General features: G+C 58.1%; 50 protein-coding genes and 5 pseudogenes. 26 read left to right on the top strand and 29 right to left on the bottom strand.

Going from position 1 to position 44,190, the window contains the following annotated elements:
* The coding region (locus AC3WP4_RS25920) for a hypothetical protein (RefSeq protein ID WP_256581209.1) at window positions 1-125 on the bottom strand (125 nt) is incomplete at its 3' end.
* 502 nt (window positions 126-627) lie between these two features.
* Between AC3WP4_RS25920 and AC3WP4_RS25915 the strand changes: the two genes are divergently transcribed.
* The 3 genes from AC3WP4_RS25915 (at window position 628) to AC3WP4_RS25905 (ending at window position 3,162) form a co-directional block, all read left to right on the top strand.
* Window positions 628-891: a DUF2790 domain-containing protein gene (locus tag AC3WP4_RS25915; protein WP_059404905.1), complete on the top strand. Its 264-nt coding sequence runs from the start codon at window positions 628-630 to the stop codon at window positions 889-891.
* 188 nt (window positions 892-1,079) lie between these two features.
* Window positions 1,080-1,394, top strand: a complete 315-nt coding sequence (locus AC3WP4_RS25910; protein WP_102616376.1) for a hypothetical protein — start codon at window positions 1,080-1,082, stop codon at window positions 1,392-1,394.
* Between the two features lie 517 nt (window positions 1,395-1,911).
* On the top strand, window positions 1,912-3,162 hold the full coding sequence (locus AC3WP4_RS25905) for a ribonucleotide-diphosphate reductase subunit beta (RefSeq protein WP_008034875.1): 1,251 nt from the start codon (window positions 1,912-1,914) through the stop codon (window positions 3,160-3,162).
* A 72-nt stretch (window positions 3,163-3,234) separates the two neighbouring features.
* On the opposite strand, the gene AC3WP4_RS25900 is transcribed toward AC3WP4_RS25905, so the two are convergent.
* The gene (locus tag AC3WP4_RS25900; protein ID WP_074879239.1) at window positions 3,235-3,474 is read right to left on the bottom strand and encodes a hypothetical protein; all 240 of its coding nucleotides are present in this window, start codon (window positions 3,472-3,474) and stop codon (window positions 3,235-3,237) included.
* 8 nt (window positions 3,475-3,482) lie between these two features.
* Window positions 3,483-3,971 (bottom strand): hypothetical protein, encoded by a 489-nt coding sequence (locus AC3WP4_RS25895; RefSeq protein WP_102616377.1) that lies wholly within the window; start codon window positions 3,969-3,971, stop codon window positions 3,483-3,485.
* 279 nt (window positions 3,972-4,250) lie between these two features.
* On the opposite strand from AC3WP4_RS25895, the gene AC3WP4_RS25890 reads away from it, so the two are divergent.
* A complete protein-coding gene (locus AC3WP4_RS25890; RefSeq protein WP_102616378.1) occupies window positions 4,251-4,964 on the top strand; it encodes an HNH endonuclease in 714 nt (237 codons plus the stop codon).
* Window positions 4,965-5,095: 131 nt separating this feature from the next.
* On the opposite strand, the gene AC3WP4_RS25885 is transcribed toward AC3WP4_RS25890, so the two are convergent.
* The 3 genes from AC3WP4_RS25885 to AC3WP4_RS25875 form a co-directional block, all read right to left on the bottom strand.
* On the bottom strand, window positions 5,096-5,554 hold the full coding sequence (locus AC3WP4_RS25885; RefSeq protein ID WP_207250542.1) for an aspartate carbamoyltransferase: 459 nt from the start codon (window positions 5,552-5,554) through the stop codon (window positions 5,096-5,098).
* Between the two features lie 110 nt (window positions 5,555-5,664).
* On the bottom strand, window positions 5,665-6,744 hold the full coding sequence (locus AC3WP4_RS25880) for an ArsA-related P-loop ATPase (protein WP_269333950.1): 1,080 nt from the start codon (window positions 6,742-6,744) through the stop codon (window positions 5,665-5,667).
* Complete coding sequence (locus AC3WP4_RS25875; RefSeq protein ID WP_269333951.1) at window positions 6,720-7,394, bottom strand: TRC40/GET3/ArsA family transport-energizing ATPase; 675 nt, start codon at window positions 7,392-7,394, stop codon at window positions 6,720-6,722. Before AC3WP4_RS25875 ends, AC3WP4_RS25880 begins: the two co-directional genes overlap by 25 nt.
* A 148-nt stretch (window positions 7,395-7,542) precedes the next feature.
* Between AC3WP4_RS25875 and AC3WP4_RS25870 the strand changes: the two genes are divergently transcribed.
* Window positions 7,543-8,523: a hypothetical protein gene (locus AC3WP4_RS25870; protein ID WP_102616380.1), complete on the top strand. Its 981-nt coding sequence runs from the start codon at window positions 7,543-7,545 to the stop codon at window positions 8,521-8,523.
* 30 nt (window positions 8,524-8,553) lie between these two features.
* Here the strand turns inward: AC3WP4_RS25870 and AC3WP4_RS25865 are convergent, their stop codons facing one another.
* The 3 genes from AC3WP4_RS25865 to AC3WP4_RS25855 are packed head-to-tail and all read right to left on the bottom strand — an operon-like array spanning window position 8,554 to window position 10,305.
* On the bottom strand, window positions 8,554-9,249 hold the full coding sequence (locus AC3WP4_RS25865) for a DUF6933 domain-containing protein (RefSeq protein ID WP_074879251.1): 696 nt from the start codon (window positions 9,247-9,249) through the stop codon (window positions 8,554-8,556).
* A gap of 44 nt (window positions 9,250-9,293) precedes the next feature.
* On the bottom strand, window positions 9,294-9,434 hold the full coding sequence (locus AC3WP4_RS25860) for a hypothetical protein (RefSeq protein ID WP_256581789.1): 141 nt from the start codon (window positions 9,432-9,434) through the stop codon (window positions 9,294-9,296).
* 55 nt (window positions 9,435-9,489) lie between these two features.
* Window positions 9,490-10,305, bottom strand: a complete 816-nt coding sequence (locus AC3WP4_RS25855) for a sulfite exporter TauE/SafE family protein (RefSeq protein ID WP_102616381.1) — start codon at window positions 10,303-10,305, stop codon at window positions 9,490-9,492.
* A gap of 110 nt (window positions 10,306-10,415) precedes the next feature.
* Here AC3WP4_RS25855 and AC3WP4_RS25850 point away from each other — a divergent pair, with 110 nt between their 5' ends.
* The 4 genes from AC3WP4_RS25850 to AC3WP4_RS25835 all read left to right on the top strand — a co-directional run bounded on the left by AC3WP4_RS25850 (window position 10,416) and on the right by AC3WP4_RS25835 (window position 12,314).
* On the top strand, window positions 10,416-11,183 hold the full coding sequence (locus AC3WP4_RS25850; protein WP_102616398.1) for an AraC family transcriptional regulator: 768 nt from the start codon (window positions 10,416-10,418) through the stop codon (window positions 11,181-11,183).
* Between the two features lie 93 nt (window positions 11,184-11,276).
* Window positions 11,277-11,594 carry a helix-turn-helix domain-containing protein gene (locus AC3WP4_RS25845; RefSeq protein ID WP_074879254.1) on the top strand — a complete coding sequence of 106 codons (318 nt, stop codon included), beginning with the start codon at window positions 11,277-11,279 and terminating at the stop codon, window positions 11,592-11,594.
* Between the two features lie 44 nt (window positions 11,595-11,638).
* Window positions 11,639-12,001 carry a type II toxin-antitoxin system RelE/ParE family toxin gene (locus AC3WP4_RS25840; RefSeq protein ID WP_074879256.1) on the top strand — a complete coding sequence of 121 codons (363 nt, stop codon included), beginning with the start codon at window positions 11,639-11,641 and terminating at the stop codon, window positions 11,999-12,001.
* On the top strand, window positions 11,994-12,314 hold the full coding sequence (locus AC3WP4_RS25835) for a helix-turn-helix domain-containing protein (RefSeq protein ID WP_074879258.1): 321 nt from the start codon (window positions 11,994-11,996) through the stop codon (window positions 12,312-12,314). The genes AC3WP4_RS25840 and AC3WP4_RS25835 overlap by 8 nt, the downstream gene beginning before the upstream one ends.
* A gap of 23 nt (window positions 12,315-12,337) precedes the next feature.
* Here AC3WP4_RS25835 and AC3WP4_RS25830 read toward each other — a convergent pair whose 3' ends face one another.
* Window positions 12,338-13,396 (bottom strand): MBL fold metallo-hydrolase, encoded by a 1,059-nt coding sequence (locus AC3WP4_RS25830; protein WP_102616382.1) that lies wholly within the window; start codon window positions 13,394-13,396, stop codon window positions 12,338-12,340.
* 214 nt (window positions 13,397-13,610) lie between these two features.
* Here AC3WP4_RS25830 and AC3WP4_RS25825 point away from each other — a divergent pair, with 214 nt between their 5' ends.
* The gene (locus AC3WP4_RS25825; protein ID WP_074879263.1) at window positions 13,611-14,219 is read left to right on the top strand and encodes a TetR/AcrR family transcriptional regulator; all 609 of its coding nucleotides are present in this window, start codon (window positions 13,611-13,613) and stop codon (window positions 14,217-14,219) included.
* 139 nt (window positions 14,220-14,358) lie between these two features.
* Entirely contained in the window at window positions 14,359-14,901 is a 543-nt protein-coding gene (locus AC3WP4_RS25820; RefSeq protein ID WP_074879264.1) for a DUF1003 domain-containing protein, read from the top strand.
* 7 nt (window positions 14,902-14,908) lie between these two features.
* Here the strand turns inward: AC3WP4_RS25820 and AC3WP4_RS25815 are convergent, their stop codons facing one another.
* A complete protein-coding gene (locus tag AC3WP4_RS25815; protein WP_102616383.1) occupies window positions 14,909-15,850 on the bottom strand; it encodes a LysR family transcriptional regulator in 942 nt (313 codons plus the stop codon).
* A 15-nt stretch (window positions 15,851-15,865) separates the two neighbouring features.
* Here AC3WP4_RS25815 and AC3WP4_RS25810 point away from each other — a divergent pair, with 15 nt between their 5' ends.
* Both AC3WP4_RS25810 and AC3WP4_RS25805 read left to right on the top strand, forming a co-directional pair.
* Entirely contained in the window at window positions 15,866-16,573 is a 708-nt protein-coding gene (locus tag AC3WP4_RS25810; RefSeq protein ID WP_074879267.1) for a CTP synthase C-terminal region-related (seleno)protein, read from the top strand.
* Window positions 16,570-16,647, top strand: a pseudogene (locus AC3WP4_RS25805) (antibiotic biosynthesis monooxygenase); the annotation flags it as partial. The gene AC3WP4_RS25810 and the pseudogene AC3WP4_RS25805, both read left to right, overlap by 4 nt.
* Before the next feature lie 120 nt (window positions 16,648-16,767).
* Here the strand turns inward: AC3WP4_RS25805 and AC3WP4_RS25800 are convergent.
* Window positions 16,768-17,124, bottom strand: coding sequence for a DUF2025 family protein (locus AC3WP4_RS25800; RefSeq protein ID WP_102616384.1), 357 nt, complete (start codon window positions 17,122-17,124; stop codon window positions 16,768-16,770).
* 234 nt (window positions 17,125-17,358) lie between these two features.
* Between AC3WP4_RS25800 and AC3WP4_RS25795 the strand changes: the two genes are divergently transcribed.
* From AC3WP4_RS25795 to AC3WP4_RS25785, 3 genes are all read left to right on the top strand, one after another.
* Window positions 17,359-18,486 (top strand): glycerophosphodiester phosphodiesterase, encoded by a 1,128-nt coding sequence (locus AC3WP4_RS25795; RefSeq protein ID WP_074879273.1) that lies wholly within the window; start codon window positions 17,359-17,361, stop codon window positions 18,484-18,486.
* Between the two features lie 109 nt (window positions 18,487-18,595).
* A complete protein-coding gene (locus AC3WP4_RS25790) occupies window positions 18,596-18,901 on the top strand; it encodes a PepSY domain-containing protein (RefSeq protein ID WP_074879276.1) in 306 nt (101 codons plus the stop codon).
* 135 nt (window positions 18,902-19,036) lie between these two features.
* Entirely contained in the window at window positions 19,037-20,209 is a 1,173-nt protein-coding gene (locus AC3WP4_RS25785) for a GAF domain-containing sensor histidine kinase (protein WP_102616385.1), read from the top strand.
* An 18-nt stretch (window positions 20,210-20,227) separates the two neighbouring features.
* On the opposite strand, the gene AC3WP4_RS25780 is transcribed toward AC3WP4_RS25785, so the two are convergent.
* Window positions 20,228-21,853, bottom strand: a complete 1,626-nt coding sequence (locus AC3WP4_RS25780) for a methyl-accepting chemotaxis protein (protein ID WP_102616386.1) — start codon at window positions 21,851-21,853, stop codon at window positions 20,228-20,230.
* 275 nt (window positions 21,854-22,128) lie between these two features.
* Between AC3WP4_RS25780 and AC3WP4_RS25775 the strand changes: the two genes are divergently transcribed.
* Both AC3WP4_RS25775 and AC3WP4_RS25770 read left to right on the top strand, forming a co-directional pair.
* Window positions 22,129-23,151 (top strand): transporter, encoded by a 1,023-nt coding sequence (locus tag AC3WP4_RS25775; RefSeq protein ID WP_074879282.1) that lies wholly within the window; start codon window positions 22,129-22,131, stop codon window positions 23,149-23,151.
* A 277-nt stretch (window positions 23,152-23,428) separates the two neighbouring features.
* Complete coding sequence (locus AC3WP4_RS25770) at window positions 23,429-25,042, top strand: inorganic phosphate transporter (RefSeq protein WP_102616387.1); 1,614 nt, start codon at window positions 23,429-23,431, stop codon at window positions 25,040-25,042.
* 108 nt (window positions 25,043-25,150) lie between these two features.
* Here the strand turns inward: AC3WP4_RS25770 and AC3WP4_RS25765 are convergent, their stop codons facing one another.
* Complete coding sequence (locus AC3WP4_RS25765) at window positions 25,151-25,594, bottom strand: multidrug/biocide efflux PACE transporter (protein ID WP_102616388.1); 444 nt, start codon at window positions 25,592-25,594, stop codon at window positions 25,151-25,153.
* 90 nt (window positions 25,595-25,684) lie between these two features.
* Between AC3WP4_RS25765 and AC3WP4_RS25760 the strand changes: the two genes are divergently transcribed.
* Window positions 25,685-26,539, top strand: coding sequence for a LysR family transcriptional regulator (locus AC3WP4_RS25760; protein WP_102616389.1), 855 nt, complete (start codon window positions 25,685-25,687; stop codon window positions 26,537-26,539).
* A gap of 31 nt (window positions 26,540-26,570) precedes the next feature.
* Here the strand turns inward: AC3WP4_RS25760 and AC3WP4_RS25755 are convergent, their stop codons facing one another.
* The 3 genes from AC3WP4_RS25755 to AC3WP4_RS25745 all read right to left on the bottom strand — a co-directional run bounded on the left by AC3WP4_RS25755 (window position 26,571) and on the right by AC3WP4_RS25745 (window position 28,662).
* Window positions 26,571-27,806, bottom strand: coding sequence for an RNA polymerase sigma factor (locus AC3WP4_RS25755; RefSeq protein WP_102616390.1), 1,236 nt, complete (start codon window positions 27,804-27,806; stop codon window positions 26,571-26,573).
* Window positions 27,806-28,156 (bottom strand): YciI family protein, encoded by a 351-nt coding sequence (locus AC3WP4_RS25750; RefSeq protein ID WP_008151161.1) that lies wholly within the window; start codon window positions 28,154-28,156, stop codon window positions 27,806-27,808. Before AC3WP4_RS25750 ends, AC3WP4_RS25755 begins: the two co-directional genes overlap by 1 nt.
* Before the next feature lie 80 nt (window positions 28,157-28,236).
* Window positions 28,237-28,662 (bottom strand): YybH family protein, encoded by a 426-nt coding sequence (locus AC3WP4_RS25745; protein ID WP_074879292.1) that lies wholly within the window; start codon window positions 28,660-28,662, stop codon window positions 28,237-28,239.
* Between the two features lie 140 nt (window positions 28,663-28,802).
* Here AC3WP4_RS25745 and AC3WP4_RS25740 point away from each other — a divergent pair, with 140 nt between their 5' ends.
* Window positions 28,803-29,288 carry a GNAT family N-acetyltransferase gene (locus AC3WP4_RS25740; RefSeq protein WP_076028348.1) on the top strand — a complete coding sequence of 162 codons (486 nt, stop codon included), beginning with the start codon at window positions 28,803-28,805 and terminating at the stop codon, window positions 29,286-29,288.
* Between the two features lie 7 nt (window positions 29,289-29,295).
* Window positions 29,296-29,901 carry a pyridoxamine 5'-phosphate oxidase family protein gene (locus tag AC3WP4_RS25735; protein ID WP_074879296.1) on the top strand — a complete coding sequence of 202 codons (606 nt, stop codon included), beginning with the start codon at window positions 29,296-29,298 and terminating at the stop codon, window positions 29,899-29,901.
* Window positions 29,902-30,024: 123 nt separating this feature from the next.
* Here the strand turns inward: AC3WP4_RS25735 and AC3WP4_RS25730 are convergent, their stop codons facing one another.
* The 3 genes from AC3WP4_RS25730 to AC3WP4_RS25720 all read right to left on the bottom strand — a co-directional run bounded on the left by AC3WP4_RS25730 (window position 30,025) and on the right by AC3WP4_RS25720 (window position 32,043).
* The gene (locus tag AC3WP4_RS25730; RefSeq protein ID WP_102616391.1) at window positions 30,025-30,513 is read right to left on the bottom strand and encodes a GNAT family N-acetyltransferase; all 489 of its coding nucleotides are present in this window, start codon (window positions 30,511-30,513) and stop codon (window positions 30,025-30,027) included.
* Window positions 30,514-30,827: 314 nt separating this feature from the next.
* Window positions 30,828-31,313: a GyrI-like domain-containing protein gene (locus AC3WP4_RS25725; protein WP_076028351.1), complete on the bottom strand. Its 486-nt coding sequence runs from the start codon at window positions 31,311-31,313 to the stop codon at window positions 30,828-30,830.
* 67 nt (window positions 31,314-31,380) lie between these two features.
* Entirely contained in the window at window positions 31,381-32,043 is a 663-nt protein-coding gene (locus AC3WP4_RS25720) for a LysE family translocator (protein WP_102616392.1), read from the bottom strand.
* Between the two features lie 139 nt (window positions 32,044-32,182).
* Between AC3WP4_RS25720 and alaC the strand changes: the two genes are divergently transcribed.
* Window positions 32,183-33,400, top strand: a complete 1,218-nt coding sequence (alaC, locus tag AC3WP4_RS25715; protein WP_074879318.1) for an alanine transaminase — start codon at window positions 32,183-32,185, stop codon at window positions 33,398-33,400.
* Window positions 33,401-33,566: 166 nt separating this feature from the next.
* Here alaC and AC3WP4_RS25710 read toward each other — a convergent pair whose 3' ends face one another.
* Complete coding sequence (locus AC3WP4_RS25710) at window positions 33,567-34,919, bottom strand: GntP family permease (protein ID WP_074879321.1); 1,353 nt, start codon at window positions 34,917-34,919, stop codon at window positions 33,567-33,569.
* Between the two features lie 82 nt (window positions 34,920-35,001).
* The gene (locus AC3WP4_RS25705) at window positions 35,002-35,535 is read right to left on the bottom strand and encodes a gluconokinase (RefSeq protein ID WP_102616393.1); all 534 of its coding nucleotides are present in this window, start codon (window positions 35,533-35,535) and stop codon (window positions 35,002-35,004) included.
* Window positions 35,536-35,748: 213 nt separating this feature from the next.
* Here AC3WP4_RS25705 and gntR point away from each other — a divergent pair, with 213 nt between their 5' ends.
* The 3 genes from gntR to AC3WP4_RS25690 all read left to right on the top strand — a co-directional run bounded on the left by gntR (window position 35,749) and on the right by AC3WP4_RS25690 (window position 38,188).
* Window positions 35,749-36,780, top strand: a complete 1,032-nt coding sequence (gntR, locus tag AC3WP4_RS25700; RefSeq protein WP_074879324.1) for an HTH-type transcriptional regulator GntR — start codon at window positions 35,749-35,751, stop codon at window positions 36,778-36,780.
* Between the two features lie 174 nt (window positions 36,781-36,954).
* Entirely contained in the window at window positions 36,955-37,587 is a 633-nt protein-coding gene (locus AC3WP4_RS25695) for a glutathione S-transferase family protein (protein ID WP_102616394.1), read from the top strand.
* A 184-nt stretch (window positions 37,588-37,771) separates the two neighbouring features.
* Window positions 37,772-38,188 carry a hypothetical protein gene (locus AC3WP4_RS25690; protein WP_074879328.1) on the top strand — a complete coding sequence of 139 codons (417 nt, stop codon included), beginning with the start codon at window positions 37,772-37,774 and terminating at the stop codon, window positions 38,186-38,188.
* Window positions 38,189-38,275: 87 nt separating this feature from the next.
* On the opposite strand, the pseudogene AC3WP4_RS25685 reads toward AC3WP4_RS25690, so the two are convergent.
* From AC3WP4_RS25685 to AC3WP4_RS25675, 3 pseudogenes are all read right to left on the bottom strand, one after another.
* Window positions 38,276-38,704 (bottom strand): annotated as a pseudogene (locus AC3WP4_RS25685) (methyl-accepting chemotaxis protein); the annotation flags it as partial.
* A 114-nt stretch (window positions 38,705-38,818) separates the two neighbouring features.
* Window positions 38,819-39,490, bottom strand: a pseudogene (locus AC3WP4_RS25680) (PAS domain-containing protein); the annotation flags it as partial.
* 521 nt (window positions 39,491-40,011) lie between these two features.
* A pseudogene (locus AC3WP4_RS25675) lies at window positions 40,012-40,272 on the bottom strand (LysR substrate-binding domain-containing protein); the annotation flags it as partial.
* A gap of 1 nt (window position 40,273) precedes the next feature.
* On the opposite strand from AC3WP4_RS25675, the pseudogene AC3WP4_RS25670 reads away from it, so the two are divergent.
* Window positions 40,274-40,360: pseudogene (locus tag AC3WP4_RS25670) on the top strand (glutathione transferase GstA); the annotation flags it as partial.
* A gap of 115 nt (window positions 40,361-40,475) precedes the next feature.
* On the opposite strand, the gene AC3WP4_RS25665 reads toward AC3WP4_RS25670, so the two are convergent.
* From AC3WP4_RS25665 to AC3WP4_RS25650, 4 genes are all read right to left on the bottom strand, one after another.
* Window positions 40,476-41,489: an ABC transporter substrate-binding protein gene (locus AC3WP4_RS25665; RefSeq protein ID WP_074879332.1), complete on the bottom strand. Its 1,014-nt coding sequence runs from the start codon at window positions 41,487-41,489 to the stop codon at window positions 40,476-40,478.
* Entirely contained in the window at window positions 41,486-42,028 is a 543-nt protein-coding gene (locus tag AC3WP4_RS25660) for a sigma-70 family RNA polymerase sigma factor (protein ID WP_074879334.1), read from the bottom strand. The genes AC3WP4_RS25665 and AC3WP4_RS25660 overlap by 4 nt, the downstream gene beginning before the upstream one ends.
* A gap of 131 nt (window positions 42,029-42,159) precedes the next feature.
* A complete protein-coding gene (locus tag AC3WP4_RS25655; protein ID WP_102616396.1) occupies window positions 42,160-42,951 on the bottom strand; it encodes a phosphate/phosphite/phosphonate ABC transporter substrate-binding protein in 792 nt (263 codons plus the stop codon).
* 138 nt (window positions 42,952-43,089) lie between these two features.
* Window positions 43,090-44,031: a fatty acid desaturase gene (locus AC3WP4_RS25650; RefSeq protein WP_102616397.1), complete on the bottom strand. Its 942-nt coding sequence runs from the start codon at window positions 44,029-44,031 to the stop codon at window positions 43,090-43,092.
* Window positions 44,032-44,190: the final 159 nt, after the last annotated feature.

The following is a 44,190-nucleotide window of genomic DNA, read 5'->3' as shown; positions in this document are numbered from 1 at the left end:
TGCTCGCGCCAGAAGCCGTCCGGGTTAACGACGGACTGCTGGTACATGGCCTTGTAGGTCGCCTCGTCAGTCAGCGTGTTGGCCAGAACCTCGGGACGAACGGGATACAGAGAAGCCGCACTCATCTTTGTTACCTCGGTGGAATAGTTGTTTTTGTATGACCCCAGTTGTAGCCGGGCCGGGCCTATAGAACCATTCGACGATGGTAGTAACAAGCCCCTACAAAATGTGGCTATACCTCGCCAACCCGCTCAAAAGCATTGATTTCAGGGACTTGATCGTTCCCACGCTCTGCGTGGGAATGCAGCCCGTGACGCTCCGCGTCACTGGACGCGGAGCGTCCCTTGAGGCATTCCCACGCTGGAGCATGGGAACGATCATTGGCTTCATCAGCCAACCAAAGGTCGCTTTTCAAGGATTGTTACAGGATCCGCCAATAGTGTTTATCAAAAGCACGCCTATATGAATGTAAACCCCACGCCTAAAATCAGCCTCGCCAACCAGGCAACGTGATTAACCAAGTTGCAGCCCCCACGAAGGCAGTTAATCCAAAACCAGTACTTAAGTTCTACACGCAACCCCAAAAAGGTTGCGTGACCCATTCGACCTCTAAAAGGTAAATCTGAAATGAAAGCTTTATTAGTTCTGGCCCTCAGCAGCCTGTGCGCAACCGCCATGGCAGACGAGGCCCCGACTGATGTCGCACAGCAGCAACCCGCCGTTGAGGAATACACTTACTCCACTCACCTGGACATCGCCAAAGTTATCTCCATGAGCGAAATCCCGAACGTCTGCGAAGTTGTTCCGGCGAAAATGGAATACGACGACTCCAAAGGCCAACGCCACATTCTTCGCTACAGCGTCATGGGTAACGGCTGCTCCAACGGCTAATCACCCGCTCTCACCGTCCCAAGGTTCGACCCACCCGCCCGCTATTAAGGCAGATGAAGCGCCGAACCTTATATATCGACTTATACGATTGTTTTAAGCGTTTATTTGCGCTTTTTAATCAAATTAGCTGGCGTAGTATGAATTCCACACCCAAGGCACAAAACGCCAACGAACCTGGAGCCACTACCATGAAAACCAAATTGATCCTCGCCCTGACCCTCTCTGTCCTGGCCGCTAACACCTTCGCCGCTGACGGCTACGACCGTACCGGCTCGGCATCTTTCACTACCGAAGCGGCTGTCGCTTCTGATGGTTACGACCATACCGGCTCGGCGACTTTCGCTGCCGATGGTGCCGATCACGTCGGTGCAGGCAAACTCGCTTCTGACGGTTTTGATCACACTGGCGCCGCCAAAGTCGCTGCTGACGGCTTCGACCACACCGGTGCAGCCAAGGTCGCAGCGGATGGTTCCGACCACGTGGGTGCTGCCCGCCTCAGCTGACCCTGAATGCGAACTCACAGCCCGGCTTCGGTCGGGCTTAGTTGTGTCTGGGAGCATCGAAAATTGACTCAAAACACAACATGTAGTGAAAAACGCAGTTTTCTGGCTGTTTTTTGAACAAAAAAATAGTTGGCCAAAATTTATGAAAAAAAATCTTCACGCTCGACATCCAGCCAAAGCCCTATAAACCCTCGCTCCGACCGAAAAACCCGCCTTCTCGACCGCTGCATGCGCGGATTCGCCCCACCACGACCGCAAAAATTTCCCTATAATGCCGCCTTAAACGGGCCTGCAATATTCCCTTACAGGGATAACAGCCAGTCTGAAGCCCACGCCGAAGTCTTCACCGATTTCTGCGCCCGTCAGAGGCTCTCGGAACCCCGTACAAATTTATGTTTATTTGCCTGCGTGTACCGCTGCAAAAAACGCTATCCAACGCGGCCAGTAAGGCCGTGTGAAAAACCAACCAATCAGTTTTCACACGGGCAACTGGCCCTCACGCAGGAGACGACACGTCATGCTGAGCTGGGACGAATTCGACAAAGAAGACAGCGGCGAAACCGTTGTAAAAGGCGCCAACGCTGGCCACGCAACTGAAGCCAACATGGACCGCCTCGACACCGCCGGTGGCGTCGCGGCTCAAGAAGCCCGCGCTGTAACCGCGTCCGACTCCGCCGCAATCGCCCGTGCAAAAGCTGCCCTGGACAACCTCGACATCGCCGAAGGCCTCGCCGAACTCGAAGGCGCCTCCGCCCGTGTAGCCGTCGACGAAAAGCGCATGATCAACTGCCGCGCCGACCTCAACCAACTCGTACCGTTCAAGTACGACTGGGCCTGGCAGAAGTACCTGGACGGTTGCGCAAACCACTGGATGCCGCAAGAAGTCAACATGACCGCCGACATCGCCCTCTGGAAAGACCCGGAAGGCCTGACCGACGACGAGCGCCGCATCGTCATGCGCAACCTCGGCTTCTTCTCCACCGCCGACTCCCTGGTTGCCAACAACCTGGTCCTGGCCGTGTACCGCCTGATCACCAACCCGGAATGCCGCCAGTACATCCTGCGCCAGGCGTTCGAAGAGGCGATCCACACCCACGCCTACCAGTACTGCATCGAATCGTTGGCCATGGATGAAGGCGAGATCTTCAACATGTACCACGAGATCCCATCGGTCGCGAAAAAAGCCACCTGGGGCCTCAAATACACCCGTTCGATCTCCGATCCGAAGTTCGAAACCGGCACCGTCGAAACCGACAAAGAGTTGCTGCGCAACCTGATCGCCTACTACTGCGTTCTGGAAGGCATCTTCTTCTACTGCGGCTTCACCCAGATCCTCTCCATGGGCCGCCGCAACAAAATGACCGGCGTCGCCGAGCAGTTCCAATACATCCTGCGCGACGAATCCATGCACCTGAACTTCGGCATCGACGTGATCAACCAGATCAAAATCGAAAACCCACACTTGTGGGACGCTGAAATGAAGGAAGAAGCTTCGCAGATGATTCTGCAGGGTACTCAGCTGGAGATTGAATACGCACGGGATACCATGCCTCGTGGCGTGTTGGGCATGAATGCGGCGATGATGGAGGATTACCTGAAGTTCATCGCTAACCGTCGTCTGTCGCAGATTGGGTTGAAGGAAGAGTATCCAGGGACGACTAACCCGTTCCCTTGGATGAGCGAGATTATGGACTTGAAGAAAGAGAAGAACTTCTTTGAGACGAGAGTTATTGAGTATCAGACTGGTGGGGCGTTGAGCTGGGATTGATTCCGGCTGAACCGAGCACTCGTGAAAAGACCGCCGAAAGGCGGTCTTTTTTTATCCATTAGAAATGCAGTTCTAATCATCATTACTGTATCGATGCCTATCAAAAAAAAGACCTGCACCGAAAGAAAGAAGCATGATCGGCAAAGCGTCAAGATCAAACCCATCGATCTTTGGCACCACTATAAAAGCAGCCACCCCACCCAAGACAAATGCGCTGATACCCAACCATTTCCTGTACCGGTACGGTCTAACGAAAAACCCCAGAATGAGAGCAATACCCAACAATAGCCCGTAGCCCAAATATTCACTCATCGCTTGCCTCAACCTTTTGCCTTGATAATCATCGATGAAGTCGAATGCTGGGGGCCTATGCCGCCATGGGCTCTTGCATCGACACTGACAATCACATCACCCGCGTGATAAGTCGGCAACCGCTCAAGCGCAAACATATGACCTGCTTTACCTAACACAGGACCAGAAATAAAACCGTAAGGCAGAACTCGAGCCACAGCAGCACCGAAGACACCAGCGGTCATATTGGCAATGCTCATCCGCTGTTCATTGAGCGTATCCGCGTGTGCCCGAGTCAACGGGCTGGATATCCCGACCATCATGGCGCAAAGCCGGTCCTTTGCGAGCATTCGTTCGTAGAGGTCGACTACTAAATTATTAACTTCAAAATGTGCAGTTTTCGTCTCGTATAGATAAAGCTCTCTAAGTCGGCCTCGATCACTCGGCTCAACCGTAAAGTGCACGATAACGAAAGAAATTCCATGACGACCAAAATACTGACTTCGTTCCAGTTTCATGAAAAAGTCCTTTATTTGAGTAATGGCATGGATAGTCCTTTATTTCGTGCTGTTGTAGGTCCTGCCACAGGAAAAGCAAAAAAGGCTTACGGAGTTTTCGGATACGTCCTACATACTGCTTATGTGCTTGATTTTCAGTCTTCGAAGCATTCGGTAGTTAGTGGCGGCGTCTTTGTAGGATCAATTGAGCGATTCGTCGGTCTTTTACGTAGGAATTTTCGTAGACAGTCGTAATGGCCACTCAGTATCGTCCGAGGGTTTTCAGCCCTCGGCGATTTTATGCACACGGAAAAGAGCAACAGCGATTGGACTGACATTGAGATTCAGGCTGCGGTAGACGCCTATCTCAGCATGTTGTCCCGAGAGCAGAGTGGTCAGAAAGTCGTTAAGACTGAGGAGAACAGCATCCTGCGGGAGGGAGCCTTAGCCGGTCGGACCAAAGGGTCGGTTGAGTTTCGGATGCAGAACATCTCTACCGTGCTGGAGGAGTTGGGTCGAGCTCGCATTGCGGGCTACAAACCCGCCAAGAATGTCGGCGCGAACGTTGCGCGAAGCATTCGAGAAGCGCTCAACGCTCCAAGTACTTTGACACCTGAGGATTTTGCCCCGACGGCGGACGAGGCAACGCTGGAAAGGCGATCTGCCAAACTTGAAAAACAACCGATTAAAGACGTGCCGAAAGGGATTGAGAGACCAGAACAGACTCAGTCCAGCGGAAAATCTTATGTTCGCGATCCTGAGGTAAGAGCTTGGGTTCGCCAACAGGCTAACGGTAGATGCGAAGGCTGTGGCGAGCCTGCTCCGTTTGAAAAGGATGGCAGGCCGTTTCTTGAGGTCCATCACGTTAAGCATTTGGCACAGGACGGTTCGGATCGGCCAAGCAATGCCGTGGCGCTGTGTCCGAACTGTCATCGACGTTGTCACCATTCCGGTGACCGGGATGAGTTCACTGCCTCACTGTTTCAGAAGGTGGAACGGTTGAAGTTTGAGTGATTGGGCCTGTAGAACTTCATCGGCACATGCGCACGAAGACGGCGAGCGATTTTTGTTCTGGTTCTGACTGTCAAACCTGCTCTACAACGTTTTTACCCAGCCTAAGCCGATCGCCGCCCATGGCCCCTCGTTCACTTGTTCATCATCTCGCTATGATGTGCGTCTCCTTCCATCGCGTCCTTGCCATGGTCGGAAAGCTGGGCATCAAACCACTGGTGAAGCGCCGCTATCAAGGCTGGATCCGAGGTCTTGAAGGCCAATTCGGCGCCATCTTCGATGTCTTTGTAGGTGATCGCCATTTGCCCAGGCTTGGCGGCTTTCAGGTCTGCCAGGCCAGGCATGTCTTGGCCATGGATGTGCGCCGGGCCTGAGAAGTCGCCCTTGAGAAACCGCTCGCGGATGTCTTGAAGGTGCTGGCGAACCCACTGCACTTGGGCAGCATCCGCAGGCTTTTTGACGACCACTTGCTGAATGCCGCCTTCAGCGGTCTTGGTGAAGACATGGGTCGTCGCTGCGAGGCTGAACGGCATGACATCCTTGCCGCGACCTGCAACCTCGGCTTGCCGTTGCGCGTCGTTCGAATGATCCATGGTCTGAGCGTGAAGGTTTGCAGCAAGCGCCGAGAGAATGATTGAGGCGATGGCGGTTTTTAGCACGGTCTTTCTCCGATGTTGGAAGGGTGTGAGCCGACGCTGGCGCGTCAATCCAACAGGCGCTTCAGTGCTGCGACCCCAACAGGTGGCTCCGCCGTCCAGGGCACCACGATGACATCGTGGCGGGTTTGGTCTGCAACCCGCGCCATCTGCTTGCGCTCACTGTCCAGGCGCGCTCGCAGCAGCGGGTCATCGGTGTCTGTGGCCAATAGAGACTTATTGACCACCCAGGCAAACGGTTCGATTTTGGCCCTGCGCAAGTCATCCTGCAGTGCTGCCGCCTGAGACACCGGTGTGGCTTCGGGCAGCGTCACCAGGATGATTTTGGTGTAGTGCGCATCTTGCAGGCGCATCAAAGGCGTGACGATGTGGTCCGAGTCGCCTTTGAATTCCCGAACCATCTGGCGGTGATAGGCGCCTGTGGCATCCATCAGTAGCAGTGAATGACCCGTGGGGGCGGTATCGAGCACCACGAACGACGTTCTGGCTTGAGCAACCACGCGGGAGAACGCGTGGAAGACCGCTACCTCTTCGGTGCAGGGGGATCGTAGATCCTCGATGAGCAAGGCGATTTCATCTTCCGTCAGGGTCGGCGCGCGGGAGGCCACGATCTTGTCCACGTATTTTTGGGTCTCGACCTTGGGGTCGATGCGGCCAACGTCGAGCCCTTGCACATCGGCGTTGAGGGTCACCGCCAGATGCGCCGCAGGGTCCGTGGTGCTCAGGTGCACGGACTTGCCGTGCTGTACCAGGCCCAGGGCGATGGCGGCGGCAATGGTGGTTTTGCCTACTCCCCCTTTGCCCATGACCATGATCAACCCGCGCTCGTCATTTGCAAGCTCGGCAACCAGTTCCGAGAGGGTGTGATGTTCCAGGGGTGAGCGCGCTTGTGTTGCAGCCGTTGTTGGCCTGGCAAGTTCCGGGGAAAGCAGACTGCGGAGCGCGGGCAAGCCAACGGAATCTACAGCCTTGAGCGAAATGTAGTCGGCTGAAAGCTGGCGCAACGACGTGGGCATCTCGTCGAGCGCCTGCTGGCCGATCGCTTCGATGGCGGCTGCGATCGGATCATTCAAGTCGCTGCGTTTGAACACAGCGTTCACCACTAAACGCTGGTTTTCCAGACCCAACTCACGGAGCTCGTCGGAGGAACGCGCAGCCTCGCCCAGTGCGCCTTTGTCAGGGCTGGATTGTTCAGCGCCGCCAACGCCTGATTGAAAAGCTGCTCCTGCATTTTCAACCCCGAGTGCGGCCCCAGGCATGACGCACCACGATCATTGCCTTCCAAAAATCCGCTCCACGCTTTGGGCAGGCTCAACAGCCTGAGCGTGTGCCCCGTGGGCGCGGTATCGAACACGACATGATCATAGGCCGCGCCGCCCTGTGACAGGAGGTGGGAGAACTCATCGAACGTTGCGATTTCGGTCGTGCATGCTCCCGAGAGTTGCTCTCGCACCAGAGCAATATCTTGATCGCTGGTCTGGGCGCCCATTTGCTCGACCACCCGGGCCCGGTAGTCGATGGCAGCGGTCCCGGGGTCGATGTTGAGCACGAACATTCCAGGCACGTTCGGCACCGCTACAGGCTGATTGCTCAGCTCGACACCGAGCATCTCATCAAGGTTAGAGGCCGCGTCTGTGCTAACCAGCAGCACCTTCTTGCCTGCATCAGCCAAGGCGATTGATACCGCAGTGGAAACCGACGTTTTGCCAACCCCGCCCTTGCCAGTGAAGAACATATATTTGGTGGGCTGATCGAGCAGTTTGATGGTGGACTGCATGGCACGTTAGCCTCGCTACGGAGCACAATTGAGGCTCAGAGTTTAGACCGATGCTCAGCAGCGCCAACTTTATCTGAAAAACATTCAGTGCAACCCGCCCCACCTCCCGCTATTAATACCCTTCCCCACTCAAGGACCCGAGCCCGCCATGAAATTCGACCTCGCCTACTGCCTCAGCCTCGACGACAAGCTGTCGATCTATGACGTGCGCGATTTGAATTTCGACGAGACCATGGATTTCGATTCCACCAAAGAACACTTCCAATGCCCCAATGACGCATGCAGAGCGGCCTTCGATGCGGCGAACGTGTTGACGACGTTCAACGCCAAAAACGTGAACTACGTGCGCACCCCGCACTTCAAGAACACGCCCAGCACCCGGCATGTGGCGGATTGTCCTTATGTCAGTCTCAAGGCGTCGGCGTCAGGTGTGGACGGTGCGGAAACGGATGACAGTCGCGAGGAGCATTTCCCGTCGGAGTTGTTGCTGACGCGGCGTGAGTATGTGCGTAAGCCGTCGAACCTGGCGGTGGCGGCTGATGTGATGCGGGACGATCCGAAACCGCCTTCAGCGGCCAGTGACGTCGAACACCCGAGCCGCGAATCAGCACCGGACAAGACCAGTGTCTTCGCCCACCCGGTGGAGTGTTTTGTGTCGAACTTCGAGGACAAGGAGTTGCTCAAGCGCATGCCGCTGAAGATTGGCGAGCACACGGCGCCTTATGGGTCGTTCTTCAAGAAGATCGAGTATCTGCAGGACAACAAGGGGCTGATTTACTGGGGCAAGATCAAGGAGATCAAGGATTACACGCAGAGTTTTCGCATCGATTTCGAACAGAAGGTCTGGTTCAAGCAAGCCGACGAGGCGAAGAAGAAGCCTTATTCAGTCAACGTTTACTTGAGCAAGAAGCTGATCGACAACTACCGCAAGCGCAAAGCGTTTCTGGAAGAGATCAAGCACGCCAGTGAGAGCGGGAAAGAGTTGTATTGCTTCTTTTATGGTGTGACACCGGAGTTGAAGCAGGTACCGAGCAAGAAAAACCCCGAGCAGACGTTCGGGGTGTTCAGTGCGAATATTGAGAACCTGGATCACTTTATTATTCGTGAGGCGCCGGGGCTCAAAGGTTAAAGGATCGGGGCACGGCGTCATTGCGACGGCTCATTGCGCTTCGAGATTAAGCTGCCTTACGGCCTCCCGAATCTCCCGTTTCGCTTCCTTGTGCCGCTCACGGGCTGCTTGTATGCCAAGCTCGTCAAGGCCGCCGTAACGGCTTAACCAGTGAACGATCATTTCCTCATCCGGGAAGAAGTAATCCTTATGCTCTTTACCACCTCTCAGGTAGTTGTTCATGTCGGCATCGAAGCGGCCTGCCGAGAACTCGTCGGGGGGTAAAGAACCTTGTTCGGCAGCACATCCCTCAAACACCCAGGCGATGTCATTGATGTGTTTCTGCGCACCGCGATGTCCGCGCTTGTAAAACACGTACTCGCGACAACTCTCTTGGAATCGCTCCGCTATCAGTTCATCGTTGAACCAATGAAGTATGTCGTGTTGCCCCGCATGCTGAATCACGCCGTTTATCCAACGCTCGGAAAAACGTTGAACGAAACCTACGATGTCCGCTTTTTTCGCGTCCGCAAAAATCATGCAATAACGAGTTTTTACGTGAATGACGTACAACACATGCTTGCGTTGAACAGTGACGGCGTGAACCAGCCACTGTTCCGCTGACTCATCAGGCACATCATCTTCAATGACGGACGATGGCGGTTTGTCCACCGGGCTGATTTTTTTACCCTTGTGCACGCGGCTGAAGAAGTTACTTGCCGCTTCGGTGCAATTGAAGATCCACATCCATCTTTCTCTTATAAAGGGCTGGTTGATAACTATCTTCAGTCCTACCGTACGTTCTCTTCAACCCATTCAAGCTTATAGGGCTGGCGAATAACGTCAGCAATCTCCTCCCTTGCCGCTTCGCAGAGAAGCGACAGCTCCGCATCGGTCAGCAAGTCGTGCTTGACCATCAATCGCAAAGCCATGAGTGCACTAGAACGACTGGAGGGGTCGAAAGTCCGGACGATATCCTTATCCCGATCACTTGACCCACATACCCAGCATCACCAAAACCAGTAAACCAACATACACCCGCGCATGCATTCGATCCGGTATCCGCCCAATCCACGGCGTGGCCAACCGAATCCCCACCAGCGACCCCACCGTCAACACCGCAAACGCCAGCAGATCCACATAACCGACAAACCACGGTCCAAGATCAAACTCGCTAAACCCAGCCATCGCCATGTAAGTCAGTGTCCCGGCCAACGCCACGGGCAAACTCAGCGGGTTGGCCATGGACGTCGCCTGGGACATGCTCAACCCACAACGCCGCAACAACGGCACGGTCATGACGCTGCCGCCTACGCCGAGAAACGTGGCGATGGTGCCGATTCCTACACCGCCGCCAGACACTTCTGCCCTTCCTAATCGCCGTGGGATGGCGGTGTCTGGCGCTGTAAGAAAGCCGCGTCGCACCAGGCAATCCGCGATGGTCACGCCCAGGTACGCGATGAAGGCATAGCGGATCACCTCGCCACTGGCCCACATCGCCGCGACGGCGCCCACTACCGCGCCCACGCCGATAAACCCGCCCAACGGCCACAGGTAATGACGAATGAGATTACCGGCGCGGCGGTGTTTTCCGGTGGCGATCGCTGCGTTGACGATCATCACGCAGGTCGAGGTTGCCACGGCAATGTGCATCGCCGATTGGCTGACGGGGTCGTCTGTGCCGTGGCTGGCCATGAGCATGCGGTACAGCAATGGCACGACGACGAAACCGCCGCCGAAGCCGAACAGCACTGCGGTGACGCCGGTCATGCAGCCGAAGAGTGCCAGCAGAAGATAGAACATGGAGGTCGTCCGTTGGTTGAGAGCGGTCGACGATAGAGCGATGCGCCTTGGCCTGCTTCAGCAAGTCAGCCAATAATGCTCGCGTTTACGCCAACCACTGGGACTGCTCGATGCGCAATGTTTCGATTGATCTGCTGGACCACACGCCACGGCCGGTGGTGGCCATCGGTACTGATTATTCCCACGGCCATTTGTTGCCTCGTCATACACATCGGCGGGCGCAATTGTTGTACGGCGCCACGGGGGTAATGCAGGTGAGCACGCACGACGGCAGTTGGGTGGTGCCGCCGCAGCGGGCGGTGTGGATTCCGCCGGGAGTGGCGCATGAAGTGCTGATGCTGGGGGTGAGCACGCGCAGTGTGTATATCGAGCCGGGGGCGGTGGATCTGGGGGATCGCTGCCAAGTGATCAGCGTTTCGCCGTTGATGCGGCATTTACTGATGGAAGCGGTGGAGATCCCGCTGGCGTATGACGAGCGTGGGCGCGACGGTACGTTGATCGGCTTGCTGCTGCATGAACTGGCGCGCAGCACTCACCTGCCGTTGCACATTCCCCTGCCCGTCGATGCGCGGCTACTCACGTTGTGCCAGGGCTTTGTGCAGCAGCCCGACGCTCATCAGTCGCCACAGCAATGGGCCGATCATTTGCATATCAGCCTGCGAACTTTCAATCGCCTGTTCCGCCAACAGACGGGCCTGAGCTTCAGCCAATGGCGCCAGCGAGCCTGCGTGGTACTGGCGCTGGCGCGGCTGGTGGTGGGAGAACCGGTGACGCGCATTGCCCTGGATTCTGGCTATGACAGCCCGGCCGCGTTTTCCACGATGTTCCGCCGCGTGCTGGGACAGGCGCCAACGAACTGGCTGGACGGGACGCGATAGAACCGATCAAAAAATGAGTTTGCTTCGCGCTCAAAACAACTGTACAAAAACACAGTACATTTTGAATCAGCACTCTTGAGCCCGGAGAACACCATGGCCTCTCTTGCGATGAAAATCACCCTGGAACGTATCGCCCTTTTCCAGTTCACCCCCGCGCATAGCGCTCAGGCCCGAGCAATGCTGGGTTGGAGTGTGGAGGAACTGTCTCGGCAATCCGGGGTTTCGGTGGACGCTATTCAGCGATTTGAGGATGAACGCGATGTGCTGGATGTTACGCGGCTGGCGTTGGCTTATCGGTTTGAATCGGAGGGGTTGGTGTTCTTCCCGGGGTTTGCGCCGGGGCGAGGGATGAATGTGAAAGGGTCGACACCTGATCCGGTGGGGCGGGCGGATTATGCGATGGTTGAGTGAGAAATCATCGATTGACGATTATTCCCAAATAGGTATATTTTCGCATGAGTACAAGGAAGTCACTCCTGTGGGTTAGCAGCAGCAAGAAAGACCTCAAGCAAATGCCCGCAGATGTACAAGATGTTTTTGGTCATGCACTAGATCTGGCACAAAGCGGTGCAAAACATCCCGACGCGAAGCCTCTAAAGGGTTTTGGAGGTGCAGGTGTGCTTGAGATGGTGGATGACTTCAATACGAACACCTATCGCGCCGTTTATACCGTTCGTTTTGGTAATGCCATTTATGTTCTGCACTGCTTTCAGAAGAAGTCGACTACGGGTATCACAACCACGCAGTGCGACGTCGATTTGATCAGAAAGAGACTTCAAGCGGCGCAGGATCACGCAAAAGGATCAGGAAATGATTGAAATCGAAGAGAGCAGCGGGAACGTCTATGAAGACCTCGGGACGCCCAACGCCAATGAAATGCGAGTCAAATCGCAATTGGCGGCCAAAATTGGCGAGATCATCAAGGCTCGCCATTTGACCCAAGTTCAAGCGTCTGAAATCTTGGGCCTGTCTCAACCCAAGCTTTCCGAGATGTTGCGCGGAAAGTTTCGAGGTATCAGTGAAGCAAAGATGATGGAATGCCTTTCATTGCTCGGACGTGACGTGCAGATCGTGATCAAGTCAGCCCCCCGATCACGAAAAGAGGGCCGTATTGAGGTGGTTTTCGCTTAAGACGCTCAGCCCGGTTTCACACGCTATGCGTTCTGAGGCTCCACCTGATCGCCAACGTTCTCCATCTCCGACCACCAAGTGCTACCTCGTTGCGGATACATCACATTAAACGCCTGCCCCATCTGCGGCGTAGTAATCGACACATTCCGCTCCCAGGCCAACGCCAGGATGCGGTCGAAAGGTTCGTACCAGGCGTGCATCGACAAATCGAACGTGCCGTTGTGGATCGGCAATAACCAGCGACCTGTGAGGTCGATGTGCGCTTGCAAGGTTTGCTCTGGCTGCATGTGCACATGCGGCCACTCAACGTTGTAGGCACCGGTTTCCATGAGTGTCAGGTCGAACGGGCCGTACTGTTCGCCGATGCGTTTGAAGCCGTCGAAATAACCGCTGTCGCCGCTGAAGAAGATTCGCGTGTCACCATCGATCATTACCCACGAGGCCCACAGCGTGCTGTTGCCATCGAACAGACCGCGACCGGAAAAGTGCTGCGAAGGTGTGGCGATGAACTGAATACCGTCGACCTCAGTGCCCTGCCACCAGTCCAGTTGCCGGATTTTGCTGGCGTCGATGCCCCATTTGATCAAGGTGTCTCCGACGCCCAGTGGTGTGAGAAAGTACTTGGCCTTGTCCGCCAGTTTGAGCACCGCTTGATAGTCGAGGTGGTCGTAGTGATCGTGGGACAGGATCACTGCTTCAATCGGTGGCAGTTCTTCGAGGCTGATCGGCGGTTGGTGAAAGCGCTTGGGGCCGGCCCATTGCACGGGTGAGGCGCGGTCGGCGAAGACCGGGTCGGTGATCCAGAACTTGTCCCGCAGTTTCAGCAGTACGGTGGAATGACCGAGGCGGTAAACGCTGTGGTTGGGGGCGGCGATCAACGCTGCCTGAGTCAGGGTTTGCACCGGGACAGGTGCTGTCGGGCGGGTGTTACGCGGTTTGTGGAAGATCATGTTCCACATGATGCGCAGGGTTTTGCGAAAGCCTTCGCGTTTTACCAGCGCATGGTTTCGAAAGAACCCTTCTGCCTGACGGGAAGCTTCCGGCGTAGAAGCGTTATCCGAGGGGGAAGTTGAAGTGGCCATGATTGAATGACTCCAGGAAAACCACCTGCTTCGTGGTTTTCCGCTTGGGGACGATAAATGGCCAAGGCACGCACGCATCAGCCGGAGATCTATTGTTCGCTGCACAGGGTTAACAAAACATTACACTGCACAGTGTAGTTCCAAGGTTGCATCAAAGCCGATCGCAAGTAAACTGCCAAGTGTAATTCTTACCTCTTTCTGCCGAAGCGTACTTATGACAGCTCCACAGCGCCTCACCGACCGAAAACGCGAAGCCATCATTCAGGCGGCGATTGCCGAATTCCGTGCCAACGGTTTCGACATCACCAGCATGGACAAGATCGCCGCCACCGCCGGCGTGTCGAAGCGCACGGTGTACAACCATTTCCCCAGCAAGGAAGAATTGTTCGCCGAAATCCTCAATCAATTGTGGGCGCGGGTGACGGCAGAACAGGAAACGCCCTACCGCCCTGACGTGCCGCTGCGCGAGCAGATGCGCCAGATGCTGATGGCGAAAATGCAGATGCTGGGCGATGACAATTTTCTCGATCTGGCGCGAGTGGCCATCGCCGCCACCATCCATTCCCCCGAGCGCGCGCAGAATATGGTCGCCCGAATGGGTGAGCGCGAAGAAGGCCTGACCATGTGGATCCGCGCTGCCCAGGCCGATGGCCGTTTGAAACCGGTCGCCCCCGAATTCGCCGCACAACAGATTCAGGGGATGCTCAAATCCTTTGCGTTCTGGCCACAGATTTCCATGGGGCTGCCCGGCTTGTCTGCGGAAATGCAGACCACTGTTGTGGAGTCGGCGCTGGACATGTTTCTGGCCTGCTATCAGCTCTGAACCGAGCTGCAATAAATGACAATGTCTGTCGATTTTCCAATCACTGTTCGCTCTGAATAAAACACCGCAATGTGTTTCAGAATGAAACTGGCGCTGGGGCTATAGTGGGCCTCAGTCCCAGCGCCATGCAGAGAGCACCATGACCACCACGACTTCCGGCACCAAACCCGCCCCCGCCCCAGTTGACCACCTGCGCTTTCATCGCCCTCACGCCCACCTGGCGCCCACCTTTGGCAATGACAAGTTTGCACTGCGCGCCGAGGCCTTCGCGCGGTTCTTCGGCACGCCGACCTTTCTCGGGGCGCAGACGCTGATCGTGGTGGTATGGATTTGCCTCAACCTGTTCGGCGTGGCCCACTTCGATCTCTACCCGTTCATCCTGCTCAACCTCGCCTTCAGCCTTCAAGCGGCTTATGCCGCGCCGCTGATCCTGCTGGCCCAGACCCGCCAGGCAGCACGCGACAAAGCCCAATCTGAAGCCGATGCGCTGCACCGCGAAGCACTGGCCGTCGCCAACAGTGAGCGCCAGGCACAAGCGGCGCAGAACACCGCGCAACTGCTGGAGTTACTCGAGCAAAACACCCGGCTCACCGAAATGACCAAGGCCCTCACCGAACGCATCGAAAGCCTGACCTCGGAAATGCATCAGCACTTCGTGCGTAAGGATCAGCCGAAGGTTTAGCGCTCGGTCAAGGCAATCGAAGCGCTCGCCCCAACTCATCGAATAACGTCACCACTGAGCGCAAGGCACGGCAGTCCGGGCGGGTCAGCAACCAGAGCGCCGTGTCGTACCCGTGAAGTGGCTCGCTCAACGGCTGCAGTCCGTCACCGATGAGGAAGTCCGGCAATGCCGCGACACCGAGCCCGGCCCGCACCAGCTCAGTCACCGACAACATGCTGTTGCAGCGATAACCCGGTATGACGCCCGGCAACTGCTGACGGCGCCACACAACGGTGGGGTGATCGGGGAGGAAGTCGTCCGGGGCGATCCAGGTCAGCGACGCCAAGTCTTCGGAATCGACCGCCTTCAGATACGCCTCACTGGCACAGACTCGATAGGAAACCTGGGCCAATCGCCGACCCACCAAGTGCTCGGGCGGGGTGCGAGTCAAGCGCAAGGCGATATCGGCATCCCGACGGCTGAGGTTGGCGAAGTCGTTGGACGTACTCAGCTCGATGGTCAGCGCCGGGTAACCAGGCATGAACTTCGCCAACGCCGGCAGCAACAAGCCTTGCAAGACCGAATCGGTGCAGGTCAGGCGCACCGTGCCGCTGATGACTTCACCGCCCTGCTCCACGCCAATGCGCGCAGCCTCCAGCGCCTGTTCGGCACGCTCAGCCTGCTCGGCCAGGGTTTTCGCCAAGGTGGTGGGCAAGTAGCCGGCGCGGCTTTTTTCGAACAGTTGCTGGCCCAGCGCAGCTTCCAGTCGGCGCACGCCGCGAAACACGGTCGAGACGTCGACCTTCAACAGCGTCGACGCCCGGGCCAGAGAGCCGCCGCGCACCAACGCGAGGATCAGGGACAGGTCGGGGTAATCCAGCCGATAGTGCATCGGTGCATTGATCAATTGGGATAACGCCAATATTGAGTGCGTGCACGCCAATCTATAGTGGCTGCCAGGAATCAACAAGCGTGGAGCGCACTCATGGAAACCCGCCCAATTCGCATCGCCCTGATCGGCGATTACGACTCGCAAGTCACCGCTCACCAGGCGATCCCCATCGCCCTCGGCATGGCCGCTGAACAGGCGAACATCGACGTGCAGTTCCAGTGGTTGGCCACCGACCGTATCAGCGCCGATGCGCCATCGGCTGATTTCGACGGTTTCTGGTGCGTGCCCGCCAGCCCTTACCGCGACAGGGACGGTGCGTTGCGAGCGATTCGTTTTGCCCGTGAACAGCAACGGCCGTTCCTGGGGACCTGCGGCGGCTTTCAACACGCCGTACTCGAATACGCCCGAAATGTTCTGGGCTGGGACGATGCCGAACACGGTGAAACATCGCCGGATGCGGAACGAGCGTTGCTCACGCCTCTGAGCTGTTCGCTGGTGGAAGCCGTCGACAGCATTCATCTGGTTGAAGGTTCGTTGATCGCCGATGCGTACGAAAACGCTGAGATTGTCGAAGGCTATCGCTGTCGCTACGGCGTCAATCCAGCGTTCGAACGTGAGTTGTTGAGCCAACAGTTGTGCGCTGTTGGCCACGATGCTTCAGGTGACTTGCGGGCGGTGGAACTCAAAGGGCATCCGTTCTTCGTCGCAACACTGTTCCAGCCTGAACGCGCAGCGCTCAAGGGCAAGCTGCCGCCGCTGGTCCGTGCGTTGATCGCCGCCTGCAAGGGGCAGAAGTCATGATCGCCAACACTGCGCCAGCGCCTTACTACGCGGTGATTTTTACCTCCCTGCGCACCGACGGTGATCACGGTTACCACTAGAACGGGCGTATGCGTTCAACCAGTGAATGGTTGTGGTGTTCTTACGGCCGTCATCGCGAGCAGGCTCACTCCCACATGGGTTATGTGTCGATCACAAGACCCATGTGGGAGATTTTATGTAGCAGAGCCACCACAGCCACCGCAACAGCTCTGCACGAGACTGCGAACCGCCGAAATCTCCGGCACTTCCCGCCGATTCATGTACACCCGCAACGGCTCGGTGATGTTGATCCGGTCATCGATGTTCTGATCCAGCAACAACTGAATCAGCTCACGCTTGAGCGTCATGGCCTGCGCGGAACCTGGGGCCCAGACGAATTCGCTGGTGGGAATAATGCCGTCGTCAGCCACGTCCATGCCGAAGGAGTCTTCGCTGAAACGAACGATGTACTGGCCGGTCTTGCGATTGAGGCCGACGAAGCCTTTGAGTTGGTCGGCGGCCTGGCAGATGAGCTCGGAAGTGGTGCGCATGATAAACCTCACAGAAGGTCGCAAAGGACCGGTGATCGATGGTTTACACGCAGGGCAAGCGAATGGGCGTTCCCTCTGCCGGGGTAACTGCCGCGGCCAAGAGTACTGCAAAGAAGCGCACAAAAGCGCTGAAAAAATCTGCTTTAAACAGGTTTATGTCGGTCTGGCGATAGCGCAAGCGGCGCTCAGTTGTTAAAAGAGACGTCTTTGAAAACCTGCGAAAGGACCTCGACCATGCCTGCTACCTTCACCAAGAGCGCCCTGTTGCTGAGTCTGATGCTGGGCCTCGGCCAGGCACAGGCCGCCAGCGAGCCAAGCCCCACCGCATTGGCCGCCCGCATGGGCATCCCGCATCCGGCCGTGATCGCTCACCGTGGCGCGTCCTTCGATGCCCCGGAATCCACCGCCGCCGCCTACAAACTGGCCCGCGATCTGGGTGCCGACTACCTGGAACTGGACGTGCAACGCAGCAAGGACGGCGTGCTGTTCGCCCTGCACGACGACAACCTGCAACGCACCACCGATGTCGCCAGTAAATTCCCTGAGCGCAAGGACCGCCCTGCCAACGACTTCACTATCGCCGAGCTGAAAACCCTCGATGCCGGCAGCTGGTTCAACGCTGCCTACCCGGATCGCGCGCGTCCTGCGTATGTCGGTCTGAAAATTCTGACCCTCGATGAAATCATCGACATTGCCCAAGGCAATCCGCTGCACAAGCCCGGTCTGTACATCGAAACCAAAGAGCCGAAGCAGTTTCCCGGGATCGAGCGCGACCTCAAGGAAAAACTCCAGGATCGCGGCTGGTTGAGCCCGGCGGGTTCGAAACTGGCGAAGAGCGATCTGGCGGTTGGCCAGGGCAAAGGTAAAGTCGTGCTGCAAACCTTCGAGAAGAGCAGTCTCGAACTGCTCCAGAAAGAAATGCCGACAGTGCCGAAAATCCTCCTGCTGTGGGTCGGCGAAGGCAGCATCGAGCCAAAATCCAAGGTGACGTTTGCCGAGTCCGGCGACAAGGACAAAGCCACCTACTACGCCAAACAGCAACCGAAAGACAAAGCCGAATTCCAGCAATGGGTCGAGTACGCCAAAGCCCAGGGCGCGATCGGCACCGGCCCATCTGCGGCGCTGACCAAGGGTGGCGATCAGAGTTACTCGGACCTGGTGCAACCCTGGATGAACCAGTACACCCACGATCAGGGCTTGTTGGTGCACGTTTACACCGTCGACGATGCCGTGGATTACCAGAAAGTCATGGACGCCGGCGTCGACGGTATCTTCACCAACCGCGCCAGCGAGTTGCTCAAGTTCTACAAACGTCCGGCGGCGGCCAGCGTGGCGCAGTTGCTGCAGAACAACGGTTACTGATGAACGTGGGAACGATCCATACCCAGTCGCGTTCGGAGAATTAAGGGTGGATTAAGTTGCGCCGGTTAACCTGATCCCACTTAAACAGATCACCTAAGGAAAGAACCTCATGAAAACCCTGACTGCCCTGTTCACTGCCGCTGCCCTGACCCTCACCGCTGGCCTGGCCCAGGCCGATGTCCGCGTCGACCAGATCCCCGAGCTGGTCAAAAGCGGCAAGATCAAGTCATTGGAATCAATGAACGAGGAGGCTCTGAAACTGCATCCTGGCGCGACCATCACCGACACCGATCTGGATAACCACTTCAATGGCTACGAGTACGAAGTCGAACTGCGCACTGCCGACGGCAAAGAATTTGACGTGGACTTCGATGCCACCACTGGCAAAGTACTGAGCAACAAGCAAGACAACTGATGCGCAAATAACAAGCCGCACGATCTTCGGATCGTGCGGCTTTTTTGCATCTCAAATTCAGGTAATCAAGTCGCGCCAACGCAGCGGCAGCCCGCTAGAATCACACCAAACTGTTCATTGCAGAGATGGGTCGAAATGGGGCAAGCAGCGGCAGCAGACATCGCCACGATCGGCCGGATCAGTGCGGTGCCGGCGATTCTTCAAGTGATCCGCGAACTGACGGGCCTGCGCTTCGTCGCCGTGGCCCGGGTCACCGAAGATTCATGGACCGCGTGTGCGGTGCTCGACCAGCTGAATTTCGGTCTACAGGTTGGCGGGGAGCTGGATCTTGCCACGACCCTGTGCCACGAAATTCGTCAGGCGCATCACTCGGTGGTCATCGACAAAGCCAGTGAAGACCCGCTTTACCGCGATCACCACACCCCTCGTCTCTATCAGTTCGAAAGCTACATCGCCGTGCCGGTTTTCCGCACCGACGGACGCTTTTTCGGCACCATCTGCGCCCTTGACCCCAACCCTGCACCGCTCAAATCCAGCACGATCCAGAGCACCATGGAATCCTTCGCCCGGATGCTGGCGCTGCAAATCGAGGCCGAAGAAAACCTGCAAAAGACCGAAACAGCGCTGAACCAGGAACGGGAAACCGCCGAACTGCGCGAACAGTTTATTGCCGTGCTCGGGCATGATCTGCGCAACCCTTTGTTCGCCATCAGCGCCGGTGCCGAAATGCTCCTGCGCAAACTACCCGATCCGGCGAATCAGCAACGGGCCCGGCACATCCTCACCAGCGCCCTTCGTGCGACCAAACTGGTGGATGACGTTCTGGATTTCGCTCGCGGCGCTTTGGGCCGTGGCATTCCAGTGAACATCGAGCCGTGCCCGGATCTTGAGGATGCCTTGCGGCATGTGATTTCAGAGGTTCAGAACGTCCATCCCGACCGCACCATAACCTCGTCTATCGGCGACCTGCGCAGCATTCATTGTGATCGCGAGCGGGTCGCGCAATTACTCTCCAATCTGGTGGCGAACGCAGTTGCTCACGGAGAGGACGATAGTCCGATCGAAATCAGCGCGCAGATCAACGAAGGACAGTTCGTGCTGAGCGTGAAAAACCAGGGCGTGATTGCCGAGGATGCGCTGCCCTATCTGTTCCGGCCCTACGCGCGCCCGGCCAGCGGAGCACCGCAGACCGGCCTCGGGTTGGGGTTGTACATTGCCAGTCAGATTGCTCGGTCCCATGGCGGAAAACTGGACGTGGTCTCGACCGAGCAACAGGGCACGACGTTTACTTTCAGCTTGCCGGTGTGATCTGCCAGGTCATTCCCGTTACGCGCTTAAACGCGCCGTCACTTCATTCAACTGCCCCGACAACCCGTGCAGGTTCTGACTGGCCGCTTCGGTGCGCTGCACGTTGTCCAGATTGGTGCTGGCGATACTGGTGATTTCGGTGAGGTTGCGCGAGATGTCTTCGGCCACCGACGTCTGCTCTTCCGCGGCAGTGGCGATCTGGCGGTTCATGTCGCGGATAGCTTCCACGGCAAGGGTGATGCGCTCCAGCATGACGCCGGCCTGAGTCACTTGCTCGACACTTTCCTCGCTGCGCGACTGACCGCTTTCAATCGCCAGAGCGGCGTCCACCGCGCCGGTTTGCACCGTTTGAATGATCTGGTTGATCTCGATGATCGACGCCGCCGTGCGCTGGGCCAGGCTGCGGACTTCATCCGCCACCACCGCAAAACCGCGCCCGGCTTCACCGGCACGGGCTGCTTCGATGGCGGCGTTGAGCGCCAGCAGATTGGTCTGCTCGGCGATGCCGCGAATCACTTCCAGTACCTTGCCGATGCGCCCGCTGTCGGTTTCCAGACGACGGATGACCGTGGCGGTATTGGCGATTTCGCCGCGCATTTGGGTGATGGTGTGAATGGTGCCCTGCATGACTTTTTCGCCTTGCTGGGCGGACTGGTCGGCATCATCGGCGGCGCGTGCCGCATCGGCGGCGTGACGTGCGACTTCTTGCGCGGTAGCGGACATTTCGTTCATCGCCGTGGCCACCTGATCGGTGCGGTTGAACTGCTCGTTAGTGCCGCTGGCCATCAGGGTTGCGATGGAATTCAGTTCACCGCTGGCGCTGTCCAGATCCGAGGCGCTGCGCTGCAAACGGTTGAAGGTTTCGGCAAGAAAATCGCGCAGGGTATTGGCGGCTATCGCCAGTTTTCCCAGTTCGTCCTGACGGGTGCTGGCCACGCGTTCGGCGAAACGCCCCTGGCTGAGTTGCGCCACGTACTCGATCAGTTTGCGAATCGGTTCGACCAGGTTGCGGTTGACCAGCCACAGGCTCAACAACCCGATCAACAGCCCCGAAGCGAGCATCACTATGATCCCCAGCAACACGGTGCGGTCGGCGTCGGCGCTGATCAGCTTCGATTGCTCGGCCCCTTGCTTGCGTAACTCACTGACCAACTCGCTCATCTGATCGCTGGTTGCGCGGTCGACACCTTTGACCGCCGTATCACCAGCCGTTGGGTCGGCGCCTGCCGCCACGTAGGCGTCACGGCCCTTCCGATAAGCCGCGCCCAACAGACGATGTTCGTCCCGCAGGCGTTCGATGCGCGTCTTGAGTGACGGCTCGATACCCTTCTGCCCGGCCAGTTCACCGAGGATGCCCTGCACATCGCGCTGACGGTCTTCGAATTGCTTCCAGTATTTGTCCAGATCCGCAGGCTGCTTGCCGCGTAGCAGAACGTTTTTCCACTCTTGTACCTGCACCTTGAATTGCAGGTTGGCTTCATCGATCAATTGCGAGGTGTGCAGCGGGCCTTCGATCAGATTCGCGTAGTTCTGAACACCGCTGGAAAGAAAGTGAAAGCAGGCCAGGGCGATCAACAGCATCGCGAACAGGCTGCCGCTCAGCAGGGCGAGAATTTGCGCTCTCAAGGACTTTTGCAAAAACATCGGAAGGTACTCATGACAGGAATGAGGCACGCCGGGCGAGGCGTGAAAGAAGTCCGGACATCCCTGTCTGCGACCTTGGCCAGTGGTCAAAGCCGTGCGAGTTAACGTAGGCAAGATCGGCGGGCCAGAGCGGTTCTTTAACCAATTCCGACCGTCGGTAGCGCCATCATTTCGCCTCCACCGCCTTGTCACAAAACGGTCAAAACTCCTTGCAATGATGCGGTTCAAGTGAACCTGTGAAACCCGCAACAGGCGCCTCCTCACAGCGAGACCCCATGAACCACAGCATCGACCAACGTCATCGCGACACCGACCTGTTCGGTCTGCTGTACGGTTTCAGTTTTCGCCCCGGCGAGCGCGGCCGCGAGCTCGATTCGGCCAAGGCGTTGCAGTGCCTGCAACAACCCGGCGACAACGACGAATTTCTCTGGCTGCACCTGAACCTGGCCCACGCCGCATGCGAGCGCTGGATGAAAAGCCATCTGCAATTGCCCGATGAATTTTTCGAAGCACTGCATGAAGGTTCGCGTTCGACGCGTATCGAGCATGTGGATTCGGCGTTGCTGGCGGTGGTCAACGACGTGGTGTTCAACCTCAGCAGCATGGTGTCGTCCGATGTTTCGACCTTGTGGGTTTGCGCCCGCAGTCGGCTGATCGTCAGCGCACGGCTGCAACCGCTGCACTCGGTGGACAAGCTGCGCTCGTCGGTGAAGGCCGGTGAGTGCTTTCGCTCGCCACTGGAATTGCTGGTGCATCTGCTGCGCGATCAGGGCGAAGTGCTGACCCAGATCGTGCGCAAGACCAGCCTCAGTGTCGATCAGATCGAAGATGAGTTGCTGTCTTCGCGGCTGTCGACCAACCGGGCTGAGCTGGGTGCCAACCGACGGGTGCTGGTGCGCTTGCAACGCTTGTTGGCGCTGGAGCCGGGCTCGTTGCTGCGCCTGCTCAATCGCCCGCCGCAGTGGTTGCAAAAGGAAGACGTCAAGGAGCTTCGCAAGTCCACCGAGGAGTTCGCGCTGATCATCAACGACCTCACGGCGTTGGGCGAACGGATCAAGCTGTTGCAGGAAGAAATAGCCGCCAACCTCAACGAACAGAGCAACCGCACGCTGTTCACCCTGACCGTGGTGACGGTGCTGGCGTTGCCGATCAACATCATCGCCGGGTTCTTTGGCATGAACGTCGGCGGGGTGCCGCTTTCCGGCGACCCGGAAGGGTTCTGGATTCTGGTGGCATTGGTCGCGACGTTTACCGTGATCGCCGGGCGTTGGGCATTCCGTAAGCGCCAGGATTATTAATATCGGAGCGCCTTCGATTCACTGTGGCGAGGGGGCTTGTCGGAACGCCGCACCGCCCCGTTCGGCTGCGCAGCAGTCGTAAACCTGCAAAAACGATGTAACTGAAAGAATGCTGGGGGCCGCTTCGCGACCCAACGGGGGCAAGCTCCCTCGCCACAGGTACTGCATTCTGATCAACGGATCGGCAATAAACCCAAACACTGACTTAACTCAGCCTCTCTGTAACATTCAGCAACGATCATGGGCGACATTCCTTCTCTCCTCAGGATTGTCCGTCATGGCGACTCCTTCCTTCACCGCCGCCCAGGCGCCCACCAGTAGCTCCAAACCTCAACTCGATAAAAAGCCCAGCCTGCTGACCCTCGTGATTTTCTTCGCGGTGCTGGGCAGCGGGTTGTTGTTTACCGCCTACAGCCTGATGCACGACATGAATGAGCTCGGCACCGTGGTGACCACCTGGACGCCGTTTCTGCTGTTGGGCGTGGCGCTGCTGATTGCCCTCGGCTTTGAATTCGTCAACGGTTTCCACGACACTGCCAACGCCGTGGCCACGGTGATTTACACCAACTCCTTGCCGCCAAATTTCGCGGTGGCCTGGTCCGGATTCTTCAACTTCCTCGGGGTGCTGCTGTCCAGCGGCGCGGTGGCGTTCGGCATCATCGCCCTGCTGCCGGTGGAGCTGATTCTGCAAGTCGGTTCTTCCGCTGGTTTCTCGATGATCTTCGCCCTGTTGATCGCCGCGATCCTGTGGAACCTCGGCACCTGGTGGCTGGGGTTGCCGGCGTCTTCGTCGCACACCCTCATTGGCTCGATCATCGGGGTCGGCGTGGCCAATGCCCTGATGCACGGCCGCGACGGCACTAGCGGCGTGGACTGGGCGCAGGCAACCAAAGTCGGTTACGCACTGTTGCTGTCGCCGCTGATCGGCTTCATGTTTGCGGCGCTGTTGCTGTTGGCCTTGCGGGCTTTCGTCAAGAATCGTGCGCTGTACAAAGCACCCAAGGGCGACACTCCGCCACCGTGGTGGATTCGCGGCATGTTGATCCTGACGTGCACCGGCGTGTCCTTCGCCCACGGCTCCAACGACGGCCAGAAAGGCATGGGCCTGATCATGCTGATTCTGGTGGGCACGCTGCCGATGGCTTACGCGCTGAACCGCACCATGCCGGCCGACCAGGCGCTGCAGTTTGCCGCCGTGGCCGAAGTCACCCAGCAAGCGCTGGTCAAAAATGCGCCGTTGCCAGCGCCGGCCGACCCGCGCGCGGTGCTGTCCGAATACATGCGCAGCAAGGAAGCGTCACCGCAACTGATCCCCGCCCTGGCCGCGTTGACCGGCACTATCGGGAGTGAAGTGAAGGGCTACGGCTCGCTCGCAAAGGTCCCGGCCGAGGCCATGGGCAACGTGCGTAACGACATGTACCTGACCAGCGAAACCATTCGCCTGATGGACAAGAACAAGGTCGGCAACTTCGACGCCGATACCAATGGCAAGCTGCAACTGTTCAAGCAGCAGATCGACAACGCCACGCGGTTCATTCCGCTGTGGGTAAAAATCGCGGTGGCCATCGCTCTGGGGCTGGGCACCATGGTCGGCTGGAAACGTATCGTGGTGACGGTTGGCGAGAAGATCGGCAAGACCCACCTGACGTATGCTCAAGGCGCCTCGGCGGAAACCGTCGCGATGCTGACCATCGGCGCGGCGGACATGTTCGGCCTGCCGGTATCGACGACTCACGTACTGTCTTCGGGGGTGGCCGGAACCATGGTCGCCAATGGCGGCGGATTGCAGATGAAGACCATCCGCAACCTGCTGATGGCCTGGGTGCTAACCTTGCCGGCGGCGATTCTGTTGTCGGGCAGTTTGTATTGGCTGTTCACCCAACTCTTCTGATTCACCGCAGTTCCCATGTGGGAGTGAGCCTGCTCGCGATAGCGGTACACCTATCGACATCGATGTCGAACGTACTGATGCCATCGCGAGCAGGCTCGCTCCCACAGGTTATTTATCTAGCACATAAGACTGGCGCATCAGCACTCGCTCGCGTACCACGTCGTACACCCAGTGATAAACGTAGGTGTATGGCAGGAAAAACAGCAGCACACCGATATCCAGCAGGAACGCCTGCCACAGGCTGACCTTCAACCACCAGGCAATCAACGGCACCCCCACCGCAACCAGACCGCCTTCGAACAACAGCGCATGGACTACACGTACCCAGGCGTTGCGCACCAGGTTGTAGTGTTTGAGCGCGCGGTCGAACAATCCGTTGAAGATCACGTTCCAGGCCAGGGCAAGTGCCGCGATTGCCATGGTCACGACGCCCATGTCGAGCAGCGGTTTGTCCATGATCCACGCCAGCAGCGGGGTGCAGATCAGGATGGCCAACAATTCGAAACCAATGGCCTGGAAAATACGTTCAGTAATGGATTTGTTGGCGCTCATGGCCAGACTCCTCTGAGTGACTGTGGTTGCCATGATCTTTCTTCACACCGATACTTCATAACCATTAACCATCGATCAAGGCGATAGTTCATGGCTTCTCAAGAAGTGTTGCAGGCCTTCGTTCAGGCCGCGACTCAAGGCTCGTTTTCCGCTGCGGCGCGCAAATTGGGCCGCAGTCAGTCGACCATCAGCGCCGCCGTGGCCAGCCTTGAAATCGACTTGAACCTGACGCTGTTCGACCGCAGCAGCCGCAAACCGAGCCTGACCCCGGCCGGGCACGTGATGCTGCAACGGGCCGAGGACATTCTGGCCGCCAGCAGCCGGCTGGAAATGACCGCCAGCCAACTGTCCCAAGGGGTCGAGCCGAAGCTGACCGTGGCGATTTCCGACACGTATCAATCCGACCGATTCGAAGCGGCGCTCAGCGCCTTCGAGCTGCGTTATCCCGACCTGGAACTTGAATGCCTGATCGCTGAGTGCGATGACCTGGTGGCCTTGGTGCAACGGGGTCGGGCGCAGGTGGCCTTCGCCGAAAAACAAGACAGTTACCCGCCGGACCTGGTCAGTTCGACCATGGAAGAACGAACCGAGATTGCCCTGTTCGTATCCCGCGAACATCCATTGGCGGCGCTGAGCCACATCGATCAGGGCGGGTTGCAACAACACCGGGAGCTGCGTCTGGCGACGATCGTCAATCCGTATGAAAGCCGTGCGAAGGGGCGCGTCTGGTCGGCGCCGAGTTATCTGATGCTGCTGGAAATGGCCCAGGGTGGATTCGGCTGGGCGCCGTTGCCGCGGTGGCTGGTGGAGCGGTTTGGGCAAGGCACGTTGCAGGAACTGGACGTGCGCGGCTGGCCGAAACCGGTGTTCGTCGATGCGCTGTGGTCGCGGCTGCATCCGCCGGGGCCGGCGGGGAGTTGGTTACTCGGCAAGATGCTGGAATAGGGGTGCTCGCGAAGAGGCCCGCAAGATCACATCACTTCAGCTCCCGCAACCGGGCCTCGATAAACCGTCGTTCCGGCACTTGCTGCGTCAACTCCAACGCCCGCTCATAAGCCGCCCGCGCCTCCTCTACCCTTCCCAACTGCCGACAAAACTCCGCCCGCGCCGCGTGCGCCAAGTGGTAATCCAGCAAATCACCCCGCGCCAGGATCCCCTCGATCAGCGTCAGTCCCGCCAACGGCCCATCCCGTTTGGAGATCGCCGCCGCACGGTTCAATTCGATCACCGGCGAAGGCGCTGCCCGCAACAGCACGTCGTACAAACCCACAATCTCCAGCCAGTCCGTTTCCGCCGCCGTGGGCGCTTCGGCATGCGACGCCGCAATCGCCGCTTGCAGGCAGTAAGGCCCGAAGCGCCGGGTTGTCAGTGCACGCTCCACCAGGGCGCAACCTTCAGCGATCATCTCGGCGTCCCACAACGAACGGTCCTGCTCATCCAGCACGATCAACTCGCCACTCGCCGATGTCCGGGCCGGACGTCGGGACTCGTGCAATAACATCAGCGCCAGCAGCCCCATCACTTCAGGTTCGGGCAGCAGTTCCATCAACAAACGACCGAGCCGAATCGCCTCGCGGATCAAATCCTCACGGGTCAGTTCCGCGCCCATGGATGCGGAATAACCTTCGTTGAACACCAGATAAATCACCCGCAGCACGCTGTCCAGGCGCTCGGGCAATTCCGCCAGGGCCGGCACTTGATAAGGAATTTTTGCGTCACGGATTTTCGCCTTGGCCCGCACGATGCGCTGGGCGATGGTCGCTGGAGCCGACAGGAAGGCCCGGGCGATTTCTTCCGTGGTCAGGTCGCAAACTTCGCGCAGCGTCAACGGCACCTGGGCGTCCGCCGCGAGTGCCGGGTGACAACAGGTGAAAATCAGGCGCAGGCGATCGTCTTCCACGTCTTCGTCACTCCAGTCGGCCTGCTCCAGCGCCTCCAGTTGAGCGATCAGCATCGGTTGCGACGCAACGAAGCGTGCGCGCCGTCGCAACACATCAATGGCCTTGAAACGCCCCGTGGACACCAGCCAGGTACGCGGATTGTTCGGCACACCGTCACGCTGCCAGCGCTCGACCGCGACGAAAAACGCCTCGTGCAAGGCTTCTTCGGCGAGATCGAAATCGCCGAGCAAACGAATCAAGGTCGCCAGAATCCGCCGTGAATCTTCGCGGTAAACCTGCTCGACCCGCGCTCGTACCGACTCGGCCGACATCAGGCGCCGGGGTTCAACTGACGAACGGGACGTACCTCAACACAGCCGACCCGGGCCGCCGGGATGTTACCGGCGACCTGGATGGCTTCATTGAGATCCTTGGCATCGATCAGGTAGAAGCCGGCCAATTGCTCCTTGGTTTCGGCGAACGGGCCGTCGGTGATCGACATCTTCCCGTTGCGCATCCGCACCGTGGTCGCGGTCTGCACCGATTCCAGCGCCTCGGCGGCGACCATTCGGCCGCTGCCCTGGATAGCCTCGGCGTAAGCCATGCATTCAGCGTCATTCGGGCTTTCGGGCAGCGAGTGCAACTCGTGCTCGTTGCTGTAGACCAGGCATAAATACTTCATGGGGCTCTCCTGCATCGAACGGATCAACTATGGCTGCTGATTGACGCTTTCGCGATATTCCCGACGAATCGGCCTGACGCTCAGGGTTCCAGGTTGAACAGCGCGGTGCCGCTCATCATGTCGAACGGGGCCGACCAGTGTTCGTGAACGATGCGCCATTGCCCGTCGTCGCGGCGATAGCAGGCGGTCACGCGCATCCAGCAGGCCTGGGTTTCGCCCTTCTCGTTGGTGCCGCCGCAATGGGCCAGCCAATGGGCGAAGGCGATGTGCTCGTCCGCCACGATGTTCATATGGTCGAAGTCGAACTTATGCGCGCCCTGGCACATTTCCATGCATTCCTGCCAATGTGCGCGGTAGGCGGCCTTGCCCCGAAACTGCAGGGCCTTGACCGCGTCGTAGGAGACGATGTCCTCGGCATACAGGGGCATGAGTTTCTCGACATCCTTGGCGATGACCGCCTGGCGATAGGTGTCGATCAGGGTCTGGATTTCGTGGGTAGCGTTCATGGTGGTTCTCCGTGGTTTTTGTTGTGAAGACACCCTTAGTCGTCTGGCGAAAAACCAAATCGACAGTCCAAATAAAAATAATCCATGGGCGCAAACTCGTTAGAATCCGAAACACATTTTCTTGGAAAAAGGACACTCCAGTGACAGCCCGACTCGTGCCTTACGACCACCTGAACGCGCTCCAGCGCCAGCAGGTCGAGGCCATTGAAGTTCACAAAGAACAAATCAGGTTCTCCGGCGACATTCACGGTGCGTTGCACACCTTGCTGTCCAAACCCGGCCCCGGCGTGAAGGGATTTGCGCTACTGGTCGAGGATGTTCCCGTGGCCTTCCTGCTGCTCAAACGCCCGCCCGTATTGCCGGCGTGGGCCAATGAACACAGCGCCACCCTGCACGCACTGCAAGTCGATCATCGGGCTCAGGGCAAAGGCTACGGCAAGGCCTGCCTGCAAGCCCTGCCCGACGTAGCGCGTCAGGCGTTTCCGGAAATAAAGGGGCTGGAGTTGTCGGTGGATGCGGATAACGCATCGGCCATCGCGCTTTACGCAAAATTCGGCTGGGTCGACAGCGGCGAAGCCTACAGGGGCCGGATCGGTTACGAACGGCGCATGGGGCTGATTTTCTGAGGTGGTTATGCTCAACAGCATCGAAGAACTGGAAGCCCTCTACGGCCAACCCCATGACCGCGCCGTACGCAAGCAGATCGCCTTTCTGAACGAGGACTATCAGGCGATGGTCCGCGCCTCGCCACTGGTAATCGTCAGCTCGGTGGGACCTGACGGGATGGACGGTTCACCGCGGGGCGACACGCCGGGTTTCGTGCGGATCATTGATGAACGCACCCTGGCGATCCCGGATCGGCCGGGCAACAACCGCATCGACACGCTGCGTAACGTTGTGCTCGATTCGCGGGTGTCGCTACTGTTCATCATTCCCGGGATTGGCGAAACGTTGCGGGTTAACGGCACGGCACAGATCAGCGCCGAACCCGGGTTGCTGGAGAGCTTTGCGGTCAATGGCAAACCGGCGCGCACGGTGATGCTGGTGACGGTGGAAGCGGCGTACTTCCACTGCTCCAAGGCCATCGTTCGTTCGGATTTATGGAACCCTGAGAAACACCTCGAACGCTCTGCCCTGCCGACGGCGGGTGCATTTCACAAGCGGTTGAACGATGGGCAGTTCGATGCCGAGACGTATGACCGGGAAGCGCCGGCTCGGGTGCGGGATAGCCTTTACTGACACGATGACTAACCAATGTGGGAGCGAGCCTGCTCGCGAAGGCGGACTGTCAGTCAACATTGATGTTGAATGTGAGGCCCCTTTCGCGAGCAGGCTCGCTCCCACAGGAGATATCCAGCGGGCTTACAACTCCAACACCATCTCATGCCACGCCATCCCACCATGATCTGACGCTGAAGGCTTGATGTAGGCAAAGCCAAACCCGGCATACAGCGGAATGTGCCGCTCCTTGCACATCAGATGGATGCTGGTCTTGCCCAGCGCGCGCATCCGCTCGATGAATTCGCCCATCAACCGTTTCGCCAGCCCCTGCCCCTGAAAATCCGGGTGCACCACCACCGACATGATGACCACGTGCGGGCCGGCCGGGTCGTGGCCGATCAGTTCCTTGAACGCCTCGTCCGACATTTCCACCTGAAACGCCGCACCGGAATTGATGAAACCGGCTACAACGCCGTCGACTTCGGCCACGATAAAACCTTCGGGCCAGGTGGCGATGCGCGTGGCGATTTTTTCGCGGGTGGCGGCTTCGTCGCCTTCGTAGGCAACAGTTTCGATGGCGTAGCAGCGGTCCAGATCAGCAGGTGTGACGTGGCGGATGACGGTGTTCATGGCAGCTCGAAATCAGCGGGAGGAAGGTTGGGGATCATAAATTAATAAGGTGTTCATATCGATCACCGCAGGCGCCGTAAAGCCTGCGTATAGGCGCTGTCATTGCTTGCCGGAGCGGATTATTGATGTGTCCTGTCTCTGGCCATCAATAAGGGGAACTCACCATGAGCAGCGTTCAGATCGGACTTCTTATGTTGTTGGGCATCAGCTCGTTTGGCTTTATCACGCTGACGATTGACCTGTTGCGAGCGCGACGGATGAAGCAAGGCAAGTAACGGGCAGGAGGCGGACGCCGAGTCCGCCTCCTGCGGTAATCAAGGCTTGAGCGGCAGCCAGATTTCCAGCACACCCGTATTGAGCTTCGGGTTGAAGTCTTCGCTGTAGCGTTCGAATTCCGGCGCGTCGGCCGCCTGATAACCGGACTGCGGCAGCCAGGTATTCCAGATGTACTGAAAGGTCTGGGGCAACTGATCGAGAGCGCCTTTGTGCTCGAACACTGCGTAGTGCTGAGGTTGCACCTCAACCCAGCGGTATTTCTCGGGCAGGTCGTCGAGCTTGCTGATTTCAACGCCGGCGATGTATTCGAAGCCGCCCTTGCCATCCGGATTGCAGCAGATACCGTAGGTCACTTCGTTTTTTTGACCGGGAATTTTGCCAATCTCGGGAATGAATTTCTCCCAGAGCTCAGGGATTTTCCTGGAGGTTTCCTGGGTAAATCGTCCGCCAAGCCCTGCAATGAGCAGGAAGTGCCCGTGCTCGAAGCGTGGCTTGGCCGTTTCGACGCCTGTTTGCTCATCCATGGCTCAACTCCTTGGAACAAAAAGTGGGTTCGGCTGGGAGTATAGAAGCCAAACCCGATTCGCCCAATTACAGTGCGTGCAACGGCTCGACGGCACCTGCGCCGACGAACTCGTTATACCCCGATAGGATCACGTAGACCGCGAAATAGCAGAAGATCGCTGCCGATGCCATATAGGAGTAACGCAGTAATTTGTCACCGAGCAACTTGCCGCCGTGACTCGCGGCGAAACACAAAGCCACGCACCACAGCACCCCGGCGCAGAGAAACCCGCCGAGAAACAGCGCCGAACTGAGGGCGTCACCGCCGCCGGAGCGAGCGATCAATGTGCCGCCCACCGCCGCGAACCAGAGAATGGCGCTGGGAGAGGACATGGCGAGGAAGATCCCGCGGAAAAACTCGCGCCGATGGGTGTTCTGGCCCACGTCTTCGGCCTGCGCCAATACCGCCTCATGGTGAATCGCCGAATAGATCATCTTCGCCGCGAAGTACAACAACAGCGCCGAACCGCCGATCCACAGCACCCAGCGCACGCTTTCGTATTGCAGCAAAACGGTCATCCCGGCCAAGGCCAGCACGGCGTAGATCAGGTCGCCGACACAGGTCCCCAAACCCAGCGCGAAGCCTTGAAAATAGCCACGTTGCATCGCCAATGTGATCATCGCGATGTTGGCTACGCCGATGTCCAGGCACAGCGAAAGGCTCAGCAAGAAGCCACTGGTAAATTCCATCAACCGATTTCCTTCGGACAAATTTGTTTACATAGTCGCTGGACAGTTTGCCACATCAGCCCTTACATTCCGCCACAGGTCACCGCAGTGACCAGCGTCGCTCGGACGGTTCCGGGCGCTCACGTTATCCGAGGCAACAATGGCTAACCCAGGTTCGCCGCGCCGCTTTGCGCGCATAGATCGACTCCCCCCTTACGTATTCAACATCACTGCCGAGCTGAAGATGGCCGCCCGTCGTCGTGGCGAAGACATCATCGACTTCAGCATGGGCAACCCTGATGGCCCTACTCCGCCGCACATCGTCGAAAAACTGGTGACCGTCGCCCAGCGCGAAGACACCCACGGTTATTCGACGTCCAAGGGCATTCCGCGTCTGCGCCGGGCGATTTCCAATTGGTACAAGGATCGCTACGAGGTCGATATCGACCCGGAAAGCGAGGCCATCGTCACCATCGGTTCCAAGGAAGGCCTGGCGCATTTGATGCTGGCCACCCTCGACCAGGGCGACACCGTCCTGGTGCCGAACCCGAGTTACCCGATTCACATCTACGGCGCGGTGATTGCTGGCGCCCAGGTGCGTTCGGTGCCGTTGATTCCGGGCGTGGACTTCTTCGCCGAACTGGAAAGCGCGATTCGCGGCTCGATTCCGAAACCGAAAATGATGATCCTCGGCTTCCCGTCCAACCCCACTGCTCAATGCGTGGAACTGGATTTCTTCGAGCGGGTGATCGCCCTCGCCAAGCAGTACGACGTTTTGGTGGTGCACGACCTGGCCTACGCCGACATCGTCTACGACGGCTGGAAAGCCCCATCGATCATGCAAGTGCCAGGCGCCAAGGACATCGCGGTGGAGTTTTTCACCCTGTCCAAGAGCTACAACATGGCGGGTTGGCGCATCGGCTTCATGGTCGGTAATGCCGAACTGGTCAACGCCCTGGCGCGGATCAAGAGTTATCACGACTACGGCACGTTCACCCCGTTGCAAGTCGCGGCGATTGCGGCGCTGGAAGGTGATCAGCAGTGCGTCAAAGACATCGCCGAGCAGTATCGGCAGCGTCGCAACGTGCTGGTCAAAGGCCTGCATGAACTGGGCTGGATGGTCGAGAATCCGAAAGCGTCGATGTATGTCTGGGCGAAGATTCCCGAAGCGTATGCGCATTTGGGCTCGCTGGAGTTCGCCAAAAAACTGCTGGCCGAGGCCAAGGTTTGCGTCTCGCCGGGCGTAGGGTTTGGTGAGTACGGGGATGATCATGTGCGCTTCGCGCTGATCGAAAACCAGGACCGGATTCGTCAGGCCATACGCGGCATTCGCGGGATGTTCCGAGCGGATGGGTTGATTCAGAAAACCAACGCCTGATTTATCAAGCAGACATAAAAAAACCGCAGCGATGCGGTTTTTTTGTGCTTGATCGTTCCCACGCTCTGCGTGGGAATGCATCCCGTGACGCTCCGCGTCACAGTGGACGCAGAGCGTCCATGGCGGCATTCCCACGCGGAGCGTGGGAACGATCAGTGCAGTGTGTTTAAACGAACAGCGACAACAGCAGGATGAAGCCCAGGCCCACCACGGACAGGATGGTTTCCATCGCGGTCCAGGTCTTGAAGGTTTCCGCCACGGTCATGTTGAAGTATTGCTTCACCAGCCAGAAACCCGCGTCGTTGACGTGAGACAGGATCAACGAACCGGCACCGGTCGCCAGTACCAGCAGTTCACGGTTCACACCTGGAATCATCCCCACCACCGGCACCACGATGCCCGCACCGGTAATGGTCGCCACGGTTGCCGAACCAGTCGCAATACGGATCACTGCCGCCACCAGCCACGCCAGCAGGATCGGCGAGATCTGCGCTTCCACCGCCATGTTGCCGATGACATTACCCACGCCGCTGGTCACCAGCATCTGCTTGAAGCCACCACCGGCACCGATGATCAGGATGATTGCGGCGGTGGGTGCAAGGCTGGCATCCAGCCATTTGAGCATCTGGTTAGAGCCAATGCCCTGCTTGTAACCGAAGGTGTACAGCGACAGCAGCAACGCCAGCAGCAGTGCCGAGATCGGATGACCGATCAGGTCCATGAACGTGCGGAAGAAGTTGCCGTCCGGCAGCACCACATCGGCAAAGGTCTTGAGCAGCATCAGGAACACCGGCGACAGCACGGTGATCAAGGTGATGGCGAAGCTCGGGAGATCGGCAGACTCGTCATCACGCGCCAGTTGATCGACCAGTTCCTGATTTGGATGACCCGGGATGTACTTGGCAATGAACGTGCCGTAGATCGGGCCGGCGATGATGGCCGTCGGCAGCGCAACGATCAGGCCGTAGAGAATGGTTTTACCGATGTCGGCACCGAACACGCCGATGGCCAGCAACGGCCCCGGGTGCGGCGGAACCAGGCCGTGCACCGCAGACAGACCGGCCAGCAGCGGGATACCGATCTTGATGATCGACACGCCGGTACGCCGGGCCACGATGAACACCAGCGGGATCAGCAGCACGAAGCCGATTTCGAAAAACAGCGGAATGCCGACCAGGAACGCGGCGAACATCATCGCCCACTGCACCTTGTCCTTGCCGAACGCGCGAATCAGGGTCTGGGCAATCTGATCCGCCCCGCCCGACTCGGCCATCATTTTGCCGAGCATGGTGCCCAGCGCGAGGATGATCCCGACGAAACCGAGCACCCCGCCGAAGCCGTCCTGGAACGCCTTGATGATGGTGCCGATCGGCATGCCGGAGGTCAGCCCGAGAAAGGCTGCGGCGATGATCAGGGCAATGAACGGGTGAAACTTGAACTTGGTGATCAGGACGATAAGCCCGATCACCGTGACCACTGCATCGAGCAGCAGGAACGTCTCGTGGGACATGCCAAACATTAGGGGTGTCTCCTGGTTGTTGTTGTTATTAAAACGGGGAATTCGCAGGCCATCAGGACAGCGCTATCTTTTCTGGCAAAACTCATACGGCGTGTTTCAGGCCATGAGCCTGCCACCAGTCATGAGCTTGCTTCGCCAATTGCTCGACGCTGTGCTTCGACGCGTCCAGAGCCAGGGTCAGTGGCTCGCCAACAGGCGATTCAAGGGTGGCGAACTGGCTGTCGATCAATGTCGATGGCATGAAATGGCCCGGCCGATGGGAGACACGATCGGCGGCGACTTCAGGGGTCAGTTCAAGAAACACGAAGCCCAGGCCCGGCAAGGCGCTGCGCAGACGTTCGCGGTAACTGTGTTTGAGGGCCGAGCAGGTCAGCACCGGGCGTTCGCCTTGGGCATCGATGCGGCGCAGTTCATCGCACAGGCTGTCGAGCCAGCCGGCACGGTCTTCGTCGTTCAGGGGGATACCCGCGCTCATCTTTTCGATATTGGCGGCAGGGTGGAAAGTGTCGCCTTCAATGGCGGTCGCGCCGCAGAGTTGGCACAAGGCCTCGCTGACGCAAGTCTTGCCGCAACCGGCAACGCCCATGATGACCAGGGCGGTGATGGGATGATTCATGTAACACCTCAGCGCGCAGACAGCGCTACCTTTGCCAGTTATGACACCAGAAAAAGTAGAAGTTGCCGACGCCTTCTTGTCATTTTTGTGGGTTGCAGCATGTTCGTTCCCAACGCCAAAAAACGGGGATCAGGCAAACCCCGCTCACGCATTTGCAGCTGCGTCGAGACAGCGCTACCTTAGTGCCTCGAATTTTGTTTGGCAAGCCGTCCGATGATCTCCCCTAAAAACGATAAAAATACGCGCACCACTGGCCGCCCCACTTTGAACGAAGTCGCACGCCTGGCCGGTGTCAGCCCGATTACCGCCTCTCGCGCCCTGCGCGGAGTCAGTACGGTGGCCACCGAACTGGTGGAAAAAGTACAGAAAGCCGCCCTCGACCTCAACTACGTGGTCAACCCTGCCGCCCGCGCGTTAGCCTCGGCCCAGAGCCATTCCGTCGTGGTTTTGGTGCCTTCGTTATCCAACCTGCTGTTCATCGACACGCTGGAAGCCATTCATCAGGTTTTGCGACCAAAGGGCTTCGAAGTGCTGATCGGCAACTTCCATTACTCACGCGATGAAGAAGAAAACCTGCTGCGCAACTACATGGCGTATCAGCCTCGCGGTTTGCTGCTGACCGGTTTCGACCGCACCGAAAGTTCACGCAGGATGATCGAGGCGAGCAACATTCCGTGCGTGTACATGATGGAACTGGACAGCGCCGCCGGCCTCAATTGCGTGGGGTTTTCGCAACTTGCTGCCGGCGAGACCGCGGCCGAGCATTTGCTATCACGCGGTCGCAAGCGTCTGGCCTACATCGGCGCGCAACTGGATCAACGCACGTTGCTGCGCGGCGAAGGTTTCCGCAAAGCCCTGCAAAAAGCCGGTTTGTATGACCCGGACCTGGAAGTCCTGACCCCGCGCTCTTCCTCCGTCGGCTTGGGGGGCGAACTGTTCCTGCAACTGCTCGCCAGTCATCCCGATGTCGACGCGATCTTCTTCGGTAACGACGACCTGGCCCAGGGCGCACTGCTCGAAGCCATGCGCTGCGGGATCAAGATCCCCGAACAAGTGGCGATCCTCGGTTTCAACGACCTGCCGGCCTCGGCCCATATGGTCCCGCGCCTGAGCAGTATCAGCACCCCGCGAGAAGCCATCGGTCGCCGTGCGGCGGAGCAGATGTTGACGTTGATGGCTGGCAACACGGTGGCCAAACCGGTGCAGGACATGGGGTTTGAGTTGAAGGTGCGCGAAAGTACCTGACGCTTTGATCGCTCCCACGCAGAGCGTCAGAACGGCGCATCGCCCATGCCGTGGGTTTTCAACTAATCTTGATAGTGTTCCAACTTTGCCAACTTCGGCGTTGCCGGATCCGGTTTGAAAACGCTGAATGTCTGTTAGATTCCTGAAGCGTCGAATCGCTAATGGAGTAGCTCAATGGAACATGCACTGAAGATTCTGGGTAAAGCCTCGTCCATCAACGTCAGGAAAGTCCTGTGGACCTGTGAGGAACTGGGTGTTGCCTACGAACGTGAAGACTGGGGCGGCGGATATGCGTCGACCCACACGCCGGAGTTTCTCAGGCTCAATCCCAACGCACTGGTGCCGGTGATCATTGATGAGGCCGGCGTGCTGTGGGAGTCCAACACCATTTGCCGCTATCTGGCCGGCAAACACCACAACACCGATCTTCTGCCCCACGAACCGGCGGCGCGTGCTCGGGTGGAGCAGTGGATGGATTGGCAAGCCACCGAACTCAATGCCGCCTGGAGCTATGCGTTCACGGCATTGGTACGCAAGGATCCGGAGTTCCAGGACCCGCATCACATTGCCGCTGGCATACGCGGCTGGAATCAGAAGATGGGCATCCTCGAGCATCAGCTCGCGGCCACCAAAGCGTATGTCGCCGGACCGCACTTCACGCTGGCGGACATCGTCATCGGGCTGTCGGTCAACCGCTGGCTGATGACACCGATGGAGCGCCCCGACTACCCGGCCATCGACGAGTATTTCCAACGGTTGGCACAACGTCCGGGATTTCTTAAGCATGGCTGCAATGGCCTGCCTTGAGCGGCCCCGCGTTTTCTCGGCTGCAGTTTTCAACAGTATGACCGTTGGTCCAATTCTTCTTCCACAAAGAACCTGACTGTCACTTCTGTCAGTAGACAGCATTAGCCGGGTGGAAAATCATGTGTCTCCTCCGCGTCGATAGATCACCGCGGCTCTGTTTGTAATGTGGCAAAGGAGATGACCCATGAGTAATAAAAAAGCCGTCGGGCTGTTCAGTGCAACAATCAGGGAAAATGGCGGCGAACCGCTGAGCCTTCCAGCCAAGCAAATCGTTTTCAGCGTTAAAGAATATGAACTCATAGTTGGCGGGTTCGCCCGAGATGACTTCCCTGTAGGCTGGGGAGTCCAGCTAGGTATATATGATGGCGAAATCAAACCTGGCTCATATGCGTTCGACAACGGTAGAAGAGTCGGAGGTTTTTACAACCCTCGAGACCCTGATAGTTCCTGGATCGGGCAAGAACAGTCGGGAAATATCACCTTGATCGAAGTGGACCTTGAAAAAAAATTCGTGAGGGGCACGTATCAATTCATCGCTGTAAGCAGTCATGACCCACAGAAAAGTGCGGAGATAGAAGGCAGTTTCTCACTCACCGAATAGGTCAGGCGCCCCTCGCGACACATGAACGTTTCGAGTGATAAAAATTGCCCCTTTAAAGTATTAAGGGGCAATTCGTTCAGACCACCGCTAACTTATTTGCAACGTCGAATTGAACTGACTGATCGCATCCACCACATGCCGCGACCCTTGCTGAATCTCCATAATCACCGCTCCCGCCTCGTTCGCCAGTTCCACCCCAAGCCCGGTTCGGCTCAAACTGGACTGCATGCTCGACACCGCGCTCAATGACAAATCGTGGTTCTTGCGCACCACTTCAACGATCTCCACCGTTGCCTGGCTCGTTCGTGCCGCCAGGCTGCGAACTTCATCGGCCACGACCGCAAACCCGCGCCCGTGCTCCCCGGCCCGGGCCGCTTCGATCGCGGCGTTGAGCGCCAGCAGGTTGGTCTGATCGGCAATGCCGCGAATGGTCTGGACGATGGTGCCGATGATGTCGGACTGTTTACTGACGGCATCAATGCTCAGCGCCGCTTCGTTCAAGTCTTTGGAAATGTCCTGGATGGTCTGCACCGTTTGCTGCACCACCTGCGACCCCTTCTGCGCACAAGCATCGTTTTCAACCGAGGTGCTGTGGGCCGACTCCGCGGCGGTTTGCAGGGTGGTCACCTGATCGGTGATGTCTCTGGCGAACTTGACCACTTTGTACAACCGCCCCTTGGTGTCGAACAGCGGGTTGTAGGAAGCCTCCAGGAAAACCGTATGACCGTGCTTGTCTTTGCGCTCGAAACGGTGCGAGTGATATTCGCCGCGATTGAGCGAGGCCCAAAACGCTTTATAGGCCTGGGATTCGGCTTCGGCACGATGACAAAACAGGCTGTGATGCTGGCCAACCACTTCGTTGAGCGAGTAATGCATCGTCTTCAAGAAGTTGTCGTTAGCGGTGATGACCTTGCCATCCGGAGTGAATTCGATCACCGCCATGGAGCGACCGATCGCCGCGAGCATGCTCTCGTTTTCGTGCTCCTTGTAGATCCTGGCCGAGATGTCAGTGGCGACTTTGATCACACTGCGAACCTGACGATCAGCGCCGAACACTGGCATATAGCTGGCTTCAAGCCAGATCTCCTTGCCGTTCCTGTCCAAGCGTAGAAAGGTCCCGCTCACCGGTTCGCCACGGGCCAGGTCACGCCACAACTTGGCGTAGGCTTCGCTGCGATAAAACGCTTCTTCGCAAAAGATCCGGTGATGCTTGCCGCGCACTTCTTCGGCGCTGTAACCCATGACACTGCAAAAGTTGTCGTTGGCATCGAGCACGATGCCTTCGGGGGTGAACTCAATCATCGCCATCGAACGACTGACCCCCGCCAACTTCGCGTTAGCCTCGGCCAGCGCGCAACTGAATCGTTCGATTTCCTGCAGGTCGGTCTTGTGATGTCGGTTAAACATAGTCGTATCACCTTCAGCGCGGTCTTTTGTTTGATGAAAGTTCGTTGGTCTTTCAACAGCTCCAGCACTACGTTCCAAGGAACAGGCACACGCATCCCTCCACAGGAAGGACTGGGTCAGGTGATCAATGATGTTTAATCGGAGAGTCCATGCAGCAACACTCTTATCAAGACATCCTTCTCTTGATAGCCCGGAATCGGACCAGCCCTAACGTTCTGATAAGACATTCCATTGACCGGACAGCTCCGTGTTGTTCAGAGTCGGCGCCTTGGGTTGCGCACACTTTTAACGTGTATGACGACCTTCACTGGCGGTCGACATAGTTAGTTACGAGTCAGCATAGACAGGCAAGGAAGGTAATCAAGGCCACTAGTCGGCCAGTATCGAGGACAAAAACGGTTCAGCATCGGCATATGTCATTTCTTAGCGAGCATGCCCATCAACGCCTGCACCGCCGCCGAGGGTGGTTTGTTCGTAGCGGCCACCAAGGCGAATTCGCGATCGATACGCGGTTTGACCGGCACCACGCGCAGCCCCTGAAGTTGGCTCGGCAGTGTCATCTCCGGCACCAGCGTCACGCCGATGTTTTCCCGCACCAGGGTGAACGCACTGCTCCATTCACGGACCTCGACCCGAACGTCGCGCAGCTGCAGTCCGGCATCCTCCGCGAGGCTGCGTGTTGCCGATGCGTATTTGTTTACGGTGTTGCGATGGACGTCGGTGCTTGGGATTGATTTGAAGCAGTGGCCGGCGTTTGTGCGATAGCGGCCTGGCGTGAAGGCTGCATTGGCCGCTGAGTCGGAGTAAGGCGGCAGACCCTTCGCGAGCAAGCCCGCTCGCGAAAGCTATCTGACAAACACCGCTGAAGCATCAGAAAAAACTACAAACTCGCACTCACCTTGGTCGCCACCTCCCCTGGCACCCAGCCCTTCCAGATCTGCGGCTGATCACGCAAAAACGCTTCGGCCACCTGACGCGGTTGCAGGCGCTTTTCGCTCATCTGGCCGAGCGTCTGGTTCAGCAGATCGATCGGCAGGTCGACCTTTTCGAAGAACGCCACCAGGTCCGGGTACTGCGCCTTGAACGGCGCGGACACACCAATCGCCAGGTTCGCCGGCATCGACCGCGTGCCTTTGGGATTCGGGTTTTTAGCATCGGCCAGGGTCTTCCAGGCTTCGGCGTCGAAAGCCGGCTCGTCAAGTTTCACCAGTTTGAAACGCCCCAACAGCGGCGTCGGCGACCAGTAGTAGAACAGCACCGGTTTGCCACGGCGGATCGACGAAGCCACCTCGGCATCCAATGCGGCGCCAGAACCCGTGCGGAAGTTGACGAAGCTGTCAGTCAGGTCATAGGCCTTGAGTTTTTGACTGTTGACGATCTCCGAGGTCCAGCCCGTCGGGCTGTTGAGGAAGCGGCCTCGGCCAGGGTCTTCCGGGTCGCGGAACACGTCCTTGTAGCGCGCCAGGTCGGCGACGGATTTCAGCTCCGGGGCCAGGGGTTTGATGCCGCGTTCGGGGTCGCCCTTGATCACGTATTCCGGCACCCACCAGCCTTCGGTGGCGCCTTTGACCGTGTCGCCCAGCCCAAACACTTTGCCTTCCGAGGCGGCTTTGACCCACGCCGGACTGCGCCCGGCCCACTCTTCGCCGATCACTTGAATATCGTTCCTGGCCAACGCCGCTTCGAGGCTGACAGTGCTGCCCGGAAGGGTATCGGTCGGGTAGCCGTAACCTTTCTCGACAATCAATCGCAGGATTTCGGTGATCAGGCTGCCGCTTTCCCAGGTGATGTCACCGAAATGGATCGGCGCGGTTTTCTCCGCGGCGGGAACGTGGGTTGCCACAAGGCTCAGGGCCAGCAGCGAACTGCCGAGCAGGGTTTTGATCGATCTCATGCGGACCTCCGGGTCAGGGAATTCAAGGATTGGTTGGCGCGGTGCCGGGCACACAGGGCTTGAGTGCGAGTCATGTAAACGCTGACCGAGCGCTGGGAAATGCCCAGTTCGGCGGCGATTTGGGGGTAAGTCAGACCGTCGATTCGCGACAACAGAAACGTTGCGCGAACCTTGCCCGGCAAGCGCTCCAGCGTACGGTCGAGGCCATGCAAGGCCTGGGTCAGTTGCACCCGAACTTCGGGTGAAATCGCTTGCTGCTGATCGAGGTGTTGCAACTGATCGAGGTGTTGGCGTTCCAGCTCACGGCGGCGCCAGAGCTGATAGATCAACCGCTGGGCAATGGTGGTGAGCAAGGCACGAGGCTCGCGGATCGGGGCAAGCCCCGGTGATTCGAGCAACTGTAGAAAGGTTTCGGCAGCAATGTCTTCGACGCTGGAACTGGCGCCCAGATGCCGGCGCAACCGTGCGCATAGCCAGGGGTAATGCGCGCGGAACAATCCGCCCACGTCGTTACGATGGGAAAGGTCGGTGCCGGACATAGAGGCTCCAAGGGTTAGGGGTCGCTGAATGTCCGGTGATCCGGTGACGCGATCCTAGCAAGGAGCCTTATTCATTAATAATATTTAAAAGGCATTCTTATATTCCGCTATGGAATTAAACATCTTCCCTCCTACCGCAATCGCCCATACCCCAGAGCTTCCGCTTCTTGCTGATAGTCGAGAACGATTTGATAGTCGCTTTCGCTGGCCGGTAATACCTCATGCAGACCGAGGATGTCCCTGACTTCGGGCAATTCTTGCAACGTCGTATTCATCATCTGCCTCAGCGCCTCGGCCTGTTCATCAGTGACCGTCGCGGCGGTGATATACGGCAAGGTCGGACTGAACGCACTTCGCGCAATGACTCGCAGGCCGGCCACTTCGTCTTCGGCGTGCCGTGCCAGATAGGCGAAGGTGACGCTGTCGATGGCCGCCAGGTCCGCTGTCCCTTCACGCAACCCGCGCAGGCTTTCGCGGTGGCTGCCGCTGGTACCGACACTGGCGAAGAACTGCCCTTCTTGATGCAGCGGCGCCAGTCGATGACGCAGCAGGTTCATGCCGCTGTTGGAGTCTTCGCCGTTGATCACCCCACGACTGTCGCGAAAGGCCGGCAGGCTGCGCCGTGGATCATCGGTTCGACTCAGCAACAGGCTGCAATGGTTGCCGCCGTTAGCGTCCGGCAGCTCATAGCGAGGACGACCGATGACCCGGACCCGACCACGCAACGCGGTCATTAACGGATAGCCGCAGGTTTGGGTCAGCAGAAGGTGCGGGGACAGCCAAAGGTCCATCAGCGAAAGGCCCTCGGCGCTGCGGCGGGAGGCACCCAGTCGCTCGAGCATTCGCGTCAGCCAGCGCTCGTTGGCCTCGCGGATCGGTTCGGGGGCGACGTACATCAGGAGTTCAGCGAGGTGTTGTGTCATCGAAAATTTCCCGGCAACGAAATTCTCTGTGAGAGCGGGCTTGCTCGCGAAGGGGCCGGCACATCCAACATCATTGTTGTCAGGCCGATTGCATTCGCGGGCAAGCCCGCTCCCACAGGGTTATGTGGTGGTCATGCCTCAGTGGAATGGATGTCGCGGGCTATCGATCGCTTTCACCCCATTCTCCCGCCACAACTGCCCATAACCCTGCACCAGAAACCCGCCGCTGCGCGCCAGCCATTGCTCCCGACGCGCGCGGTAGGCGCGGGGCAAGTCGTACCAGGACAGGCCCGGCAAGTCGTGATGCACCAAATGCAGATTGAGGTTGAGGAACAGCCAGCGCCACGGCCAGGCAGCTTCATTGATGACCGTCCTTTGCTCGGGCTCGGCGTGGGGACGGTGTTCATAGTAGGAGCGAATCATGGCAATCGATAACGCCGGCACACTGATCAGCAACAGGTAATGCCATACCGGCAATACGCTGTAGTGGGCGATGAACAGCAACATCAGCAGGGTCAACGTGCCGTGGCTCAACCACATCAGCCAGGCCTGTCGCTCACCTGCTTTTAGACGTTGCAGTTCTTCCCTGGCCAGCGCCAGCAAGGCTAGCGGTGCACCGAGGGCGAAGCGTCCGAGCACGGTTTTGTTCAGCCAGTGCAGACGCTGTTCAAACAGTGAACTGTCCTGCCATTGCTCGGCGCTCAGGTAACGGCTTTCGGGATCGCGACCCGGAAGGGTCAGGTCTTCATCGCGGTGATGCAGCAAATGGCTGTCGCGATACAAGGTGTAGGGATACCAGACGGCGAACGGCGCGTAGCCGAGGATCTTGTTCAGGGATGTCCAGCGGGTGGGGTGACCGTGAAGTAATTCGTGCTGCACCGACAACCAGAGCACCACCAACGGAACCAACAGCACGGTGCTCCACCACAGGCCCAACCAGCCACTGGCGAGCACAATGCTGAACCAGCCGACGTACACGCCGATCAGCAGCATCCAGGTCGGCCACTCGGTGCGAGCGGTCAGGCGTTGGCGCAGGGTTTCGATTTCTTCACGGTGGGCGTTATCGAAGTAATGGGGCATGGCGTTGCTCAGATCGGGGACCAGTCCCCTTCTGTGCAATGACGCAGGGTTTTCTTGCAGATTATTTCAAGGATCGTATGACGATCGTTCCCACGCTCTGCGTGGGAATGCCTCTAGGGACGCTCTGCGTCCAGTGACGCGGAGCGTCACGGGCTGCAT

Source organism: Pseudomonas sp. FW305-20 (assembly GCF_058788075.1).
This window is presented reverse-complemented; position numbering and strand designations above follow the sequence as displayed.

What these genes read in the sequence shown, in the direction of transcription:
- gntR (WP_074879324.1), top strand. Translation starts at nt 35,749, where the DNA reads ATGATCTCCCCTAAAAACGATAAAAATACGCGCACCACTGGCCGCCCC.
- AC3WP4_RS25790 (WP_074879276.1), top strand. Translation starts at nt 18,596, where the DNA reads ATGAAAACCCTGACTGCCCTGTTCACTGCCGCTGCCCTGACCCTCACC.
- AC3WP4_RS25900 (WP_074879239.1), bottom strand. Translation starts at nt 3,474, where the DNA reads ATGAGTGAATATTTGGGCTACGGGCTATTGTTGGGTATTGCTCTCATT.
- AC3WP4_RS25750 (WP_008151161.1), bottom strand. Translation starts at nt 28,156, where the DNA reads ATGAAGTATTTATGCCTGGTCTACAGCAACGAGCACGAGTTGCACTCG.
- AC3WP4_RS25695 (WP_102616394.1), top strand. Translation starts at nt 36,955, where the DNA reads ATGGAACATGCACTGAAGATTCTGGGTAAAGCCTCGTCCATCAACGTC.
- AC3WP4_RS25665 (WP_074879332.1), bottom strand. Translation starts at nt 41,489, where the DNA reads ATGAGATCGATCAAAACCCTGCTCGGCAGTTCGCTGCTGGCCCTGAGC.
- AC3WP4_RS25785 (WP_102616385.1), top strand. Translation starts at nt 19,037, where the DNA reads ATGGGGCAAGCAGCGGCAGCAGACATCGCCACGATCGGCCGGATCAGT.
- AC3WP4_RS25800 (WP_102616384.1), bottom strand. Translation starts at nt 17,124, where the DNA reads ATGCGCACCACTTCCGAGCTCATCTGCCAGGCCGCCGACCAACTCAAA.
- AC3WP4_RS25725 (WP_076028351.1), bottom strand. Translation starts at nt 31,313, where the DNA reads ATGGATGAGCAAACAGGCGTCGAAACGGCCAAGCCACGCTTCGAGCAC.
- AC3WP4_RS25835 (WP_074879258.1), top strand. Translation starts at nt 11,994, where the DNA reads ATGATTGAAATCGAAGAGAGCAGCGGGAACGTCTATGAAGACCTCGGG.
- AC3WP4_RS25845 (WP_074879254.1), top strand. Translation starts at nt 11,277, where the DNA reads ATGGCCTCTCTTGCGATGAAAATCACCCTGGAACGTATCGCCCTTTTC.
- AC3WP4_RS25840 (WP_074879256.1), top strand. Translation starts at nt 11,639, where the DNA reads ATGAGTACAAGGAAGTCACTCCTGTGGGTTAGCAGCAGCAAGAAAGAC.
- AC3WP4_RS25760 (WP_102616389.1), top strand. Translation starts at nt 25,685, where the DNA reads ATGGCTTCTCAAGAAGTGTTGCAGGCCTTCGTTCAGGCCGCGACTCAA.
- AC3WP4_RS25830 (WP_102616382.1), bottom strand. Translation starts at nt 13,396, where the DNA reads ATGGCCACTTCAACTTCCCCCTCGGATAACGCTTCTACGCCGGAAGCT.
- AC3WP4_RS25730 (WP_102616391.1), bottom strand. Translation starts at nt 30,513, where the DNA reads ATGAACACCGTCATCCGCCACGTCACACCTGCTGATCTGGACCGCTGC.
- AC3WP4_RS25720 (WP_102616392.1), bottom strand. Translation starts at nt 32,043, where the DNA reads ATGGAATTTACCAGTGGCTTCTTGCTGAGCCTTTCGCTGTGCCTGGAC.
- AC3WP4_RS25850 (WP_102616398.1), top strand. Translation starts at nt 10,416, where the DNA reads ATGCGCAATGTTTCGATTGATCTGCTGGACCACACGCCACGGCCGGTG.
- AC3WP4_RS25690 (WP_074879328.1), top strand. Translation starts at nt 37,772, where the DNA reads ATGAGTAATAAAAAAGCCGTCGGGCTGTTCAGTGCAACAATCAGGGAA.
- AC3WP4_RS25765 (WP_102616388.1), bottom strand. Translation starts at nt 25,594, where the DNA reads ATGAGCGCCAACAAATCCATTACTGAACGTATTTTCCAGGCCATTGGT.
- AC3WP4_RS25780 (WP_102616386.1), bottom strand. Translation starts at nt 21,853, where the DNA reads ATGTTTTTGCAAAAGTCCTTGAGAGCGCAAATTCTCGCCCTGCTGAGC.
- AC3WP4_RS25820 (WP_074879264.1), top strand. Translation starts at nt 14,359, where the DNA reads ATGACCACCACGACTTCCGGCACCAAACCCGCCCCCGCCCCAGTTGAC.
- AC3WP4_RS25905 (WP_008034875.1), top strand. Translation starts at nt 1,912, where the DNA reads ATGCTGAGCTGGGACGAATTCGACAAAGAAGACAGCGGCGAAACCGTT.
- AC3WP4_RS25860 (WP_256581789.1), bottom strand. Translation starts at nt 9,434, where the DNA reads ATGGCTTTGCGATTGATGGTCAAGCACGACTTGCTGACCGATGCGGAG.
- AC3WP4_RS25885 (WP_207250542.1), bottom strand. Translation starts at nt 5,554, where the DNA reads ATGGATCATTCGAACGACGCGCAACGGCAAGCCGAGGTTGCAGGTCGC.
- AC3WP4_RS25735 (WP_074879296.1), top strand. Translation starts at nt 29,296, where the DNA reads ATGCTCAACAGCATCGAAGAACTGGAAGCCCTCTACGGCCAACCCCAT.
- AC3WP4_RS25755 (WP_102616390.1), bottom strand. Translation starts at nt 27,806, where the DNA reads ATGTCGGCCGAGTCGGTACGAGCGCGGGTCGAGCAGGTTTACCGCGAA.
- AC3WP4_RS25895 (WP_102616377.1), bottom strand. Translation starts at nt 3,971, where the DNA reads ATGAAACTGGAACGAAGTCAGTATTTTGGTCGTCATGGAATTTCTTTC.
- AC3WP4_RS25875 (WP_269333951.1), bottom strand. Translation starts at nt 7,394, where the DNA reads ATGCAGTCCACCATCAAACTGCTCGATCAGCCCACCAAATATATGTTC.
- AC3WP4_RS25775 (WP_074879282.1), top strand. Translation starts at nt 22,129, where the DNA reads ATGAACCACAGCATCGACCAACGTCATCGCGACACCGACCTGTTCGGT.
- AC3WP4_RS25655 (WP_102616396.1), bottom strand. Translation starts at nt 42,951, where the DNA reads ATGACACAACACCTCGCTGAACTCCTGATGTACGTCGCCCCCGAACCG.
- AC3WP4_RS25855 (WP_102616381.1), bottom strand. Translation starts at nt 10,305, where the DNA reads ATGTTCTATCTTCTGCTGGCACTCTTCGGCTGCATGACCGGCGTCACC.
- alaC (WP_074879318.1), top strand. Translation starts at nt 32,183, where the DNA reads ATGGCTAACCCAGGTTCGCCGCGCCGCTTTGCGCGCATAGATCGACTC.
- AC3WP4_RS25890 (WP_102616378.1), top strand. Translation starts at nt 4,251, where the DNA reads ATGCACACGGAAAAGAGCAACAGCGATTGGACTGACATTGAGATTCAG.
- AC3WP4_RS25870 (WP_102616380.1), top strand. Translation starts at nt 7,543, where the DNA reads ATGAAATTCGACCTCGCCTACTGCCTCAGCCTCGACGACAAGCTGTCG.
- AC3WP4_RS25660 (WP_074879334.1), bottom strand. Translation starts at nt 42,028, where the DNA reads ATGTCCGGCACCGACCTTTCCCATCGTAACGACGTGGGCGGATTGTTC.
- AC3WP4_RS25810 (WP_074879267.1), top strand. Translation starts at nt 15,866, where the DNA reads ATGGAAACCCGCCCAATTCGCATCGCCCTGATCGGCGATTACGACTCG.
- AC3WP4_RS25910 (WP_102616376.1), top strand. Translation starts at nt 1,080, where the DNA reads ATGAAAACCAAATTGATCCTCGCCCTGACCCTCTCTGTCCTGGCCGCT.
- AC3WP4_RS25650 (WP_102616397.1), bottom strand. Translation starts at nt 44,031, where the DNA reads ATGCCCCATTACTTCGATAACGCCCACCGTGAAGAAATCGAAACCCTG.
- AC3WP4_RS25865 (WP_074879251.1), bottom strand. Translation starts at nt 9,249, where the DNA reads ATGTGGATCTTCAATTGCACCGAAGCGGCAAGTAACTTCTTCAGCCGC.
- AC3WP4_RS25705 (WP_102616393.1), bottom strand. Translation starts at nt 35,535, where the DNA reads ATGAATCATCCCATCACCGCCCTGGTCATCATGGGCGTTGCCGGTTGC.
- AC3WP4_RS25795 (WP_074879273.1), top strand. Translation starts at nt 17,359, where the DNA reads ATGCCTGCTACCTTCACCAAGAGCGCCCTGTTGCTGAGTCTGATGCTG.
- AC3WP4_RS25710 (WP_074879321.1), bottom strand. Translation starts at nt 34,919, where the DNA reads ATGTTTGGCATGTCCCACGAGACGTTCCTGCTGCTCGATGCAGTGGTC.
- AC3WP4_RS25915 (WP_059404905.1), top strand. Translation starts at nt 628, where the DNA reads ATGAAAGCTTTATTAGTTCTGGCCCTCAGCAGCCTGTGCGCAACCGCC.
- AC3WP4_RS25825 (WP_074879263.1), top strand. Translation starts at nt 13,611, where the DNA reads ATGACAGCTCCACAGCGCCTCACCGACCGAAAACGCGAAGCCATCATT.
- AC3WP4_RS25745 (WP_074879292.1), bottom strand. Translation starts at nt 28,662, where the DNA reads ATGAACGCTACCCACGAAATCCAGACCCTGATCGACACCTATCGCCAG.
- AC3WP4_RS25770 (WP_102616387.1), top strand. Translation starts at nt 23,429, where the DNA reads ATGGCGACTCCTTCCTTCACCGCCGCCCAGGCGCCCACCAGTAGCTCC.